The sequence below is a fragment of the Streptomyces hiroshimensis genome (genome assembly GCF_014650335.1).
GTDB lineage: Bacteria > Actinomycetota > Actinomycetes > Streptomycetales > Streptomycetaceae > Streptomyces > Streptomyces hiroshimensis.
Window position 1 is genome coordinate 363,490 of the sequence record NZ_BMUT01000007.1, and the last position, 48,662, is coordinate 412,151.

The 48,662-nt window shown below is 74.5% G+C and carries 24 protein-coding genes and 1 pseudogene (1 of these 25 running past the window's edge); 7 read left to right on the forward strand and 18 right to left on the reverse strand.

What is annotated here, in order from left to right; genetic code table 11:
* From IE241_RS18515 to IE241_RS18530, 4 genes are all read left to right on the forward strand, one after another.
* Positions 1-1,778, forward strand: partial view of a CHAT domain-containing WD40 repeat protein gene (locus IE241_RS18515; RefSeq protein ID WP_190022867.1) — the 3' portion only. 550 nt of this gene lie to the left of the window's left edge; the window shows 1,778 of its 2,328 coding nt (coding positions 551-2,328); the start codon falls outside the window, past its left edge; the stop codon is at positions 1,776-1,778.
* Positions 1,779-1,787: 9 nt separating this feature from the next.
* Positions 1,788-2,249 (forward strand): hypothetical protein, encoded by a 462-nt coding sequence (locus IE241_RS18520; protein ID WP_190022868.1) that lies wholly within the window; start codon positions 1,788-1,790, stop codon positions 2,247-2,249.
* Positions 2,250-2,544: 295 nt separating this feature from the next.
* Complete coding sequence (locus tag IE241_RS18525) at positions 2,545-4,602, forward strand: phosphocholine-specific phospholipase C (protein WP_190022869.1); 2,058 nt, start codon at positions 2,545-2,547, stop codon at positions 4,600-4,602.
* Between the two features lie 236 nt (positions 4,603-4,838).
* On the forward strand, positions 4,839-7,466 hold the full coding sequence (locus IE241_RS18530; RefSeq protein ID WP_190022870.1) for a SpoIIE family protein phosphatase: 2,628 nt from the start codon (positions 4,839-4,841) through the stop codon (positions 7,464-7,466).
* A 126-nt stretch (positions 7,467-7,592) separates the two neighbouring features.
* Here the strand turns inward: IE241_RS18530 and IE241_RS18535 are convergent, their stop codons facing one another.
* Both IE241_RS18535 and IE241_RS18540 read right to left on the reverse strand, forming a co-directional pair.
* Positions 7,593-7,760 carry a CsbD family protein gene (locus tag IE241_RS18535; RefSeq protein WP_190022871.1) on the reverse strand — a complete coding sequence of 56 codons (168 nt, stop codon included), beginning with the start codon at positions 7,758-7,760 and terminating at the stop codon, positions 7,593-7,595.
* A gap of 83 nt (positions 7,761-7,843) precedes the next feature.
* The gene (locus tag IE241_RS18540; RefSeq protein ID WP_229899470.1) at positions 7,844-8,629 is read right to left on the reverse strand and encodes a hypothetical protein; all 786 of its coding nucleotides are present in this window, start codon (positions 8,627-8,629) and stop codon (positions 7,844-7,846) included.
* Between the two features lie 181 nt (positions 8,630-8,810).
* Between IE241_RS18540 and IE241_RS18545 the strand changes: the two genes are divergently transcribed.
* A complete protein-coding gene (locus IE241_RS18545) occupies positions 8,811-10,034 on the forward strand; it encodes an MFS transporter (protein WP_190022872.1) in 1,224 nt (407 codons plus the stop codon).
* Between the two features lie 37 nt (positions 10,035-10,071).
* Here IE241_RS18545 and IE241_RS18550 read toward each other — a convergent pair whose 3' ends face one another.
* The gene (locus tag IE241_RS18550) at positions 10,072-10,896 is read right to left on the reverse strand and encodes a maleylpyruvate isomerase family mycothiol-dependent enzyme (protein WP_190022873.1); all 825 of its coding nucleotides are present in this window, start codon (positions 10,894-10,896) and stop codon (positions 10,072-10,074) included.
* Here IE241_RS18550 and IE241_RS18555 point away from each other — a divergent pair.
* On the forward strand, positions 10,895-11,143 hold the full coding sequence (locus tag IE241_RS18555; RefSeq protein WP_190022874.1) for a hypothetical protein: 249 nt from the start codon (positions 10,895-10,897) through the stop codon (positions 11,141-11,143). The genes IE241_RS18550 and IE241_RS18555 overlap by 2 nt on opposite strands.
* Here the strand turns inward: IE241_RS18555 and IE241_RS18560 are convergent.
* Positions 11,140-11,340, reverse strand: coding sequence for a hypothetical protein (locus IE241_RS18560; RefSeq protein WP_190022875.1), 201 nt, complete (start codon positions 11,338-11,340; stop codon positions 11,140-11,142). The genes IE241_RS18555 and IE241_RS18560 overlap by 4 nt on opposite strands.
* 158 nt (positions 11,341-11,498) lie before the next feature.
* On the opposite strand from IE241_RS18560, the gene IE241_RS18565 reads away from it, so the two are divergent.
* Positions 11,499-12,119, forward strand: coding sequence for a GNAT family N-acetyltransferase (locus tag IE241_RS18565; RefSeq protein ID WP_190022876.1), 621 nt, complete (start codon positions 11,499-11,501; stop codon positions 12,117-12,119).
* Here IE241_RS18565 and IE241_RS18570 read toward each other — a convergent pair.
* From IE241_RS18570 to IE241_RS18635, 14 genes and pseudogenes are all read right to left on the reverse strand, one after another.
* The gene (locus IE241_RS18570; RefSeq protein WP_308433716.1) at positions 12,071-13,189 is read right to left on the reverse strand and encodes a FecCD family ABC transporter permease; all 1,119 of its coding nucleotides are present in this window, start codon (positions 13,187-13,189) and stop codon (positions 12,071-12,073) included. The genes IE241_RS18565 and IE241_RS18570 overlap by 49 nt on opposite strands.
* Complete coding sequence (locus IE241_RS18575) at positions 13,186-14,229, reverse strand: FecCD family ABC transporter permease (protein WP_190022923.1); 1,044 nt, start codon at positions 14,227-14,229, stop codon at positions 13,186-13,188. Before IE241_RS18575 ends, IE241_RS18570 begins: the two co-directional genes overlap by 4 nt.
* Before the next feature lie 41 nt (positions 14,230-14,270).
* Positions 14,271-15,104 (reverse strand): siderophore-interacting protein, encoded by an 834-nt coding sequence (locus tag IE241_RS18580; RefSeq protein WP_229899473.1) that lies wholly within the window; start codon positions 15,102-15,104, stop codon positions 14,271-14,273.
* Between the two features lie 143 nt (positions 15,105-15,247).
* Positions 15,248-16,978 carry an ABC transporter ATP-binding protein gene (locus tag IE241_RS18585; RefSeq protein ID WP_190022877.1) on the reverse strand — a complete coding sequence of 577 codons (1,731 nt, stop codon included), beginning with the start codon at positions 16,976-16,978 and terminating at the stop codon, positions 15,248-15,250.
* Positions 16,971-19,262, reverse strand: a complete 2,292-nt coding sequence (locus IE241_RS18590) for an ABC transporter ATP-binding protein (RefSeq protein ID WP_190022878.1) — start codon at positions 19,260-19,262, stop codon at positions 16,971-16,973. The genes IE241_RS18585 and IE241_RS18590 overlap by 8 nt, the downstream gene beginning before the upstream one ends.
* Before the next feature lie 100 nt (positions 19,263-19,362).
* Positions 19,363-19,575 (reverse strand): MbtH family protein, encoded by a 213-nt coding sequence (locus IE241_RS18595; protein ID WP_168095428.1) that lies wholly within the window; start codon positions 19,573-19,575, stop codon positions 19,363-19,365.
* Positions 19,576-19,685: 110 nt separating this feature from the next.
* A pseudogene (locus IE241_RS18600) lies at positions 19,686-29,264 on the reverse strand (non-ribosomal peptide synthetase); the annotation flags it as partial.
* A 104-nt stretch (positions 29,265-29,368) separates the two neighbouring features.
* A complete protein-coding gene (locus tag IE241_RS34640; RefSeq protein ID WP_190022880.1) occupies positions 29,369-42,631 on the reverse strand; it encodes a non-ribosomal peptide synthetase in 13,263 nt (4,420 codons plus the stop codon).
* A gap of 77 nt (positions 42,632-42,708) precedes the next feature.
* A complete protein-coding gene (locus IE241_RS18610) occupies positions 42,709-43,689 on the reverse strand; it encodes an ABC transporter substrate-binding protein (RefSeq protein WP_190022881.1) in 981 nt (326 codons plus the stop codon).
* 41 nt (positions 43,690-43,730) lie between these two features.
* Entirely contained in the window at positions 43,731-43,985 is a 255-nt protein-coding gene (locus IE241_RS18615; protein WP_190022882.1) for a phosphopantetheine-binding protein, read from the reverse strand.
* 636 nt (positions 43,986-44,621) lie between these two features.
* Positions 44,622-46,049 carry a lysine N(6)-hydroxylase/L-ornithine N(5)-oxygenase family protein gene (locus IE241_RS18620; protein WP_190022883.1) on the reverse strand — a complete coding sequence of 476 codons (1,428 nt, stop codon included), beginning with the start codon at positions 46,047-46,049 and terminating at the stop codon, positions 44,622-44,624.
* A gap of 182 nt (positions 46,050-46,231) precedes the next feature.
* Positions 46,232-47,470: an acetylornithine transaminase gene (locus IE241_RS18625; RefSeq protein ID WP_190022884.1), complete on the reverse strand. Its 1,239-nt coding sequence runs from the start codon at positions 47,468-47,470 to the stop codon at positions 46,232-46,234.
* Positions 47,467-48,417 carry an acetylglutamate kinase gene (argB, locus tag IE241_RS18630; protein ID WP_190022885.1) on the reverse strand — a complete coding sequence of 317 codons (951 nt, stop codon included), beginning with the start codon at positions 48,415-48,417 and terminating at the stop codon, positions 47,467-47,469. Before argB ends, IE241_RS18625 begins: the two co-directional genes overlap by 4 nt.
* A partial coding sequence (locus IE241_RS18635; RefSeq protein ID WP_190022886.1) for a bifunctional ornithine acetyltransferase/N-acetylglutamate synthase occupies positions 48,414-48,662 on the reverse strand: 249 nt, incomplete at its 5' end. The genes IE241_RS18635 and argB, both read right to left, overlap by 4 nt.

Below are 48,662 nucleotides of genomic sequence, written 5' to 3' on the forward strand. Positions count from 1 at the left end.
AGCTGGAGGACGCTCTGCTGGGTCTGCTCGCCGACGGGGTCGTCGAGCTGTCCTGGGTGCCCGGCGAGAGCTGGCGCGACCTCAAGCGCGCCTCGGAGGCCGTGCAGCCGCACGTCCTGCACTTCATCGGGCACGGCGGCGTGGACCCCGCGACCGGCAAGGGGACGCTGTCGTTCGCCCGCGAGGAGACCGGCGAGCACAGCGATGTGGGGGCGTCCGACGTCTCGCTGCTCTTCCAGGACTGCCATGCGCTCCGGCTCGTCGTGCTCAACGCCTGCCGGACCGGGTACGCCGATTCGCTGGACCCGTTCTCCAGCGTCGCGGCCTCCTTGCTGCGCAAGGGGGTGCCGGCGGTGACCGCCATGCAGTTCCCCGTCAGCGACCGGGCCGCCGTCGAGTTCAGCCGCACCTTCTACGCGGAGATCGCCGGGAACCAGCCCGTGCACCACGGCGTGACGGCGGCCAGGCGGGCCATGCGGATCGAGCTGGAGGGGTCGCTGGAGTGGGGGACGCCGGTTCTCTACCTCCGCTCCGAGAGCGGGAGGATCTTCGACATCGCCCGACCGGCGGCGCTGAGCACGACGAGCCGGAGCGCCGAACCGCGGGAGCCCGGGGGCGCTCCTGCTCCCGTGCCCGTCCCTGTTCCCGGCCCCGCTCCCGCTCCCGCTCCCGTGCCCGGCCCTGCTCCGGAGCCAGCGCCCGGACCGCCCCCGGGGCCTGCCCGCGACGCGCGACGCAGGCGCCCTGCGCGACAGGCTTCTCCCGCCGCTGCGGCCGTGCGGCCCCCCGGGGCGGGCGCCGCGCCCGTCCGCCCGGTCCCGGGCCCACCTGCCCGCCTCCGGCCAGGGTTACGGCACGTCCGTACCGTCCCGTCCGCGTACGGCGTGCATTCGGTGAGCCTCGCGCCGCAGGGGCGGCTGCTGGCCATCGGCGGTGACAGCCGCTCCGTACGACTCGTCGACGTCCTCCGCGGACGCGAAGAGCACACACTCACCTGGGACCGGCTCAGCTCCGGCGCCCGGTCCGTGGCCTTCAGCCCGGACGGGTCCGTCATCGCCGCCTCGGGAAGGCGCTCCGTACGGACGTGGGCGATCGCGGACAGGAGGCCGCAGGCCGTCATCGACCCCGGCGGCGACGCCGTCACCGGCCCTCGCCGGATCGCCTTCAGCCCGGACGGCAGCCTCCTCGCCGTCGCGGGGTGGTCGAGCGCTGCCCTGTGGAACGCCGCGGACGGAAGGTTCGCACACCGGTTGCCGGTGCGCGCACCGGTCACCGATCTGGCCTTCAGCCCCGACGGGCGCCAGCTCGCCACCGTCGACAACGGGGGCCGGTGCGTGCTGTGGGACACCCGTGGCCGGTTCACCCCGATCCGCACGTTCTCCTCTCCCGGCCCGCTCGGCGCCGTCTCTTTCAGCCCGGACGGCCGGCGGTTACTGACCGCGGGCGCCGGAGGATGCGCCCTCGTCCGGCGGGTGACGGACGGCGTGGAGGTCCGCAGGGTCATGCACCCGGGAACCCTCCACGCCGCTGCCTTCAGCCCCGACGGACGGCGGCTGGCGACCGGAGGGGAGGACGGCAGGGCATGCCTGTGGTCCGTGGAGCGCACGACGGCGGACGAACGCCCGTGGGTGATCCGCCACGACGGGCCGGTCATGTCCATCGCCTTCAGCCGCGAGGGCCGGTTCGTGGCCACCGGCAGCACCGACCGCAGTGTCCAGGTATGGCAGGTGCAGGAAGAACAGAACGAACAGATCCAACAGAACCAAGGGGAAGAGTGAGGGGACCGGATGGCTGAACCCGTGACCATGACCGCGCGTGTCTACTTCGATGCCGGGACCGGCGAGGAAGAGCGCAAGGCGCTGACCGACGGGCTGGCAGGGCTGGGGCTGAAGACGTACAGCGCGACGCTGGACGTCTTCAGGGGCGAGCCGCTCACCTGGCTCGTGCTCGTCGTGCTGCCGCTCAGCGGCTTCCTGCAGAACGTCGGGCAGCTCCTCGCCCAGGACGCCTGCACCGCTCTCAAGCGCATCCTCGGAGGTGCGCTGCGCCGCACCCCGGGCGAGCCGCCTGCACGGCACCGCCCGCTCCTGCTGGAGGACGTGGACTCCGCCGCCCGGATCCTCGTCGAGGCGGACCTGCCCGTGGCCGCCTACCAGCAGCTCCTCGAACTGGACTTGCAGCCCTGGACGGGCCGGACGCTGTCCTACGACCGGGAGCGCCACTGCTGGAGCGGTTCGGCGGGCGAGTAACCGTAGAGTCCGCAAGTAACCGTAGAGTCCGCGAGCAGCCGTAGGGTCTGCGGACCGTACCCCCGCCGGGTGGCCGTCGCCGCCACCCGGCGCTGCCGCCCGGCGCCACGTCCGGCGCCACACCCCCACCCCCCCGCTCCTCGTGCCGCACAAGGGCTCCCCTTCTCCGGGCCCGTCCGCTACGTTCGCCTCGCGTACCGCGACCCGTCACACCGACGACACGGTCCCTTCCCCGGCGCTCGCTGCTCTTGGAACACCCGGATCCGGCCCCGACTCCCAAGAGGTCCTCAGACTCATGCCTGAACTCAACCGGCGGCGATTCCTCCAGATCGCCGGCGCGACCGCAGGCGTCGCGGCGCTGTCGAACAGCATCGACCGCGCCGCCGCCATCCCCGCCCGCCGTCGCGCCGGCTCGATCCAGGACGTCGAGCACATCGTCGTCCTGATGCAGGAGAATCGTTCCTTCGACCACTACTTCGGCACGCTGAAGGGCGTGCGCGGCTTCGGTGACCCGCGCCCGGTGTCCCTGCCCAGCGGCAAGCCGGTGTGGTACCAGTCGGACGGGTCCAAGGAGGTGCCGCCCTACCACCCGGACGCCGAGAATCTCGGCATGCAGTTCATCGCCGGCCTCAACCACGACTGGGCGGGCGGGCACAGGGCCTGGAACCAGGGCCGCTACGACCAGTGGTTGCCCGCCAAGGGCACGGGCACGATGGCCTACCTGACCCGGAAGGACATCCCCTTCCACTACGCGCTCGCCGACGCGTTCACCGTGTGCGACTCCTACCACTGCTCGTTCATCGGGGCCACCGACCCCAACCGCTACTACCTGTGGACGGGGCACACGGGCAACGACGGCAAGGGCGGCGGCCCGGTCCTCGGCAACGAGGAGGCCGGCTACGACTGGACGACGTACCCCGAGCGGCTGGAGAAGGCCGGCGTCTCGTGGAAGATCTACCAGGACGAGGGCGACGGCCTGGACAAGGCGGGCTCCTGGGGCTGGATCGAAGACGCCTACCGCGGCAACTACGGCGACAACTCCCTCCTCTACTTCAACAACTACCGCAACGCCAAGCCCGGTGAGCCGCTCTACGAGAAGGCGCGCACCGGCACGAACGTCAAGAAGGGCGGCGGCTACTTCGACGTCCTCAAAGCCGACGTCAAGGCGGGCAAGCTGCCGCAGATCTCCTGGATCGCCGCGCCGGAGGCGTTCTCCGAGCACCCGAACTGGCCGGTCAACTACGGTGCCTGGTACATCTCCCAGGTCCTGGACGCCCTGACCTCCGACCCCGAGGTGTGGAGCAGAACAGCCCTGTTCATCACCTACGACGAGAACGACGGCTACTTCGACCACGTCCTGCCGCCGTTCCCGCCCGACTCCGCCGCCCGGGGCGCCTCCACCGTGGACGCCTCCCTCGACGTCTTCGCCGGGAACGCCCGCTACGGCGCCGGCCCCTACGGCCTGGGCCAGCGCGTGCCCATGCTCGTGGTCTCGCCGTGGAGCACCGGCGGCTTCGTGTGCTCGGAGGTCTTCGACCACACCTCGGTCGTCCGCTTCATGGAGCGCCGCTTCGGGGTGCGCGAGCCGAACATCTCGCCGTGGCGGCGTGCCGTCTGCGGCGACCTGACCTCGGCCTTCGACTTCCGGCTCTCGGACACGAAGCCCGCCGCGCTGCCCGGCACCGCGGCCTACGAGCCGCCGGACCGCAAGCGGCACCCGGACTACGTGCCGAAGCCGCCGTCCGGCCCCTCCCTGCCCAAGCAGGAGAAGGGCTCGCGGCCGGCGCGCCCGCTGCCGTACGCCCCGCTGGTGGACGGCGCCGCGACCCCGTCGACCGGGCGCTTCACGCTCACCTTCGGCGGGGGCGAGGCGGCGGGCGTGTGCTTCACGGTCACGTCCGGCAACCGCACGGACGGCCCCTGGACGTACACGGCGGAGGCCGGAAAGAAGCTCTCAGACACCTGGAACACGGCCTACTCGAAGGGCACCTACGACCTGTCGGTCTTCGGCCCGAACGGCTTCCTGCGCACCTTCCGCGGGCCGGGCAAGGCCTCCGGCCCGGAGGTGACCGCCCGCCACGACGCCCGCACCGGGGGTGTCACCCTGACGATGACGAACGCGGGCGGCACCGACTGCCACCTGACGGTCACCGACGCCTACGGCGGCAGCCGCGAGACCTTCACGGTGCGCGCGGGCGGGCGGCTGGTCCATGCGGTGGACCTGCGCCGCAGCAAGCGCTGGTACGACCTGACCGTGGTCTCGGACGCGGACCGCACCTTCCTGCGCCGCTTCGCCGGGCACGTCGAGACCGGCGAGACGGGGGTGAGCGACCCGGCCATCGCCACGGTCTGAGCCCGGCCCCGGCGCCGCCGGGGGTCCTGTGCGGCGGGTGACGGGAGCCGCCACTGCGGCGGCTCCCGTTCGCGCCGCGGAAGAGAGCGGGGTAGACATGGGATATGGCCCGAAACCGGGACCGCTCCTCGGGGCCCTCGGGCCACTGGTTCACCGGTCGGCGCCGAGACAGCAGGCGTGAGCCGGTGCAGTCGCGCAACGGCTCACGGGTGCCGTCGGCCGGACGTCTCCGGTCGATGGTGCGCAGCCGCAGCGTCGCCGGTCAGATGTTCCTGCTGCAGCTGCTGATCGTGCTGCTGCTCGTCGTCGCCGCGGTGGTCACGTTGGTGCTCCAGGCGCGGAGCGACAGATTCCAGGCGGCGCGCGATCGATCGCTCGCCGCCGCACAGACGTTCGCCCACAGCCCCGGCCTGGTGGCGACCCTGCACGGTCCGGACCCCAGCAAGGTGCTCCAGCCGCTGACCGAGGCCGCCCGCAAGGAGGCCGGCGTCGACTTCATCGTGGTGACGGACCGCAACGGCATCCGCTACACCCATCCCCGGCCCGAGCTCATCGGCAAGCAGTTCATCGGCACCATCGGGCCGTCGCAGGCCGGGCACGTCACCATCGAGAGCGTCAACGGCCCCCTCGGCGAGGAGGTGCAGGCCGTGGTCCCGGTCGAGGACGACCACGGCAACGTCGTGGGCCTGGTGTCGTCCGGGCTGAAGGTCAGCTCGGTGAGCAGCGCCGTCGACCGTCAGCTGCCGCTCGTCCTCGCCGCCGGCGGCGCCGCGCTCCTCCTGGCCACCGGCGGCGCGGCCCTGGTCAGCCGGCGGTTGCAGCGCCAGACGCACGGCCTCGGCCCGGCCGAGATGACCCGGATGTACGAACACCACGACGCGGTCCTGCACGCGGTGCGCGAGGGCGTCGTCATCGTCGGCGGCGACGGCCGCGTGATGCTCGCCAACGACGAGGCGCGCCGGCTCCTCGGCCTGCCGCAGGACGTGGAGGGCCGGGCCGTCACCGGGCTCGACCTCGACCCCCGGATGGCCGAGCTGCTGGAGTCCCGGCGCGTCGCCAACGACGAGGTGCTGCCCGTCGGGGACCGGCTGCTGGCCGTGAACAACCGGCCGACGGACCGCCGGGGCGGGCCACCGGGCAGCGTGGCGACCCTGCGGGACTCCACCGAGCTGCGCGCCCTCGCGGGAAAGGCCGAGGCCGCGCGCGAACGGCTGAAGCTGCTGTACGACGCGAGCGTGGCCGTCGGGACGACCCTCGACGTCCAGCGCACCGCCGAGGAGCTCACCCAGGTGGCCTCACCCCGGTTCACCGACTACGCCACCGTCGACCTCGCCGAGCCGGTCCTGCGCGGCGACGAGCCGCGGGCGGGCGTCGGCAGCGACGCGCCCGAGCTGCGGCGGGTGGCGCTCAGCGGCGTCCGCGACGACCACCCCCTGTACCGGGCGGGCGAGCTCCACCGCTTCGCCGCGCCCACCCCGCAGGCGACGGGCTTCGTCAGCGGGCACGCGATCCTCGTACCGGATCTGGCGGCGTCCGCCGGCTGGCGCACCCAGGACGTCGTGCGGACGCAGGCCATACTGGATTACGGCTTCCACTCCCTCATCACCGTGCCGCTCAAGGCGCGCGGCGTGCTGATGGGCATCGCCAACTTCTGGCGGACGGGGGACAGCGCCACCTTCGAGGAGGACGACCTGTCCCTGGCCGAGGAGCTGGCGGCGCGGGCCGCCGTGTGCATCGACAACGCCCGGCGCTTCACCCGCGAGCACGCCATGGCCGTGACGCTGCAGCACAGCCTGCTGCCGCGCGGCCTGCCCGAGCAGAACGCCCTCGACGTCGCCTACCGCTACCTGCCGGCCCAGGCCGGGGTGGGCGGCGACTGGTTCGACGTGATCCCGCTGCCCGGGGCCCGGGTGGCCCTGGTCGTCGGCGACGTCGTCGGCCACGGCCTGCACGCCGCCGCGACGATGGGCCGTCTGCGCACCGCCGTGCTGAACTTCACCGCCCTGGACCTGCCGCCCGACGAGCTCCTCGGGCACCTCGACGAACTGGTCGGGCGCATCGACCTGGAGTCCGCGGGAGTGGACGGGGAGGACGCGATCGCGGGCGCGACCTGCCTGTACGCGATCTACGACCCGGCCACGGGCGTCTGCGCCATGGCCCGGGCCGGCCATCCGCTGCCGGCCGTCGTCCACCCCGAGGGCAGGGTGGAGTTCCCCGAGCTGCCCGCCGGGCCGCCGCTGGGCCTCGGCGGGCTGCCCTTCGAGGCCGGGGAGCTGCAGCTGCGCGAGGGCAGCAACCTCGTCCTCTACACCGACGGCCTCATCGAGGACCGCAAGCGCGACATCGACGCGGGCCTGGCGATCCTCAGCTCCACGATCGCCCACGCCGGACGGACGCCGGACGAGATCTGCGAGGAGGTGCTCAAGGCCCTGCTCCCGGCCCGGCAGCGCGACGACATCGCCCTGCTCGTCGCCCGTACCCGCATCCTGGACCCCGACCGCACCGCCGAGTGGGAGCTGCCCTCCGACCCCGCGGTCGTGGCGCAGGCCCGCGCCGACGTCACCCGGCAGCTGACCGAGTGGGGCCTGGACGAGGCCGCGTTCACCACCGAGCTGATCCTGAGCGAACTGGTCACCAACGCCATCCGGCACGCCTCGGGCCCGGTCCGCGTCCGTCTCGTCCGCGACCGCGCCCTGATCTGCGAGGTCGCCGACGGCAGCAGCACCGCCCCCCACCTGCGCTACGCGGCCGCGGAGGACGAGGGCGGCCGCGGCCTGTTCCTCGTCGCCCAGCTGGCGGAGCGCTGGGGGACGCGGTACACGCCGGAGGGGAAGGTGATCTGGGCGGAGCAGCAGCTGGCGTGAGGGGCACAGCACGGACCCCGCAGGACACAGCAGGACACAGCGCAGGACGGGCTGGTTGCTCCAGCCCGTCCTGCGCGTCCTGGGGTTCTGCGGGGCCTGCGGGGGCCTGCACCTGTCCTTACGCGGTCAGCGACCGCGCAGGTTCTTCTTGACGTTCTCCGCGGTTTCCTGGACCTTGCCCGTCACCTTCTCGGCGCGGCCCTCGGCCTCCAGGCGGCGGTCGCCGGTCACATTGCCCGTGGTCTCCTTGAGCTTGCCCTTGAGCTGCTTGGCCTTCGCTTTCCCTTTGCCCATGACCGGGCCTCCCTGTGTGTGCAGTGAAGGGTTTCTCCCGGAGTCCACCCTGTGGCGGGTCCATCGGGTCCGCAACCGCAGCTTCACGGGGCCGTGACCCCCGCGTCCTGCAGCCGGCGCAGGGTCCAGCCCCGGCCGCGCGGGTCGAGGGGGCGGGTGGCCGCCGTGAAGGCTTCCGCGGCGCGCCGGTAGGAGAGGCGGCCGCGCGCGGTCGTGAACAGGGGGCCTTCGACGCGGCCGAGGGTGAGCAGCGGGAGCAGCCGAGCCGAGCCGTCGCCCCAGTGCAGCTCGGGGGCCGCGCCCGTCCTGGTGCGGCGGCCGGGGAGGTCGAGGTCGTCGACGTCGAGGGCGAGGAGGCGCTCGATGGGGGCGCGGGTCTCGTGCAGCAGGTGCCAGAAGGTCTGCTCGCGCAGCGGGGCGGGGAGTCCGAGGACGGCGCGGACCTCGTGCGGGCCGGGTTTCGCCGTTCCGTCCCGTGTTTGCGGTACGGGCAGAGGCCGCAGTCCGGCGGTGGGGTCGGCGGCGGTCAGCCAGCCCTGGGCGCGCCACCAGGCCACCGCGCTGCCGAGGGCGGACAGTTCGCGGTTGGCGGTGCGGGCGCCGACCGATGCCGAGCGGGCGGCGAAGGCGTCGCGCAGGCGGGCGGCCGTCCGGGGGGCCTCCAGCAGGGTGAGCGGTACGGACGGAGGGACGGCGTTGCGGCGGTCGTCGCCGGTGGGCGGCGTGCGGTCCACCAGGGCCCAGGCCCAGGTGGCGAGGGCGATGCCGTAGACCCGCCGGGAGCCGGTGCCCAGGCCGGAGGCGGCGAGGTACCGCTCGACGGCGACGGCGTACTCCACGGGATGGTTCACATGACTCGCATGACTCACGTGGTTCACCTGCTTCAAGGCGCCCCGCCCTCCCCCACGCTCGATCGGCGATCGACAGCTGTCGACCGCAGTAAACAGGATCCGCAACGGTCCTGCATCCAGCATAAATTGACAAGGCTCGACTCAACTTCATTTCGCCGGGTCCTAGCGTGTCCCTCCGCGGGCCCTGCACCCTGCCTGCATGTCACTTGATCTCCGTCCGGCGGTGCTGCGCGAGCGGCACTTCCGTCTCTTCTTCACCGGTTACGCCACATCGCTGCTCGGGTCGTCGATGGCCTCGATCGCCCTGTCCTTCGCGGTCCTGCAGTCCGGCGGCGGGGGCACCGAGCTGGGGCTGGTCCTCTCGGCGCGGATCCTGCCGCTCGTGCTCGTCCTGCTCGCGGGCGGCGTCGTCACCGACCGGCTGGGCAGCCGCCGGGTGATGCTGGCGGCCGACGTCCTGCGCTGCCTGACCCAGGCCGGGCTGGCCCTGGCCCTGCTCGGCGGGATGCCTGACCTCGGCACCCTGCTCACCCTCGTCGCCCTCTGGGGCGCGGCGGAGGCCCTCTTCACGCCGGCACTGGAGGCGTACGTGCCCCGCATGGCCCGCGACGAGTCGCTGCCGGACGCCAATGCGCTGCTGGGCATGGCCCGTTCGGCGACGTCCGTCGCGGGTCCCGCTCTCGCGGGCGTCCTGACGGCGGCCGCCGGTCCGTCCTGCGTGCTCGCGCTCGACGCCGCCAGTTACGCGGTGAGCGTCGTCGTGCTGCTCCTGCTGCCCCGGCCGGAGGGGAAGGCGGCCGCGCGGGCGTCGTTCCTCGCCGAACTGCGGGAGGGCTGGACGGAGTTCCGCTCGCGCACCTGGCTGTGGGTGACCACGGCACACGTCTGCCTGTTCAACCTGTTCGTCTGGGGGCCGCTGCTGGTGCTCGGCCCGGTCGTCGCCGAGCGGCGGCTCGGCGGCGCGTCGTCGTGGGGGCTGGTCATGGCGCTGTACGGGGCGGGTGCGGTGGCCGGCGGCGTGGCCGTGCTCGGCCGCCGGCCGCGCCGGCCCCTGCTCGTGGCCACGGCCGCCACCGTGGGCTGGGCGCTGCCGTCCGCCGCCCTGGCGACGGGGCAGCCGCTGCCGTGGATATGCGCCGGGGCGCTGGTCGCCGGCGTCGGCTCGGCGGTCTGCGGCACGCTCTACGCCACGGCCACACAGCGGCAGGTGCCGTCCGGCACGCTCGCCAGGGTCAGCGCTTACGGCGCGTTCGGGGCGTTCGCGCTCGGGCCGGTCGGGCTTGCCGCGGCCGGGCCGCTGTCGGTGCTCGTGGGGGCGTCGGGGGTCCTGGGGTTCGGCGCGGTCTGGCAGCTCGCGGCCGTGGCCGTGGTGCTGTCACTGCCTGCGATACGGGCGGCGCTGCCGTCCGCCCCGCGCCCGTAGGCCCCCTCCCCGCGCAGTTGCCCCGGTCGCTGCGTGCTCACTTGCGCAGCCAGGAGCCGGAGCGCTCCAGCCAGAGGTCGAGCAGGGGCTCGTCGCCGAGGATCTCGACTCCGCCGCTGCCGCTGGGGGTGGGGCGCCGGTAGAGGAACAGCAGCAGGTCGGTCAGGGGGCCGCGTACGGACACGGCGGCCTTCGCGTGGGCCGCGCGCCGCCGGGCGGTGCCGCCGGTGAGGTCGACCAGCCACTCCCCCGCCGTCGTGTCCGGCGCCGGGCCGGTGGCGTGGAAGTACAGGGTGCGGCCGGGCCCGAGCAGCGGGGGCGCGCCGGGCGCCGCCTCCGTGACCTCGGGGCGCGAGGCGAAGTCCATCCACTCGTCCAGGGCGTCGAGCGCGAGCTCCTCGTCGAGGTCGAAGTCCGTACCGGCGGCGAGTGCCGCGTCGGCACGGTGGACGGCCGTCTCGTGGGCCATACGGCGGGCCCAGAAGGCCGGGGGCCGCTCCTCGGCGACGGTCCCCGCCCCCGCGTCCGGCCCGGCCTCGCGCAGCGTCCCCACCAGCCGGGCCGCGCCGTCGGCGAGCCAGGAGCCGAGGGCGGCGGCGCTCTCGTCCGCGGAACGGGGACGGGAACGGGCGCCGGCCACGGTGCCGGGCCCGGGTTCCCCGGTTGCCCTGGTTGCCCTGGTGCGCACGATCTCCTCGGTCCGGCGGTGGGTGCCGCCGAGGTGGCGGAGGAGCCGGCCGAGGTCCCAGCCCGGGCACGAGGGGACGGGAGCCCTCGTGTCGGCGCCTTGGATGCGTGACCTCAACAGGTCGGTCTGCGTGAGGATTTCGGCGCAGAAGCGGTCGAAGCTCAGGAGACTCATGGGGCCACGGTACGGTCCGGGGCCGCCCGGCGGGGGCCCGGACGGCGACGCGCCGCGGCCGCGCTTGCGCTGGAGCGCGCGCGAGCTGCTCCCGCAGGCGCGCGCCTTCGACCTGGCGGCGCCGACGTGGCTGCGCGGCCGCCCCGGGAACATCGTCCCGATCGTCGCGGCGACCAAGGAGAGCCGGCCGGCCGACAACCTGGCCCCGGCGAACGGGATCCTCTGGGGACTTCCCGCGGCCCCTTAACGGCGCCGGGGACGGCGCTGCGCCTCCCCCGCGCCGGGCTCCGCCCCCGGCTCGCCGCCCGCCGCCTCTTCGGGCGCCAGTTCGGCGTCGCGCCACTCCTGGGTCCGGGTCGGCCGTCCCGACCGGGTCAGATCCTCCACTTCCCTCTTCAGCTCGTCGTCCCGCTTGGCGCCGTGCTTGCTGCTTCCCCGCTCCATCGTTCGTGCCTCCTGCTGATCAGAGGTGCCGGAACCCGTCGGGTGCCCGGACTTCTCCCGGCTAAACCGGCCACCGGACCCTCCCCCGGAACCAAGATTTAGTTAGGTTAGGCTTACCTCACTTTCTGCAGGTGAAACGTGAGAACCGGGAGCCCTTTATGAGGCTGGGTCCGCTGACGGTCCGTACAGGAGAGGACCGTCCGGTCCTCCCGGCACCGGGCGGCGTACGGGTGGCGAGGGCCGCCGACGCACCCGGGCTGTACGCCCTGTCGGAGCCCTTCATGCGGACCGGCGCGCTGCGCCGCCGCACACCGCACGTCTATGCGGCCGGGTTCGCCGAGTTCTTCGTCGCCGAGGACGCCCACGGGGTACTCGAAGGGTGCGTCGCACTGAGGACGTTCCCCCGGAACGGCCTGCCGGTCACCGGAGCGGCGGTCACCGAGGTGGCGGGCGTGCTGCACAACTTCTGCGTGCGGCCCGGCCGCCAGCGCCGCGGCATCGGCTCGCGGCTGCTGACGGCGCTGCTGCTGCACGCCTCCGACCGGTCGGTGACCGAGGTGTTCGCGGCGACGACGGGCGACGGCGAGGCCTTCCTCCGCAGCGGCTTCCGCGAGAGCGACACTTCCCGGGCGCCGCACACGTGGGTGGCGGCCCTGGACCCGGCCCGCGGCTCCCGCATCTTCGCCCGGCCCCTGCCCGGAGCCGCGCTCCCCGAGGGGAGCGGTTCCCTTCAGCCCTGGCCGGCGCGCCACTGCCGGGCGAGCACGTACACCAGGTAGCAGCCGCCGACGACGCCGGTCAGGACGCCCACGGGAAGCTGCGTGGGGGCCAGCATCCGCTGGGCGGCAAGATCGCTGGCCGCCAGGAGCAGGGCCCCCAGGACAGCCGACGGCGCGAGGTTGGGGCCCGGGGAACGGGTCAGCCTGCGCACCACCTGGGGTGCGACGAGGGCGATGAAGGGAACGGGGCCCGCGACGGCCGTGGCCAGCGCGGTGAGCCCCAAGCCGACGACGAGCGCCGCGGCCTTGACCCGCTCGGTCCGTACGCCCAGCGCCGACGCCGTGTCCTCACCCATCTCCAGCATGCGCAGCGGCCGGGCGAGGAGCAGGGCCGCGGGGGCGAGGACGGCGAGTGCGGCCGTCATGGTGCCCACGTGCTGCCAGCCGCGGCCGTTGAGACTGCCGGTGAGCCAGACCTGGGCGCTCTGCGCGTCGGTGAAGGACGCCTTCGCGATCAGGTAGGCGTTGGCCGAGGAGAGCAGTGCGCTCACCCCGATGCCGACGAGGACGAGCCGGAAGGTGGCCGCGCCGCCGCGCCAGGCGAGCAGGTAGACGGCGGCGCCGGTGACCGCGCAGCCGGTGACCGAACCCGCGGCGACCGAGGCCGTGCCCGCGCTCAGTACGAGGATGGTGACGAGGGCGCCGGTGGCGGAGCCGACGGTGAAGCCTATGACGTCGGGGCTGCCGAGGGGGTTGCGGGCGACGTTCTGGAAGAGCGCGCCGGACAGGCCCAGGGCGGAGCCGGTCAGAAGGGCCGTCAGCAGCCGGGGCAGCCGCAGCTCTTCGACGATGAACGTGTACGCGGGGTTGCCGTCGCCTGCGAGGACGCGCAGGACGTCGGGCACGGGGATGCGGAAGTCGCCCGTGGTGAGCGTCCATACGCCGGTGGCGGCCGCGGCCAGGAGCAGGGCGAGGCAGACGGCCGTGGCGCGCGGGTCCCAGCGCACGGAGAGGGCGGGGCGGCCGCCGGGCGGGGACAGGCGCAGGGCGCGCAGGCGCGTGATCCGCGGGGGCGGGCTCTGCGGCTGCGGCGCCGGACGGGGGCGCGCAAGCGGGGTACGGCTGGTCACAGTTCGCTGATCCTCTTGCGGCGGACGAGTGCGATGAACAGGGGCGCTCCGAGGAACGCGGTGACGACTCCGGCCTCCAGCTCCTGCGGGCGCAGCACGATGCGGCCGAGGACGTCGGCGGCGAGCAGGAGGGCGGCGGCGAGGACGGCGCTGTAGGGCAGGACCCAGCGCTGGTCGGGCCCGGCGATCAGCCGTGCCACGTGCGGGACGGCCAGTCCGACGAAGGCGATCGGGCCGACGGCGGCGGTGGCGGCCCCGCACAGCAGGGTGATGGCGAGCATGGTGGCGAACTGGGTGCGGCCGGGGTGGGCGCCGAGTGCGCGGGCGGTGTCGTCGCCGAGGGCCATGGCGTTGAGCGGCCGGGCCAGCAGCGCGGCCAGGAGGGTGCCCGCGGCCAGGAACGGCAGCACCTGCCGGAGCAGGGCCCCGTCCGCGCCGCCGAGGGTGCCGATCTGCCAGAACCGGAAGCGGTTGAGGGTGAGCGGGTCGAGCAGGATCAGGCCGTTGACGACCGCGGTGAGGACGGCGGTGACCGCCGTGCCTGCGAGGGCGAGGCGTACGGGGGTGGCCCGGGAGCGGCCGCGGGTGCCCAGCAGGTGGACGGCCGCGGCGGCGACGGCCGCGCCCAGCAGCGCGCACCACACGTAGGCGCTGAAGCTGCCGAGGCCGAGCAGGGCGGTCGCGGCGGCGACGGCGGCCGCGGCACCGGCGTTGACGCCCAGCAGGCCCGGGTCGGCGAGCGGGTTGCGGGTGAGTGCCTGCATGAGCGCGCCGGACAGGCCCAGGGCCACGCCGACGCCGATGCCGAGGAGACTTCGGGGCAGCCGGGAGGTGCGCACGACGATCCAGTCGTCGTTGCCGGGGTCCGCGTGCAGGAGGGCGTGCAGGACGTCGCCGGGCGGGATCGTCTTCGCGCCGATGCCGATGCTCAGGACGGCGAGGACGGCGACGAGGGCGGTGCAGGCCAGCAGCCCGGCGGCCCGCCGCGCGTGCTGAGCGCGGCGGGCCGGGGGCCGCCCCTCGCCTCCGGCTTTCTGCACGGGACGGGGGCCGTCGGTGGTGGTGGGTGCGGCAGTGGTGCTCACGCGTGCTCGTGCTCTTCGTCCGAGTGGTGGTCGTGGTTCTCCACGCCGCGCTTCCAGTAGCCGTCGATGTCCACCTGCTCCTTGGCCATGCCGAGGTCGCGGCGCAGGTAGCGGCGGATGGGCTTGAGGGTGCCGGCCTCGCCGGCGATCCAGGCGTAGCCGAGCCCGCCGGCGGGCAGTTCGGCGGCGCGGACGGCCCGCTCCAGCAGGTCGCTCGTGCCGGCCGGGGCGTCCCCGCGGTGCAGCCAGGTCAGGGTGCAGTCGGCGGCGGTGGTGAAGTGCTGTTCGTCCTGCGGGCCGGGCACCTCGGCGAAGGCGAGGACGCGTACGCCGGCGGGCAGCATCTCCAGCCAGCGGCCGAGCGCGGGCAGGGCGGTCTCCTCGGCGGCCAGCAGGTACCAGTCGTGGACCATCGGCAGGATCTCGGAGCCGCGCGGGCCGAGGACGCCCAGCCGCATGCCCGGCTCCGCCTGCGCGGCCCAGGCCGAGCCGACGCCGTCGCCGTGCAGGACCATGTCGACGTCCAGCTCCTGCGCTTCGGGGCGGTAGTAACGGACGGTGTAGTCCCGGGTGATGGGCTCCACGGGGGCGTCCATCCAGGTGTCGTCGCGGATGACCGGCTCGACCGGCAGCTCGGCGCCGGACTCGGCGAAGCAGAGCTTCACGTGGTCGGTCGGCGCCTGCTGGCAGAATCCTTCCAGCGCGGGGCCGCCGAACGTCACCCGCACGGTGGAGGGGGTGAGCCGGTCGACCTTGCGCACCTCCAGCAGGCGGTACTTGAGCGGATGGCGGACGATGCGCATGCGCGGCGGGAGCATCTCAATGGTCATCGATCATCCCAATCTGGCCGGGGTGTGCCGCGGGACCGGCACCGCGTTGCGGTGGCCCCCGCGCGGGCGCGCGAGGGCCACCGGGCGTCACGTGTACGGCCGGAGGACCCCTCCGAACCGAAGTTAGGCAACCCTAACCTAACTCATCGTGTAGATGCCATCGTTCCCGTGGATGCCATCGTTCCCGCCACCCGGCCTCCGTCGAGCGCGATCACCCGCGGCAGCCGGGCGATGGTGGCCGGCCGGTGCGCGACGACGACGATCGTGCGGTCGCCGCGCATCCCGTCCAGGGCGTGCTCCAGCCGGCCCGCCGTCACCGGGTCGATGTCCGCGGTCGCCTCGTCCAGGACGAGCACCGCCGGATCGGCCAGCGCCGCCCGCAGCAGTCCGACGATCTGCCGCTCCCCCGCCGACAGCCGGGAGCCGCGCATGCCCACCTCGGCGTCGAGGCCGCCGAGGTCGCGGATCCACTCCTGAAGTCCCAGCTCGGCCACGGCCCGTTCCATCTCCGCCCGGCCCGGGACGCTGTGCACCAGCTCCAGGTTCTCCGCCACCGTGCCCGTCACCATGCGGACTTCCTGCGGCACCAGCACCACGCGCCGGCGCAGCTCCGCCTCCGGGATCTCCCGCAGGTCGACGCCGGCGAAGCGCACGACGCCCCGGTCGGGCGCGTAGAGGCCGCACAGCAGCTTCGACAGCGTCGTCTTGCCCGAGCCGGTCTCGCCCACCACGCCGCTGCGGTCGCCCACGGGGAAGCTCAGAAAGACGTCGCGCAGCACCTCGGTGCCGTCGCGGTAGGAGTAGCCGAGGTCCTCGCAGGTCAGTTCGCCGCGCAGGGGAAGCTCCGCCGCCGGGCCGTCCTCCCGGGGCTTCTCGTCCACGGCCCGGTCGGTGGCCGCCAGCAGGTCCAGCAGCCGGGCCAGGCCCGTACGCGCCGTCTGCACCTCGCCCACGAGCTGCGAGATGTCCGAGAAGGAGTCGAAGAGGTTGCGGCTCGCCAGGACGAAGACGACGACCGTGCCGACGCCCATCGCGCCGCGCGAGACGGACCAGCCGCCTACGAGAAGCAGCACGACCAGCGCGAACCCCTCGATCAGGCCGACCAGGTCGATACGGTTCTCGACCCGGATCGCGCGCCGGGCCGCGCCGACGGCCGCGGTGTTCTCCCGGTCGAAGCGCCGCAGCCAGCCCGGCAGGCCGCGGGCGCTCTGCAGCGCCTCCCGCACGTTCAGGGTCTCGGTGAACGTCGCCGCGACCGTGGCCTCCGCCGCCGCCTTTCCGCCGAAGGCGCGCGGCGCGGACCGCTGGAACCAGCGCATCACCAGCAGCGTCAGCGGCACGAAGACGGCGAGCTGCACCAGCGCCAGCTGCCACGAGTAGCCGAAGAGCACGACGAGGGTGAAGAGGAGGGTGGCCGTCGCCGACACCAGCCTGCGCAGGTGCATGCGCACGAAGGAGGCCAGGGCGGCGACTTCGCCGGTGGTGCGGCGCAGCAGGTCGCCTGTGCGGTGCGACTCCAGGAACCGCAGCGGCGCCGACGCCAGGTTCGCCACGCACTTCTCGCGCAGACTGCGTACGACGTTCTCGCCGGCCTTCGCCAGCAGCAGCTCCCCGGCGCGGGCGAGGCCCAGCTGGAGGACCGCGAGGAGGACGAGGACCACGGCGGCGGTCAGCAGCCCGCCGCGGTCCCGGTCGAGCAGGGCGTCGGTCGCCCGCCCGATCAGCGGGGCGACGGCCACCAGCGCGGCCGAGTCGGCCAGCCCGACCACGACGGCGACGGCGAGGGCGCGCCGGTGCGGGCGCAGGTAAGGAGCGGCGCGACGCAGCACGCGCCGCTCGTCGGGCTGCTCGTCGAGCAGAACCGGCTCAGCCACGATCGCCCTCCGGGGTGGTGACGGATACGGGTGCGGGTGCCGCCTCGGAGGCGGCGAGGCCGTCGTCGGCCGGGTCGGTGACGTTGTCCCTGCCGGGCCGCGCCTCGGCACCGGCCGTGCGGGCGTCGCTGTCCGCGCCGGCGTCTGCCGGACCGGCACCGGCGCAAGTGCCGGTGTCGGGCCGGGCGTCAGTGCCGGTGTCAGGCCGGCCGTCAGTGCCGGATTCGATGCCGGGACGGGCATCGATGCCGGCTCCGGGGTGAGACCGCGCCACGGCGACGGTGCCGGGCCGGGCGCAGGCGTCAGCCGAGCCGGTGTCGCTGCCGGCATCGGCGTGAGACTGCATGTCCGTGCCGGTGCCGGGCAGCACATCGGCATCGGCCGGGCCGGAGCCGGCCTGAGGCCGGGCGACGGCGCCGGTGCCGGGCCGGGCGTCGGCCTCTGGCGAGTGGGCGTCCTTGCCGGTGGCGTCGGCATCGCCGGCGTCACCTCCACGCCCCGCGGCCGTCAGTGTCACGACGCGGTCCGCCGCCTCCAGGACCGCGGTGCGGTGCGTGGCGAAGACGATCGTGCGGCCCGCGGACCACGCCCGCAGGCGGTCCAGGATCAGCCGCTCGGTGGTGGTGTCCAGGGCGGACGTGGAGTCGTCCAGGATGAGCACCTCCGGCTCGCCGAGCAGCGCGCGGGCGATGGCCAGCCGCTGGACCTGCCCGCCCGACAGGGCGGTGCCGCTCTCGCCGAGTTCGGTGGCGTAGCCGTCGGGCATCGCGGCGATCTGCTCGTGGATGCCGGCAGTTTCGCAGGCGGCGCGCAGTGCGTCGTCCGGCAGGTCGCGGCCGAGCCGCAGGTTCTCGGCGACCGTGCCGGACAGCAGCATCGGCCGCTGGGCGACGTACGCGATCCGGCCGCGGATGTCGTCCAGGGCCGCCTCGCGCAGGTCGGTGCCGCCGTAGCGGACGACCCCCGTGCCGGGGTCGTCGAGCCGGGCGGGCAGCCGCAGCAGGGTGCTCTTGCCGGAGCCCGTGGCGCCGTTCACGGCGACGAACTCCCCGGCGCGGACGGTCAGGTCGAGCGGCGCGAGGACCGTGACGCCGTCGCGGACGGCGCTGACGCCTGCCAGTTCCAGGTTCCCGCCCGGCGCGAGGGCCACCGGCTCGGCCGGGTCGGTGACGGTGGCCTCGATGGACAGCGCCTCGTCGATGCGGGAGGCGGCCACGTCGGCCTGCCCGCGGGCGAGGAGCCGGTCGACGAGGACGCGGGTGGCGAGGGTGATGCTGGCCATCCAGGAGGTGAAGGCGACCAGGCCGCCGATGGTCAGCCGGCCGTCGAGGACGGCGAGCCCGCCGAAGCCCACGCCGATCGCCACGGCCATCCGCGGCACGAAGGGTGCGACGGATGCCCAGGAGGCCTCGATCCGGGCCGCCTTGACGGTGCGGTCGGTGACGGCGGCGCTGGCCGTGTCGTGCCGGGCCACCAGCGGGCGGTGGCCGCCCGTGCCGCGCAGGCCGGTGCCGAGCTGGAGCAGGTCGGCCACGGCCTCGGCGCGCACGCCGTGCGCCTCGGCCAGCGCGCCGCTGGCCGCGCCGAAGCGGCGCGGGAAGTACAGGTTGACCCAGACCAGGAGCGGCAGCATCCCCAGCGTCACCAGCAGCAGCGACAGGTCAAGCACCCCCATGCCGGTCAGGACGCCGACGAACGTGGTGGCCAGCACGACCCAGACGGCCAGGCCGTGCACCCACTCGCGCACCAGGTCGGTGTCCCGGCCCGCGCGCATGGCCAGGTCGCCGTGGCCGCGCGAGGCGAGCGCGGCCCGGTCCAGGCCGGCCAGGTGCCGCAGCAGCCGGGAGCGCAGGTCGGCTCCCACCTTGGCGTCGGCGGAACCGGCCCAGTACTGCCAGCCGTAGAGCCCGGCGAACTGGATGCCCGCGGCGCACAGGGTGGCGGCCGCCCACACCAGCAGCGCGTGGTCGTCCTTGGCCGTGACGCCGTCGTCCAGCGCCTTCTGGATGCACCACGGGACCGCGAGGAACGCGATCTGCCGGACTCCGGCGGCGGCCATGGCCGCGCCGACCGTCGCCCAGTGCGGCCGCAGGGCGCCGCGCAGCAGGGCGCGGGCACGCCGTCGCCGTTCGGGCGAGAGGTCCCGTGGGCTCTCCTCTTCCTCCTCCGGGGAGCCCGTCTCCGGGGCGTCCTCGGCGGGCGGGACCTCCTCGGCAGTCGGCGGGCCCGGGGGCTCGTCGGCGGTGCCGGGGTGGTGCTCCGGCTTGGCGTGTTGGGTGCTCACGACGTCAGGTATCCGCTCTCAGCAGGTCGGCTCGGCCGCGGCGGGCGGACCGGGCGGGTGCCCGGCCCGCCCGCGGCGGCGGGTCTTCGGGAAGGGCCGGTCAGGACCGGGCGACGAGGCTCGCCGGTCGCATGTCGGTCCAGTGGGCGTCGACGTAGTCGGTGCAGGCCTGCAGGGAGTCCTCGCCGTGGACGGCCGTCCAGCCGTCGGGGACCTCGGCGAAGGCCGGCCACAGGGAGTGCTGGTTCTCGGCGTTGACGAGAACGAAGTAGCGGGCGTCGTTGTCCTCGAAGGGGTTGGTGGTGTTGCTCATGGCGCTGTGCTCCTTTTACGGGTTTACGGGTTTACGGGTTGACGGGTTTACGGGATCGGGATCAGGGAGGGTCAAGTAGTCATGGGCGCGGCTTCCCGGAAGCGGGCGGCGAGTTCGGCAACGGTGGGCGCGGCGAACAGGTCGCCGATACCCGGGCCGTCCTCGCCGGTGCCGAAGGCCTCGCGGATGCGGTGCAGCAGGGTCATCGCCAGCAGCGAATGGCCGCCGAGCTCGAAGAAGCTGTCGTCGACCGCGACTTCGGGCAGCCCGAGGACGTCGGCGAAGACGTCGCACAGCGTCTTCTCCGCCACGTCGCGCGGGGCCCGGCCCGTGCCGCCGGCGGCCATGTCGGCGGCGGTGGGCGCGGGAAGCGCCTTGCGGTCGAGCTTGCCGTTGACCGTCAGCGGCAGCGCGTCGAGGAAGACGAAGGCCGACGGGACCATGTACTCGGGCAGGGACTCCGCCAGCGCACGGCGGACGGCGGCGGCGTCGATGCCGTCCGCGGAGGCGGGGACGAGGTACGCGGCGAGGCGCTTGACGCCCGGGGTGTCCTCGCGGACGACCACGGCGGCCTGGGCCACCGAGGGGTGGCCGGTCAGGGCGTCCTCGATCTCGCCGGGCTCGACGCGGTAGCCGCGGATCTTGACCTGGTCGTCGGCGCGGCCGAGGAAGTCCAGCAGGCCGTCCCGGCGCCACCGTACGACGTCGCCCGTACGGTACATCCGGGCGCCGGGCTCACCGAAGGCCGCGCCGAAGGGGTCGGCGACGAACCGGCCGGCGGTCAGGCCCGGGCGGTCGAGATAGCCGCGCGCCAGACCGACGCCGGACACGTACAGCTCACCGGGGACGCCCACCGGCACCGGCCGCAGCGCCGCGTCCAGGACGTAGGCGCGCGTGTTCCAGATGGGGCGGCCGACGGTCGCGGTGTCGCTGTCGAGCGTGCCGCCGCCGAGCGTGTTGATCGTGTACTCGGTCGGGCCGTAGAGGTTGTAGCCCATGAGGCCGGGCGTCTCGCACAGGCGCGTCCACAGCGACTCGGGGACCGCTTCGCCACCGAGGAGGACCAGGACAGGGCGGTGACGGTCCTCGTCCAGCAGACCGCATTCCACCAGTGCCTGGGCGTACGACGGCGTCACGTTGATGACGTCCACCGCCTGCTCGGCACAGTACGCGGCCAGTCCCTCGGCGTCACGGCGCAGCGACTCGTCCAGGACATGCACCTCATGGCCTTCCACCAGCCACAGCAGCTCCTCCCACGACATGTCGAAGGAGAACGAGACCGTGTGCGCGATGCGCAGCCGCCGGCCGTCGGCGGAGGCGACGACGGGGTCGAAGATGGCCTCGCGGTGGTTCAGGAGCATGTTCGTCAGACCGCGGTAGGGCGTGACCACACCCTTCGGGCGACCCGTCGAGCCCGACGTGAAGATGACGTACGCGGCGGCGTCGAGATCCACCCGCGCCTCCACCGGCCCGTCCGGCAGACCCGCCAGCTCGGCCACGACAGCAGCGTCGTCCAACTCCACGCGCGGCACCCCGTCGACCTCCGGCATACGGGCGCGCGCCGTGGAATCGGTGAGCAGGACGACGGGTTCCGTCTCCTCCACCATGTAGGCGAGGCGGTCCACCGGGTAGTCCAACTCCAGCGGCAGATACGCCGCACCGGCCCGCAGCACCGCGAACAACGCCGCCACCATCTCCAGCGACCGCGGCAGCCCCAAAGCCACCACCTTCTCCGGCCCGGCGCCCCGCGCCAGCAGCAGCCGGGCGAAACGGTTCACCCGCGCATCCAGTTCCGCGAACGACCAGACACGGTCGCCCGCGACCAGCGCCACCGCCTCCGGCGTACGAGCGGCCTGCTCCGCCAGCAGGTCCGCCACCGAGGCGTCCGGCAGCTCGCGCCCCGTCTGCGCCCACTCCCCCAGGACCGCGCCCCGCTCCCACTCCGTGAGCACGTCGAGGGCGCCGATGCGGCGGGCCGGGTTCTCGGCCACCTGGGCGAGGAGGGACAGGAGCCGCTCCACGAGGGCCTCGGCGGTGGAGCGGTCGTAGAGGCCGGCCGCGTACTCGAAGGCGATGTCGATCTCCTCCGTGCTCGGCGTCTCCTCGAAGTTGAAGTCGAGCTCGAACTTCACGGCGCCCAGTTCGAACGGAAGGATGCGGCTCTCCAGCCCGAGGAGCCGGCGGGCCTCGCCGTCGCTGTTCCGGTATCCGAGCATCACCTGGAACAGCGGGTGACGGCCGGGGACGCGCGGCGGGTTGACGGCCTCGACGAGGCTGTCGAAGGGCAGGTCCTGGTGGGCGAAGGCCGCCAGGTCGTGCTCCCGGACGCGGCCGAGCAGCTCGGCGAACGTCGGGTCCCCGGACAGGTCGTTGCGCAGCACGAGCGTGTTGACGAAGAAGCCGACGAGCCCGTCGAGCGCGGCGTCCGAGCGGCCCGCGACCGGGGCGCCGAGCGGGATGTCGTCACCCGCGCCGAGCCGGTGGAGCAGGGTGGCGACGGCCGCCTGCAGGACCATGAACGTCGTCGTGCCCGTGGCCGCGGCGGCGTCGCGCAGCCCGCGGTAGACGGCCTGCGGCACCTGGGCCCGTACGGTGTCGCCGCGGAGGCCGGTGGTGCCCGGGGTGCGCGGGTGGTCGGTGGGCAGGGCGAGCTCCTCCGGGAGCCCGGCCAGCGCCTGCTTCCAGTACGCGGCCTCGCGGCTGTGCAGGCTCTGCTCGTCCGCGGGGTCGCCCAGCAGATCGCGCTGCCACAGCGTGTAGTCCGCGTACTGGACGGGCAGCGGCTGCCAGTCGGGGGCGGTGCCGCCGACACGGCCGGTGTACGCCGTGGTGAGGTCGTCCACGAAGGGCAGCATCGACCACTCGTCCCCGGCGATGTGGTGGAAGAGCAGCACCAGGACGTGGTCCGTGGGGCCGATGTCCAGCACGGTGACGCGCAGGGGCAGTTCGCGCGCGAGGTCGAAGCCGTGCCGTACGGCCGCCTTCACGTCGGTCTCCAGCGACGCCTCCGTGGTGGCGACGACGTGCAGCGCGTCGGCGGGGGCGGGCGCGTCGAGGATGCGCTGGACGACGCGGCCCTCGTGCTCGGTCACGACGGTGCGCAGGCTCTCGTGGCGGCCGGTCACGTCGGCCACGGCGAGCCGCAGCGCGTCCGTGTCGAGCGCGCCGCTGACCCGGACGACGAGCGGGACGTTGTAGGTGGCGCCGGAGCCGTCGAGGTTCTGCAGGAACCACATGCGGCGCTGGGCGTGCGAGAGGGGCAGCTCGGCCGGGCGCTCGCGGCGTACGAGGGCGGGCCGGCCGGCCGTCTCCCCGGCGGTGCGCTCGGCGAGCGCGGCCGGGGTCGGCGCCTCGAAGAGGTCGCGGATGGCGAGGTCGGTGCCGAGGGCCGTACGGATCCGGCTGACGAGACGGGTGGCCAGCAGGGAGTGGCCGCCCAGGTCGAGGAAGTGGTCGTCGGGGCCGACGGGGCCCGTTCCGAGCACCTCGCCGAACAGGGCGCACAGCTGCTCTTCCCGGGCGTCGGCGGGAGCGCGGCCGGTGCCGGTCGCGCCGAGGTCCGGGGCGGGGAGGGCCTTGCGGTCGAGCTTGCCGTTGACGGTCAGCGGCAGCGCGTCCAGGACGACGATCGCGGACGGAACCATGTACTCCGGCAGGGACTCCGCCAGCGCACGGCGGACGGCGGCGGCGTCGATGCCGTCCGCGGATGCGGGCACGAGGTAGGCCGCCAGGCGCTTGACGCCGGGGGTGTCCTCGCGGACCACGACCGCGGCCTGCGCCACGGAGGGCAGGTGCGCCAACGCGTCTTCGATCTCGCCGGGCTCGACGCGGTAGCCGCGGATCTTCACCTGGTCGTCCGCGCGGCCGAGGAAGTCCAGCAGACCGTCCCGGCGCCACCGGACGACGTCGCCCGTACGGTACATCCGCCCGCCCGGCTCGCCGAAGGGGTCCGCGACGAAGCGGCCCGCCGACAGGCCCGGACGGTTCAGATAGCCGCGCGCCAGACCGACGCCGGATACGTACAGCTCGCCCGGGACGCCGACCGGGACGGGACGCAGCCACGCGTCCAGCACATGGGCCTGCGTGTTCCAGATGGGGCGGCCGACGGTCGCGGTGTCGCTGTCGAGCGTGCCGCCGCCGAGCGTGTTGATCGTGTACTCGGTGGGACCGTAGAGGTTGTAGCCGATCAGACCGGGCGTGTCCTTCAGCCGCTGCCACAGCGACTCGGGCACTGCTTCGCCGCCGAGGAGGACCAGGACAGGGCGGTGACGGTCCGCCTCCAGCAGCCCGCATTCCACCAGTGCCTGGGCGTACGACGGCGTCACGTTGATGACGTCCACCGCCTGCTCGGCGCAGTAAGCCGCCAGTCCTTCGGCGTCACGGCGCAGCGACTCGTCCAGGACGTGCACCTCGTGCCCCTCGACGAGCCACAGCAGTTCCTCCCACGACATGTCGAAGGAGAACGACACGGTGTGCGCGATGCGCAGGCACCGGCCGCCGGCCGCCTCCACCACGGGGTTGAAGATGGCTTCGCGGTGATTCAGCTGCATGTTGGTCAGGCCGCGGTAGGGCGTGACGACGCCCTTGGGGCGGCCCGTCGAGCCCGACGTGAAGATGACGTACGCGGCGGCGTCGAGATCCACCCGCGCCTCCACCGGCCCGTCCGGCAGACCCGCCAGCTCGGCCACGACGGCAGCGTCGTCCAGCTCCACGCGGGGAACGCCGTCGACGCCCGGCATGCGGTCGCGTACGGACGAGTCCGTGATCAGGACGACCGGTGCAGTCTCCTCGACCATGTACGCGAGCCGGTCCACCGGGTAGTCCAGCTCCAGCGGCAGATACGCCGCACCGGCCCGCAGCACCGCGAACAGCGCCGCCACCATCTCCAGCGACCGCGGCAGGCCGAGGGCCACCACCTTCTCCGGCCCGGCGCCGCGGGCGAGGAACAGGCGGGCCAGGCGGTTCACCCGGGCGTCCAGCTCCGCGAACGTCCACATGCGCTCGCCCGCGACCAGCGCCACCGCGTCCGGCACGGCCGCCGCACGCTCGGCCAGCAGGTCCGCCACCGAGGCCTCCGGCAGCTCACGCCCCGTCTGCGCCCACTCCCCCAGGACCGCGCCCCGCTCCCACTCCGTGAGCACGTCGAGGTGCCGGACGAGCACGCCGGGGTCCGCGGTGATCTGTTCCAGGAGGGAGACGAAGCGCTGCGCGTGCTCCTCGACCGTTGCGCGGTCGAAGACGTCGGGGCGGAACTTCCATTCGAAGGTGAGCCGGTCGCCCGGGTTGGCCGCGAAGATCAGCGGGAAGTGGGTGGCGTCCACGTCGGTGACGTCGTCCACGCCGAGGGCATGTCCGATGCGGTCGCGCTCGCCCTGGTCGACGGGGGTGTTGCGCAGCACCTGGAGGGTGTCGAAGAGGCGGCCCGCTCCGGCGGCGCGCTGGATGGTGCCCAGGCTGAGCTGATGGTGCGGAAGGAGGGCCGCCTGCTCGCCCTGGAGGCGGGCCAGGTAGGCGACGGCCGTCTCGTGCCGGTCGAGGCGGGCGCGGACCGGGACGGTGTTGAGGAACATGCCGATGGTGCGGTCGATGCCCGTCAGTTCCGCCGGGCGTCCGGAGACGGTGGTGCCGAAGACCACGTCCTGGCGCCCCGTCAGTCCCGCCAGTAGCAGGCTCCACAGTCCCGAGAGGACGGTGTTGAGCGTCAGGCCGTGGGTCCTGGCGTAGCCGGTGATACGGGAAGTGAGGCCGGCGGTCAGCTCGGTGACGTGTTCCTCGGGCAGCAGGGCGGCGCGCTCGCGGGCCTGCGGGGCGATGAGCGTGGGTTCGTCGACGCCCGCGAGGGCGGAGCGCCAGGCCTCTTCGCCGGCGGCGGTGTCCTGGGTGTGGAGCCAGGCGAGGAAGTCGCGGTAGGCCAAGGGCCGGTCGTCGCCCGGGCCGGGCTGCGGCAGGGTGCCGCCGGCCACCAGGGCGTGGCAGCAGGCGAGCAGCTCCTGCAGGAACAGGCCGGTGGACCAGCCGTCCCACAGCAGGGTGTGGTGGGTGACGAGGATGTGCTGGCGGCCGTCGGGGGTGAGGACGGAGGACAGCCGCACCAGGGGCGGGGCGGCGAGGTCGAAGCGGGTGCGGGCCTCGGCGTCCTGCAGCCGCCGCAGTTCGGCGTCGGCGGCCTCGGGCGCGAGGGTGCGCAGGTCGGTCTCGGTGACGGGCACGGTGGTGCCGGCCGGGATGAACTGGACGGGCCGGTCGAGTCCGTCGTGGAGGAATCCGGCGCGCAGGTTGGGGTGCCGGTCGAGGACGGCGGTCACCGCGGTGCGCAGCGTCTCCGCGGGGACGGGGCGGCGCAGGGTGACAACGTCGCGGGAGGTGTAGACGTCGAGGGCGTCCTCGTCGTAGAGGGCCTCGAAGAGCAGGCCCTGCTGGAGCGGGGAGAGCGGCCAGATCTCGGTGACGCCGGGGACGGCGGCACGGACGGTCGCGGCGTCCTGCTCGCCGGGCGCGGGCAGTTCGGCGGCGGTGACGACGGCCGGGCCGGTGGTGTCGCCGGTGGGCGTGCCGTGGCCGGCCCGCTCCGCCAGCCCGGCGGGGGTGCGGCCTTCGAAGACGTCGCGCGGGCTGAGGGTGAGCCCTGCGGCGCGTGCGGCTCCGACGAGGCGGATGGAGACGATGCTGTCGCCGCCGAGGCGGAAGAAGTCGTCGTGGACGCCGACGCCGGGGAGTCCGAGGACCTCGGCGAAGAGGGCGCACAGGGCGGCCTCGGTCCCGGTGGCCGGTGCGCGGTCGTCGGCGGTCGCGCCTGCGTCCGGTGCGGCGTCGGGCAGCGCCTTGCGGTCGGTCTTGCCGTTGACGCTCAGCGGCAGCGCGTCGAGGGTCACGAAGGCGGAGGGGACCATGTACTCCGGCAGCCGGTCGGCGCAGGCGGCGCGCAGGGCGTCGGGGTCGGCGCCGGCACCGGCGGCGGGGACGACGTAGGCGACGACGTGCTGGGCGCCGGCCGCGGTGGTGCGGGCCAGGACGGCGGTGTGCCGGACGGACGGGTGGGCGGCGAGGACGGCCTCGATCTCGCCGAGTTCGATGCGAAAGCCGCGGACCTTGACCTGGTCGTCGGTGCGGCCCAGGTACTCGACGGCGCCGTCGGCCCGTCGGCGGACCAGGTCGCCGGTGCGGTACATGCGCGTCCCGGCCGGGCCCTGCGGGTCGGCCACGAAGCGCGAGGCCGTCAGCCCCGGGCGGTTCAGGTAGCCGCGGGCCAGCTGGACGCCGGCGAGGTAGAGCTCGCCCGGCACGCCCGCCGGTACGGGGCGCAGGGCCGCGTCCAGAACGTGCAGGCGGGTGTTCCACACCGGCCGGCCGATCGGGACGACGCCGGCGCCGGGCACCGCCCGGTGGTACGTCACGTCCACGGCCGCCTCGGTCGGCCCGTACAGGTTGTGCAGTTCGATGTCCGGCCACAGGGCCGCGAACCGGTCCACGGCCGCGGCAGGCAGGGCCTCGCCCGAGCAGAAGACGCGGCGGACGCCCCGGAAACCACTGCGGATCGTCTCGTCCTGCTCGGCGGCCGCGGTGAAAGCGGTCAGCATCGACGGGACGAAGTGCGCCGTGGTGACGGCGGCCTGCTCGGCCAGCCCGGCGAGGTAGTCCGGCTCGCGGTGCCCGCCCGGCCGGGCGAGGACGACGGCCGCGCCGCTGACCAGCGGCAGGAAGAACTCCCAGACGGAGACGTCGAAGCTGGCCGGGGTCTTCTGCAGGATCCGGTCCCCGGCGCCGATGCCGTAGGCGTCGCGCATCCAGTCCAGGCGGTTGACGACGGCCTCGTGCGTGACCACCACGCCCTTGGGGCGGCCCGTGGAGCCGGAGGTGTAGATGACGTAGGCGGCGTGCTGCGGGCCCGCCACGGGCTGCACGAGTGGGGCTGCGACGCGGGGTTCGTCGGCGAGCAGGACGGGCACGTCCTGCAGCCAGGAGAGCCGGGGGCGCTCGGCCGCGACGGTAAGGACGCACACGGGCGCGGCGTCGTCCGCCATTCCCGCCAGGCGCTCCGCGGGGTGGTCGAGGTCCAGCGGCAGGTAGGCGGCGCCGGACTTCAGCACGCCCAGCAGGGACACCATCAGTTCGGCGGAGCGCGGCACGGCCACGGCGACGATCCGGTCGGGGCCGGCACCGGCCGCGGTCAGCTCGGCGGCCAGCGCGCCCGCTTGCTCATCGAGCTGACGGTACGTCAGCTTTCGGCCCTCGTACACCACGGCCGTAGCGTCCGGCGTCGCCGCCAGCCGCTCGGCGAATCGCGTGACCAGCGTGCCGCCGGGCACCGGCCGGTCCGTGGCGTTCCACTCCTCGGCCAGGGCCCGGCTCTCGTCGGGGAGCAGCAGGTCGAGCCGGGCCAGCGGCGTCTCGGGGGCTGCGGCGAACAGGGTGAGCAGGTGCAGGAATCGGTCGGTGATGCGCCGGGCGTCCGCGCGGTCGAAGACGTCCGGGCGGTAGCCGAGCTCCAGGCGCAGGGTGTCGCCGGGCAGGACGCGCATGGTCAGCGGGTAGTGGGTGGCGTCGCGGGCGCCGAGGCCGGTGACGCGCAGGCCGCCGGTGGCCGCGGCCGCGCCGAGGACGCCGGAGACGTCGTCGCTGCCCGCGTAGTTCTCCACCACCAGCAGGGTGTCGAAGAGGGGGCCTTCGACGGGGGTCAGGCGCTGGATGCCGCCGAGGCCGAGGTGCTGGTGGTCCATCAGGGCGGCCTGCTCGGCCTGTACGGCGGCGGCGGTGGCGGCGAGCGTGGCGCCGGGCGCCAGGCGGACGCGGACCGGGAGGGTGTTGATGAACAGGCCGACCATGGCGTCGGCGCCGGGCAGGTCCGCGGGGCGGCCGGAGACGGTGGTGCCGCTGACGACGTCGGTGGCGCCGGTGAGGGAGCCCACGAGGACGCCCCACAGCGTGTGCAGGACGTTGCCGAGGGTCAGACCGCGGGTGCGGGCGGCGACGGTGAGGGCGGCGGTGAGGTCCGGGCCGGCCTCGGCCTCGACGTCCGCCGGTTCGGCCGGGGTGCCGAGGCCGGCGCCCGGGGCCACGGGGCGGGCCTCGGTGATGCCGTCGAGGGCGGCGGCCCAGGCGCGCCGGGCGGCGTCGGCGTCGCGGGAGGCGAGCAGTTCGAGGTGGTCGCGGTAGGGGCGTACGGGCGGCAGGGCGGCCAGGTCGCCGCGGGAGCCGACGAGGGTGAGCAGCTCCCGGACGAGGATCGGCATGGACCAGCCGTCGAGGAGCAGGTGGTGGCAGGTGACGACGAGCCGGGCGGCGTCCGGGCCGAGCCGTAGCAGGGTCAGCCGCAGCAGCGGGGGCTCGGCGAGGTCGAAGCGGTGGTTCCAGTCCTGCTCCATGGCGGCGAGGACGGCTTCGTCCTGGACGGGCCGGTCGTCGGCGAGCGCGGTGAGGTCGAGTTCGCGCAGGGGGGTGCCGACGTGGCGCTGGACGAACTGGACGGGGTCCTCGCCGTCGTCGTACCAGAAGCCTGCGCGCAGGTTGGCGTGGCGCTGCAGCAGCGCGTCGGTGGCGGCGGCGAGGTCGGCGGTCGCGAGGGGACCGTCGAGGTCGAGGTGGGACTGGACGACGTAGACGTCGCGGGAGCCGTCGTCGTAGACGGCGTGGAAGAGCAGGCCCTCCTGGAGGGAGGACAGGGGGTAGACGTCCTCGAGCGCGGATCCGGCGCCGGGGTCGTCTGCCGGGGTCAGGTCGGTGGAGTCAGTCATGGCGGCGCTCTCGGTCGGGGAGTCGGCAGGGGTCGGTGTCGGTTCGGGGGTGCGGGGGCCGTTCATCGGCGCCTGCGCAGACGGGATTCCAGGCGGTCGATGCGGGCCTGGTCCAGGGAGACCAGGCGGACGTCGGAGGGCGTGATGCCGCCCGCGCCGGGGTCTTCGGCGTGCCGGGCGAGGGCGTCGAGGGCGTCGAACCAGCGCGTGGCGAGGGCGGCGACCTGCTCCTCGGTGAACAGGGCGCCCGGCCAGCTCCATTCGACGGCCAGCTCGGGACGGCCGTCCGGGCCGGAGACGACGGCGGCGTCGATCTCCAGCGGATAGGGGGCGGGCATGGCGGCGTCGGGGGCGGCTCCCTCGGCGACGGCGGCCCGCTCCGCGTCCGGGGCGAAGGCCCAGTGGCGGGCACTCTTGGCGCCGGCCTGGTGGTCGGTGCGGCCGCGGTAGTTGAAGAGCAGCTGCGAGCCGGGGAGGGCGGCCAGGGCGGGCGCGGTCTGGGCGTTGAGGTGGCGCAGGAGGCCGTGGCCGAGGCCCCGGTCGGGGACCGCCCGCAGCTGTTCCTTGACCTGCTTGAGGGCGGCCCCGGCGTGCCGGCCGCCGGCCAGGGCGTCGGAGAGGTCCACAGCACTCACGTCCAGGCGGACGGGGTGGACGGTGGTGAACCAGCCGACGGTGCGCGACAGGTCCGGGGTGAGGCCCGCGGTGTCGCTGCCGCCACGCCCGTGGCCCTCCAGGTCGATCTGCAGGGCGCCGGTGTACGCGGCGGGCAGGGCGGGGTTGCCGGTGCGGCGCCGGTCGGCGGCGGCCAGGGCGAGGGCGGCGAGGAGCACGTCGTCCACTCCGGCCGAGAAGGCTTGCGGGACGGCGGTCAGCAGCGGCCTGGTGCGGTCGGCGGGCAGGGTCCTGCGCAGGGTGCGCAGGGTGGCGGTGGTGTCGCGGAGGGGGTCGGCGGCGGTGCGGGAGAGCGGGGCCTGCGGACCGGCCAGGGCAGTACGCCAGTAGGCGGCTTCGGCCGTGCGGGTACGGGTGTGGGCGTGCTGCAGGAGCTGCGCGGCCCAGGCGCGCGGCCCGGTCGCCTCGGGTTCGAGGGCGGGTGCGCGGCCCGCGGAGCGTGCGGCGTAGGCGTCGGCGAGCTCGGGGATGAGGATGCGCCAGGAGACGCCGTCGACGGCCAGGTGGTGGACGGTCAGGAGCAGCCGTCCGTCCGCTGCGGAGCCCGCGTCGCACCACAGGGCGCGCAGGACGGTGCCGGTGCCGGGGTCGAGTGCGGCGGCGGAGGCGTCGGCCTCCTTGGTGAGCAGGTCGTGCAGGGCGGTGGTGTCCAGGCCGGTGATGTCGGCGCGGCGCAGGGTCGCCGGGTCGGTGACGGCGGGGGCGTCGGCGGCGGGCAGGATCTCCTGGGTCCACAGGCCGCCGGTGCGGTCCAGGCGCAGGCGCAGGGCGGGGTGGTTGCGGGCGAGGTCGGCGAGCGCCTCGCGGAGCGGTCCGGTCTGCAGCCCGGCGGGGACGGTGAGGAGGACGGACTGGTTGAACCGGTCGACCGGGCCGCCGCGTTCGCGCAGCCAGTGCACGACGGGCAGGGGCGGGAGTTCGCCGTTCTCGTCGGCGGCGGGCGCGGCCGGGGCGCCGGTGGCCGGTTCCTGGTCCTCGCGGCGGCCCGCGGCGGCCAGGGCGGCCGGGGTGGGGTGCTGGAAGACGTCCTTGGCGGCGACGGTGAAGCCGGCCTTGCGGGCGGCGCTGACGAGCTGGATGGAGACGATGCTGTCGCCGCCCAGGGCGAAGAAGTTGTCGTCCTCGCCGACCTCGGGCAGGCCCAGGATGCCGGCGAACACCTCGGCCATGGCGGCGGCCGGGCTGCCGCTGTGCTGCGCGGGGGCGGCCGGGCGTGCGGTGGCGCGGGCGGGCTCGGGCAGGGCCTTGCGGTCGAGCTTGCCGTTGACGCTCAGCGGCAGCGCGTCCAGCAGGGTGACGGAGGTGGGCACCATGTGCTCGGGCAGCCGCTCGGCGAGGGCGTCGCGCAGCTGCTGCGGATCGGGGTCCGCGCCCGGCGCGGGGACGGCGTACGCGACGAGCTGCGGGGCGCCGCCGGGTGCCAGGGGGCGGGCGGTGACAGCGGCCTGGGCGACGGCGGGCAGGGCGCTCAGGGCGGCCTCGATCTCGCCGAGTTCGATGCGGAAGCCGCGGACCTTGACCTGGTCGTCGGTGCGGCCGAGGTACTCGACGGCGCCGTCGGCGCGGCGGCGGACGAGGTCGCCCGTGCGGTACATGCGCTCGCCGCTGCCGTAGGGGTCGGCGACGAAGCGGGAGGAGGTCAGTCCGGGGCGGCCGAGGTAGCCGCGGGCCAGCTGGTCCCCGGCGAGGTAGAGCTCACCGGGAACGCCCACGGGTACGGGGCGCAGGGCCGCGTCCAGGACGTGCAGGCGGGTGTTCCACACGGGACGGCCGATGGGGACGACGCCGGCGCCGGGCTCGGCCCGGTGGTGGGTGACGTCCACGGCCGCCTCGGTGGGCCCGTACAGGTTGTGCAGTTCGATGTGCGGCCACAGGGCGGCGAAGCGGTCGACGGCGGCGGCGGGCAGGGCCTCTCCGGAGCAGAAGACGCGGCGGACGCCGGAGAAGCCCGTCCGGATCGCCTCGTCCTGCTCCGCGGCCGCGGTGAACGCGGTGAGCATGGACGGGACGAAGTGCGCCGTGGTGACGGCGGTGCGTGCCGCGACCTCCGCGAGGTGGTCGGGTTCGCGGTGCCCGCCGGGCCGGGCGAGGACGACGGCCGCGCCGCTGACCAGCGGCAGGAAGAACTCCCAGACGGAGACGTCGAAGCTGGCCGGGGTCTTCTGCAGGATCCGGTCCCCGGGGCGGATGCCGTAGGTCTCCCGCATCCAGTCCAGGCGGTTGACGACGGCGTGGTGGGTGACGACGACGCCCTTGGGGCGGCCGGTGGAGCCGGAGGTGTAGATGACGTAGGCGGCGTGCTGCGGCCCCGCCACGGAGGCAGGAAGGGAGTCCGGAGCCGTACGGAGCCGGTCCGCGAGGACGACGGGCACGCCCTCCAGGTGCGGGAGCCGTCCGCGCTCGCCTTCGACGGTGACCACGCACACCGGCGCGGCGTCCTCGGCCATCATGGTCAGGCGCTCGGCGGGGTAGTCCAGGTCCAGCGGCAGATAGGCGGCACCCGACTTCAGGACGCCGAGGAGGGCGACCATCAGCTCGGCGGAGCGCGGGACGGCCACGGCGACGATGCGGTCGGGCCCGGCGCCGGCCGCGGTCAGCTCGGCGGCCAGCGCGCCCGCCTGCTCATCGAGCTGACGGTAGGTCAGGGTGCGGTCGGCGTAGACGACGGCGGTGGCGTCGGGCGTGGCGGCCAGGTGCTCGGCGAACCGGGTGACGAGGGTGCCGGCCGGCACCCGCCGCCCGGTGGCGTTCCACTCCCCCGCCAGGGCCCGGCTCTCGCCCGGGCTCATCACCTCGACGCGGTCCACGGTCCGGCCGGGCGCGGCGAGAGCCTGGTCCAGTACGTGCAGCAGCCGGTCGGCGAGCAGCTCGGCGGTGGCGCGGTCGTACAGGTCGGCGGCGTGGATGACGGTGAGGTCGGTGTGCGCGCCGTCGGCGGACTCGACGAAGGTGAACGCGAGGTCGAAGCGGGCGGCGTGCAGCGGGTCGGGCAGCAGTTCGGTGCGGGCGCCGAGCAGGGCGTCCAGGCCCGCGGCCTCCTTGCGGTGCTGGACCATCACCTGGAACAGCGGGTGGCGGCCCAGCGAGCGCTCGGGGCTCACGATCTCGACCAGGCGGTCGAACGGCAGGTCCTGGTGGGCGAGCGCGCCGAGCACGGTCTCCCGGGCCCGCTCCACCAGCTGGTCGAACGTGAGCGCCGCGGCTCCCTCGGGAGCGCTCAGGTCGTGGCGCATGACCAGGGTGTTGACGAAGAAGCCGACGACGTTCTCCACGGCCTCGTCGGCGCGTCCGGCGACCGGGGTGCCGAGGGGGACGTCGGTGCTGCCGGCCAGGGCGCCCAGCAGCAGCGCTCCGGCCGCCTGGGTGACCATGAAGGGGGTGACGCCGGTGCGGTGCGCGTAGCCGCGCAGCGCCTCGTGCAGGGCGTCGGGCAGGCGCAGCCGGACGGCGCCGCCGCGGCCGCTCGGCTCGGCGGGGCGGGGGCGGTCGGTGGGCAGGGCCAGCTCCTGCGGGATCCCGGCGAGGCGCTCGGTCCAGTACGCGGTGAGGCGCTCGGCGCCCGCGGGGTCGTCCAGCAGGTCCTGCTGCCAGAGGGTGTGGTCGGCGAACTGCACCGGCAGCGGCGGCCGGACGGGGGCGGTTCCCCGGCGGCGGGCCGCGTAGGCGGTGTCGAGGTCGCGCAGCAGCACTCCTTCGGACCACTCGTCGCCGACGATGTGGTGCAGGGCCACGCACAGGACGTGGGTGGAGGCGCCCGCGGTCAGCAGGGTGGCGTGGACCGGCGGTGCGGCGGCGAGGTCGAAGGCGCGGGCGCCGGCCGCGGCGACGGCCTCCTCCAGCCGCTCCGGGGCCACTTCGCGCACCTCGAAGGGGATGTCGGCCTCCTCGGGCGTCAGCACCTTCTGACGGGGGCGGCCGTCGGTCGCGGGGAAGGCCGTGCGCAGCGCCTCGTGGCGGGCGACGACGTCGGCGAAAGCGGTGCGCAGCGCTTCGGTGTCGAGTGCGCCGTCGATGCGCAGCGCGCAGGGGATGGTGTAGGCGGTGCTCGGGCCCTGGAGCTGGTGGAGGAACCACAGGCGGGCCTGGGCGGGCGACAGCGGCACCTCCTGCGGGCGGGGCCGGGCGGCGGGGCCGGGGCGGTCGGCGCCGGTGGCGTCGAGGCGGCGGGTGAGGGCCGCCGGGGTCCGGGCCTCGAACAGGTCGCGGACGGTGGTGTTTCGCTGCAGGGCGGTACGGAGGCGGCCGACGAGGCGGGTGGCGAGCAGGGAGTGGCCGCCGAGGGCGAAGAAGTCGTCGTCGGCGCCGACGGAGGGCAGGCCGAGGACGCTCGCGAACGCGCCGCACACCAGGGCCTCGCGCTCGTCGCGCGGGGCGCGCCCGCCGGTGCCGGCGGCGGCGAAGTCGGCGGCACCGGGCTCGGGCAGGGCCCGGCGGTCGAGCTTGCCGTTGACGTTGAGGGGCAGCGCGTCGAGGACGACGACGGCCGAGGGGACCATGTACTCGGGCAGGCGCGCGGCGAGCGCGGTCCGCAGGGCGGCGGGGTCGGCGCAGGCTCCGGGCGCGGGGGCGACGTAGGCGACGAGGCGCTTGACGCCGCTGTCGGTCGCCCGGGCGAGGACGGCGGCCTGGGCGACGGTCTCCAGGTCGTTCAGGGCGGCTTCGATCTCGCCGGTCTCGACGCGGAAGCCGCGGATCTTGACCTGGTCGTCGTCGCGGCCGAGGTAGTCCAGGGTGCCGTCCGCGCGCCACCGGACGACGTCGCCGGTGCGGTACATGCGCTCGCCGCCGCCGGTGAACGGGTCGGCGACGAAGCGGGCGGCGGTCAGTACCGGGCGGTTGCCGTAGCCGCGGGCCAGGCCGGGGCCGGCGATGTACAGCTCGCCGGGGACCCCGGCCGGGACGGGCCGCAGGCGGGCGTCGAGGACGTAGACGCGGGTGTTGGCGATGGGGCGGCCCACGAACGGGGTGGGGCTGTCGTCCAGGGCGGCGCCGAGGGTGTCGACGGTGTATTCGGTGGGGCCGTAGAAGTTGTGGCCGATGACGCCCTCCGTCTCGCGGATGCGGGTCCACAGGGCGTCGTCGACGGCTTCGCCGCCGAGGAGGAAGAGGACGGGGCGGTGACCGTCGCCGGCGCTCTCCTCTTCGCCTTCGCCTTCGCCGTCGCCGTCGAGCAGGCCCCACTCGACGAGCTGCCGGCCGAAGGACGGGGTCACGTCGAGGGTGTCGATGCGGTCGGCGCGCAGCCGGGCGGCCAGCGCCTGCGGGTCGCGGCGCAGCTCCTCGTCGTAAACGTGGAGTTCATGGCCGCAGATGAGCCAGAGCAGCTGCTCCCAGGAGGAGTCGAAGGAGAACGAGGCCGTGTGCGCGGCGCGCAGGCGGCGGCCTCCGGCGGCCTCGACGGCGCGGGCGAAGACGGTGGAGCGGTGGTGGTCGAGCATGTTGACCAGGCCGCGGTGCGGCACCTGGACGCCCTTGGGGCGGCCGGTGGAGCCGGAGGTGTGGATGACGTAGGCGAGGTCGCCGGGAGCGGGCCGCTGCGGCGTGACGTCCGCGGTGCCGTCTGCGGCGTCGTCTGCGGCGTCCTCCGCGTACAGCGTCGTGAAACCGTCTCCGGTCAGGACGGGCAGGCGCCCTGCGGTCGGACGGGTCGTCAGGACGGCGAGGGGTGCGGCGTCCTCCAGCATCAGGGCGACGCGCTCGGCCGGGTGGTCGAGGTCGACGGGCAGGTAGGCGGCGCCGGACTTGAGCGTGCCGAGGACGGCGGCGACGAGGTCCGCCGAGCGGGGCAGGGCCAGGGCCACGACCGTGTCCGGGCCGGCGCCGAGGGCGGTGAGGCGGTGAGCGAAGGCGTCGGCGCGGGCGTCGAGTTCGGCGTAGCTCCAGCGCGTGTCACCACAGACGACGGCGGTCGCGCCGGGGGTCGCGGCCGCCTGGGCCTCGAAGGCGTCGACGACGGTTCCGTCGGGGACGTCGCGCCCGGTGGCATTCCAGGTGTGCAGGAGGGTGTGCCGCTCGGCCGGGGCGAGGACGTCGAGGGAGCCGACGGTGGCCGCGGGGCGGTCCGCCATGGCGGCGAGCAGGCGCAGCAGACGCTGTCCGAGGTCGGCGGCCCGGTCGGCGGTGAAGACGTCCGGGCGGTACTCGACGGTGATGCGCGGCGCGTCGCCGGGGAGGGTGAGGACGGTCAGCGGGTAGTGGGTGGCGCCGCGGTTGCCGATGCCGGTGACGCGCAGGCGGCCCGGGCGGCCCGCGGGGTCGGCGGCGGTGAGCTCGTCGGGGTCGACGGGGTAGTTCTCGAAGACGAGCAGGGTGTCGAAGAGCGTGCCGAGCCCGGCCCGGGCCTGGATGCCGGCGAGGCCCGCGTACTGGTGGTCGAGCAGCCGCGACTGCTGTTCCTGGAGGCGGGCGAGCGCGGCGGCGACGGTCTCGTCCTCGTCCAGGGTGAAGCGGACGGGGACGGTGTTGCTGAACAGGCCGACGATCGACTCGACGCCGGGCACGTCGGCGGGGCGGCCGGAGACGGTCGCGCCGAAGACGACGTCCGTGCGGCCGGTGAGGCGGCTGAGCAGGACCGCCCAGGCGCCCTGTACGAGGGTGTTGAGGGTCAGGCCGTGGCTGCGGGCGAGCGCGGTCAGGGCGCCGGCGGTCTCCGCGGGCAGCGGCAGGTCTACTTCCCCGGCGCGCGTGCCGCTGCCCGCGGTGGTCTCGGAGGACTCGGAGGACTCGGAGGACTCGGAGGACTCGGAGGACTCGGCGGTCTCGGCGGTCTCGGCGGTCTCGGCGGTCTCGGCGGTCTCGGCGGTCTCGGCGGCCAGGGTCTCGGCGAGCAGGGTGGGCGCCGTCAGGCCGTCCAGAGCCTCGGCCCAGGCGGCGGCGTGTGCCGTGTCGTCCTGGCGGGCCAGCCAGGCCAGGTGGTCGGCGTACGAGGAGGCGGCGGGCGGCAGGGCGGAGGCGTCGCCGCCGACCGCGTAGGCGCCGATGATCTCGCGCAGCATGACGGGCGTGGACCAGCCGTCCATCACGATGTGGTGGCGGGTCAGGACGAGACGGTGACGCTCGTCGCCGATACGGAGCAGGGCGCAGCGCAGCAGGGGCGGCCGGGTGAGATCGAAGGGCGCGGTGGCCTCGGCGGTCTCGATCGCGTCCACGGCGGCGTCGAGGGCGCCGGCCGGGGCGGCGGTGAGGTCGTGCCCGGTCAGGTCGTGCTCCGTCAAGTCGTGCACGGTCCACGGGACGGTGACCTGCCCGGAGACGGTCTGCAGCGGGCGGTCGGCGCTGGTGTGGTCGAAGCCCGCGCGCAGGGCCGGGTGGCGGTCCACGACGGCGTCGACGGCGCGGCGCAGGGCGGCTTCGTCCAGCGGGCCGGTGAGGTCCAGGCCGGTGACCGAGGTGTACAGGTCGTCGGCGGCGGTCTCGTAGAGGGAGTGGAAGAGGAGCCCGTCCTGGAGCGGGGAGAGCGGCAGGACGTCCTCGGTGCCGGGGCGGGCGGCCAGGACGCGGTCGAGGGCGTCCTGGCCGATGCCGGCGAGCGGCACGTCGGAGGGGGTGAGCCCGCCGGCTCCGGGGCGTGCGGCGTAGGCGGTCAGGGCGTCGAGGGCGCGGAACCAGCGATCGGCGACCTCGCACACGGCGTCCTCCGTCAGGACGCCCTCCGGCCAGGTCAGGACGGCGGTGAGCTCGGGGCCCGCGGGCCGGTCGTGGACGAACGCGCCGATCTCCAGGGCGTGGAGGGCGGGCAGGCCGGGGTCGGCGCTCGCGGCGAAGGCGTCGCCGGAGGTGCCCCACAGGCTGTCGTCGGCGGTGAACCGGCCGAGGTAGTTGAAGAGCAGCTGCGGGGCGGGGGCGGTGGCGAGCGTGGTGCGTGCGGCGGGGTCGAGGTAGCGCAGCAGGCCGTAGCCGGCGCCGTCGTCGGGCAGTGCGCGCAGCTGCTCCTTGACGAGGGCGAGCGCCCGTCCTGCGGCCTCGCCGCCGGCGGCTGCGTCGGCGAGGTCGATGCCGTCGAGGCCGAGGCGTACGGGGAACTCGCTGGTGAGCCAGCCGACGGTACGGGCGGTGTCCGCGCCGGGCACGAGGTGGTCCTGGCGGCCGTGGCCCTCCATGCGGATGAGCAGGTCGCGCTGCCGGTCCGCGAACGCGAGGGCCAGCCCGGTGAGGAGCACGTGGTCGACGCCTGCGCGCCGGGTGGCGGGCACCCGGTCGAGGAGCGGGGCGGTGCGCTCGGCGGGCAGGGTCAGACGGAGGGTGCGGCTGGTGCCGACGGTGTCCCGGGCCGGGTCGACGGCCCGCTTCCCGAGCAGGGGCCCGGCGCCCGGGGCGAGGATCTCCTGCCAGAGCGGCAGCTGGGCGCGGACGGCGTCGCCGGTGGCGGCGGCGTTGAGGCCGTGGGCCCAGCGGCGCAGCGGGGTGCTCGCGGGGGCGAGTTCGCGCCCTTCGCAGGCGTCGCGCAGGTCGGGCAGCAGGATGCGCCAGGAGACGCCGTCGACGGCGAGGTGGTGCACGGCGAGCACGAGCCGCCCGGGGGTGTCCGGGCCCAGGTCGCACCAGGTGGCGGCGAGGACGATGCCGGCGACGGGGTCGAGCCGTTCGGCGGCGGCGTCACGCTCGCGGCGCAGGGCGTCGTCGAGCCCGCCGGCGGGCGTACCGGTGAGGTCGGCGCGGCGGAGGACGACGCCGGGGGCGGCGGCGAGGGGGAGGATCTCGGTGGTCCAGTCCCCGGGGCCGGGGGTGTCGGCTGTGCCGCCGTAGCCACCGGAGTCGAGGCCGTCGAGCACACGGGCGGCGCTCGGCTGCGCCGGGGCGGCGGGCCGCGGCCCGGCGGCGGAGTGGCTGTGGGAGTGACCGCGGGAGTCACCCGGCATCGAGGCCGGGTCGCCGTCTGCGGCAACGTCACCCGCGGCAGCGGACGGCGCGGAGGTCAGGTTGTTGCGTGCGACGCCGTCACCCGCGGAGGCAGGCTCCGAAGAGCCCGCGACGCGGCCGCGGGAGGCGCTGCCGAAGGCGTCGGTGGCGGACCCGGCCCCGCCGTCGGCGACCGGCGAGCCGGAGCCGCGGGCGTCGCCGCCCCCGCCGGTTCCCTCGGCGCCGGCCGAGGGACCGCCGTCGATCCCGCCGTAACCACCGGAGTCCCGGTTCCCCGCAGCCGGCGTTCCCTCTCCGTCGGCGAAGGCCGACGAGGTGGGGCGAAGGCCGTCCCGGGCCTCGCCCGTTCCGTCGGCGCCCCCGGCGCCGCCCGGCACCAGCCGGAGCCGCAGGGCGTCATGTCGCTCTGTCAGAGCCGCGAGCGCTCCCGTGAGGCGCTCGGGGTCGAGGCCGGCCGGGACGGTGACGACCGTCGTCTGGGCGAAGCGGCGGACGGGTCCGCCGCGTTCGCGCAGCCACTCCGTGATGGGGGTCGCCGGCATCGGGCCGGTCGCGTCCTCGCGGAGGTCGGCGGGGGCGGCGGCGCCGTCGAGCCGCTCGGCGACGGCCGCCACCGCGGCGACCGTCTTGCGTTCGAAGACCACGCGGGGCGTGATGCCCCAGCCGGCCTGGCGGGCGCGGCTGCCCAGCTGGATGGCGGAGATGCTGTCGCCGCCGAGGGAGAAGAAGTTGTCGTCGGCGCCGACGGCGTCCAGGCCGAGGATCTCGGCGACGAGTGCGGCGAGCACCCGCTCGGCCTCGGTGCGCGGCGGGCGCGATGCCGTGGCTGCGGCGGGGGCGGGCTCCGGCAGGGCCTTGCGGTCGAGCTTGCCGTTGAGGCTCAGGGGCAGCGCGTCCAGGAGCACCACCACGGGCGGCACCATGTGCTCGGGCAGGGTGGCGGCCAGGCGGGTGCGCAGGGCCTCGGGGTCGAGCGCGGCGCCGGCGGCCGGGACGGCGTGGCCGACGAGGCGGCGCGCGCCGCCGGGCGTGAGCTCGCGGGCGGTGACGGCGGCCTGGGCGACGCCGGGGAGCGCCTCCAGGGCGGCCTCGATCTCGCCGAGTTCGATGCGGAAGCCGCGGACCTTGACCTGGTCGTCGGTGCGGCCGAGGTATTCGACGACACCGCCGGGGGCCCACCGGACGAGGTCGCCGGTGCGGTACATGCGGTCGCCGTCGCCGCCGTGGGGGTCGGCGACGAAGCGGGAGGAGGTCAGTCCGGGGCGGCCGAGGTAGCCGCGGGCGAGCTGGTCGCCCGCCAGGTACAGCTCGCCCGGGACGCCGACCGGCACGGGCCGCAGGGCCGCGTCCAGGACGTACAGGCGCGTGTTCCACACCGGCCGGCCGATGGGCACGACGCCGGAACCGGCCTCGGTGCGGTGGTAGGTGACGTCGACGGCGGCCTCGGTGGGCCCGTAGAGGTTGTGCAGGGGCACGTCGGGCAGCGCGGCGTACCAGCGGTCGACGACGTCGCCGGGCAGGGCCTCGCCGGAGCAGAAGACCCGCCGCAGTCCCCCGCAGGCCGCGGCCGCGGCGGGCTCCTCCAGGAAGGCGCGGAGCATGGACGGGACGAAGTGCAGGGTGGTGATGCGCCGGTCGGCGATGAGACGGGCCAGGTAGGCGGGGTCCTTGTGGCCTTCGGGGCGGGCGAGGACGACGGTGGCGCCCTCGCACAGGGCCCAGAAGAACTCCCAGACCGAGACGTCGAAACTGGCGGGGGTCTTCTGCAGGACGCGGTCGTCCGGGCCCAGCCGGTAGGCGTGCTGCATCCAGGCGAGCCGGTTGACGATGGCGCGGTGGGTGACGACGACGCCCTTGGGGCGGCCGGTGGAGCCGGAGGTGTAGATGACGTAGGCGGCGTCGTCCGGGGTGGGGGCGCTGACGTCCGTGCCGGGGGCACTGACATCCGTGCCGGGGGCGACGTCGGCTGCGTCGGGGGCGATGTCGGCTGCGTCTGAGGCGGCGTCGGCTGCGTCGTCCAGCAGCAGCGCGGCCTCGCGGGCGGCCTGCGGGAGGCGGTCGAGGACGGCGGGGACGGTGACGACGCGGACCGGGGCCGCGTCCTCGACCATGGAGGCGAGCCGCTCGGCGGGGTAGTCGGTGTCCAGCGGCAGATAGGCCGCGCCGGACTTCAGGACGCCGAGGAGGGCGACCATCAGCTCGGCCGAGCGCGGCACGGCGACGGCGACGACCGTGGCGCGGCCCGCGCCGGCGGCGGTGAGCGTACGGGCCAGCGCGCCGGCCCGCGCGTCGAGTTCGCGGTAGGTGAGGTGCGCGTCCTCGAAGACGACGGCTGTCGCATCGGGCGCGGCCGCGGCCCGCTCGGCGATGAGCCCCGGGAGGGTGGCCGGAGGGACGGCGTGGCCGGTGGCGTTCCAGGTGTGCAGGACGTTCTCGTACTCGCCGTCGGCGAGGAGCCGGGCCCCGTCGAGGATGAGAGCGGGGTCCGCGGCGAGGCGTCCCATGAGGTCGGTGCAGCGCTCGGCGTGCGCGGCGAGGGAGGCGGCGTCGTAGAGCGCGGGGTTGGCGTCGAACTCCAGGTGGAGGACGTCGTCGGGGCTCTTGCTGACCGACACCGACAGGTCTTCGACGGGCCCGGAGGCGAGGTTGACGGTGTGTCCGGGGATGCCGGCGAAGTCCAGGTCGAGGTCGAAGGGCTTGAGGTTGAGCATCGGCCCGTGGAGGCGGTCGTCGCTGCCGACGAGGCCGAGGTCGCGCCGGATGTCCTCGCCGCGGTAGTGCTGGTGGCGGCGGGCGTCCTTGAGCTCGCCCGCGGCGCGCCGGATCAGGTCCGGGAGGGTGTCGGTGCCCTCGACGGCGAGGCGGACGGGCAGCACGTTGACGGCCATGCCGGGCACCCGCATGGTGCCGGGCCCGCTGCGGGCCATGAAGTGCATGCCGAGGACGGCGTCGGTGGTGCCGGTCATCCGGTGCAGGTAGGCGGCGACGGCGGCGGTGGCGGCCTCCGCCCAGGTGCCGCGGACGGCGGCCGCGCAGTCCAGGACGGCGGCGGAGCGCTCGGCCCCGAGGCTGGTGCGGTGCCGCAGGGACGTCCGGGAGGCCTGCGCGGTCTGCTCGGTCAGGCCGGTGACGCGGGGCCGGCCGGCGTGCCGGGCGGTCCAGTAGGCGCGGTCGTCGTCCGGCTTGCCGGAGGCGAGGTAGGCGGCGTCGGCCTCGGCCAGCCGGGCCACGGGCTCGAACGGGGAGGCGGGCACCTCCTTGCCGCGGACGAGGGCGGTGTAGACGGCGGCGACGCGCCGGGTGAAGAGGGCGACGCTGTAGCCGTCGACGACGAGGTGGTGGAAGTACTGGAACCACAGGTGGTGGTCGGGGGCGACGGTCACCAGCAGGGAGCCGGTCAGAACCGGTGCCGCACCGGAGCCGTCTGCGGGCTCCAGGCGCGGCGGGCAGGCGAGCTGGTCGCGGACGAGCTCCACGGCGGCGTCGACCGGGGAGGCCGCGCCGGTGGTGTCGAGGCGCGGCAGGTGCCAGCCGGCGGCGTCGAAGGGGACCGGGAGCGCGACGGTGCGGCCGTCGCGCTCGGCGAGCCGGACGTGCAGGCCGTCGGCCTCGGCGAGGGTGCGGCGGAGGGCCTCCTCCAGGGCGGCGGTGTCGACCGCGCCCCGGAGTTCCACGTACTGGCCGACGTTGTAGCTGGGGTTGTCGGGGTCGATCCGCTGCGCCGCCAGCACTCCCTCCTGGGCTCGCGTGAGCTCCAGGATCCGTCCTGCGTCGCTGGTCACCTCTGACATGCCGGCCTTCCGGGTCGTTCGTGGTACGGGGAGGTTGGGGGTGGTGGTACGGGAGTGAGGCGGGGGATCCGAGGCGGTCAGAGGCCCTTAAGGACCTTCTCGATCTGGTCGAGGACGTCGATCGAGGTCCCGTAGCGGTCGGCGGTGGCGTAGGTGACCGGCAGGACGCGGTTGTCCTTCGAGGCCTTCAGCAGCTTCCAGGAGGGCTTGTCCTGGAGCTCCTTGACCTCCTTGGACACCTCGCCGGTGGCGGCCGCGCGCGGTACGAGGATCACGTCGGCGTCCGACAGGACCTCGATCTTCTCCTGGGAGTAGGTGACCTCGTGCTCCTTGCCGTCGTCGGCCGCCTTGGCGAACTTGGCACCCACGTCGGCGAGGACGCGGCCCACCCACGACGTACGGGTGTCGACGATGAACTCACCGTTGCCGTAGGAGGAGGCGATGGCCCAGTTCACGGACTTGAGCTTGTCCCCGTAGGTGTTCTTGATCTTCTCGGCCTTCTGGCGGTAGTCCGTCTTCAGCTTGGTGAAGACGTCCTCCTTGCCGACGGCCTGCGCGATCTTCTCCTGCGCGTTGAGCAGGTCGACGGGCGTCTTGATGCCGAAGTAGAGCGTGGGCGCGATGCCTTCGAGCTTCTTGACGTTCCAGTCGAAGGCGGTGGCGCCCTCGACGACGATCAGGTCGGGCTTGAGCGAGGCGACCTTCTCGATGTTCGTCTCGATGCCCGAGCCGATCGAGGTGATCTTCTTGGCCCGCTCGGTCTGCGAAGGCAGCAGTTCCACGGGGTTGTTCTCGTCGATGGCGCTGGTGCCGACGGGCTCGACGCCGAGGTCCAGCAGGGCGCCGGTGGCGTAGGAGATGCTGACGACCCGCTTGGGCGCGGCGGGCACGGTGACCTTGCCGTTGGTCGCCTCGATCGCCCGGCCCTTGTCTCCCTTGCCGCCGCTCCCGGCCTCGGAGGCGCTTGAGCTGTTGCCGCCGCACGCGGTCAGGGTCAGCAGGGCGGCGGCGCCGGCGAGGGCAACGGCGGTACGGCCGCGGGCGGCACGGGGGTTCATGGTTCTCCTAGGGCGATGCGGGGGTGAGGGGCGGGCGGGGGTCAGGAGGCGGATGCGGATGCGGATGCGGAAAGGTGCCCGTACCAGCCGCGGACGGTGGGGGTGGCCTCGATCAGTTCGGCGAACTCGACGGCGTGGCCGCGGGCGCGCCACCGCTCGACGAGAGTCATGACGCGGATGGAGTCGAGGCCGAGGTCCTGCAGGTTCTCGTCGACGGGAACGTCGGCGGCCTCCTCGCCGAGGACGGCGGCGACGTCGAGACGGACGGAGTCGAGGGAGAGGGACGAGGAGAGCATGGGGATCCCTTCGGGAGAGGCAGGCAAGAGGGACGGCGGCGGAGCGGACGGGTGACTTCCGCGGAGGGGGTGCGGGCGAGAGAGGCGGTCTGGCGGCGCGAGCCGGTTCGGCGAGGCCGGGGCAGCGCGGACGGGCGGAGCGGACGGGATCGGCAGGGCCAGGGCGGTCGGACGGGGCTGGGCGGATGAGTTCGGCGAGGCCGGGGGGCGGCGGACGAGGCGGGGCGAGCTGGTTCGGCAAGGTCTGGTGGGCCCGGACAGGGACCGGACAAGGTTCGGCAGGGGTGGAGCGGAGCGGTCGTGGCCGCGGCTTCGGTCGGCGCCCGGGGTCTCGGTCCGGCCCCGAGCGTCGGCGGGCGGCCGACGGGCGGCCGGTGATTCGAAGCCGCCCCGGCATTCCCCTCCGCTGCAGCGGCGCGCGACCACGACGGCGGATCCCGGCGGTGCCCGACCGACACCGGCCGGTCCGGCGCCGCCGGTCCGCGCCGCGCGGGCTGATCGCCGTCGCGGCAGAGGCGGACGCCTCGGCCGGGTCGCCCGGGGGCGACGGTCGCGGTCCGGACCGGCGGGGCCGGATGGGGGACGGCCCCGACGTGCCGGGCCGCACCGCCCTACGGGCCGCACCGACCCCGAGGCTCAGCCGACTCGGACCGCCAGTTCGTCGGCGGGCGCCCCGGCCACCCGGTCACCCCCGTCCGCCAGGACACCGGCACCGGCGCCCGCGACGGCACCCGCCAGGACACCGCGCAACAGTGACTCGCAGATCTCCCCGGAGCGCACCGCGAGCGTGGACAGCAGGGTCGACGTGATGCCGTGCGTGTGCTCGGTGCCGCCGCCCTGGAGGTAGATGCCGGCGCGGATCCGGCCGGTGGTCATCACGCGGTGGTCTCGGTCGATGCGGAGCCGACCCTGCTCGTCGGTGAGGCATTCCTCGGCGAGCTCGCCGAGGAGCTGACGCGGGTCGGCGGGCCGGTAGCCCGTGGCGAGGACGACGGCGTCGCAGTCGAGGGTGAAGTCCTCGCCGGACGCGAGCGAGCGGATCACGGCGCGCGCTCCGCCGCCGCGGACGTCCTCGACGGCGGTCAGCCGGCTGGTGTTGAGGATGCGCAGCCGCTCCCGCCCCTGGACCTTCTCCTGGTACGCGGTGCGGTAGAGCTGTTCGATGAGCTCGCCGTCGACGACGGAGTAGTTGGTGTTGCCGTGGTAGTCCAGCAGCGCCTGCTTGACGTCCTCGGGGGCGTCGTAGAAGTGGTCGACGGCGGCGGGGTCGAAGATGCGGTTGGCGAAGGGGCTGTCGTCGGCGGGGCTGTAGCCGTAGCGCGAGAAGACGGCGCAGACCTCGGCGTCGGGGAAGGTGCGGTGCAGGTATTCGGCGCTCTCGGCGGCGGACTGGCCGGCGCCGACGACGACGAAGCGGCGGTGCGGCCGCTCGGCGAGCTCCGCGGCGTGGAAGAGCAGGTCGCGGTTGTGCCAGACATGCGGGCCGAGGGAGACGCCTTCGGGGACGCGCGGGGTGAGGCCGGTGCCGAGGACGATGTTGCGGGCGCGGCGGACACTCTCGTCGGCCGGGTCCTGCACGCTGCGGGAGACGACGTCCACGTAGTCCACGTACTCGGTGACGCCGTCGTCGCGTACGGGCCGCAGGGCGACCGCGGCCCGGCCGTAGTCGACGGCGGAGACGAACTCGCCGGCGCACCACGCGAAGTAGTCGTGGAACTCGACGCGGGTGGGGAAGAACGTCTTCTGGTTGATGAAGTCGGCGAGCCGGCCGCGCTCCTGCAGGTAGTGCAGGAAGGAGAAGCGGCTGCCGGGGTCCCGCATGGTCACGAGGTCCTTGAGGAAGGACACCTGCATGGTGGCGCCCTCGATGAGCATGCCCTGGTGCCAGCCGAAGCGCTCCTGGCGCTCCAGGAAGCCTGCGTGGATCGCGCTGCCGGGGTTACGGCGGTTGTGCTCGTCGATCGCGATGGCGAGGGCCAGATTGGCGGGGCCGAAGCCTATGCCGACCAGGTCCTCGATGGGGCCGCACCCCGTGTGTGCGGTCTCCCCGCGCCGTACCGACATGCTCATCCTTTCGTTGTGTTGCTCGTTCCCACAAGGCCGGGCCGTCGCCTGTCTGCTGCGCAGGTCAGGGGCGTGGTGGGGGCAACCCAAGAACTTGATGCTTAGGTTAGCCTAACCTAACTTTCCAGCCAGGTGGGGTGTCAAGTCCGGGGCGTCAAGTCCAGGGCGTCAAGTCCAGGGCGTCAGGCGCCCAGAATCCCCGGCAGCGCGTCCGCGAAGGCGTCCGCCTGCTCCTCGGTGAGGATGAGCGGAGGAGCGAGCCGAAGGACGTCCGGGGTCGGCGCGTTCACCAGGAACCCGGCCTCCTGAGCGGCGAGTTGAGCGTGCGCCGCCACCGGCTCGGCTAGGACCACGCCCAGGAGCAGACCCGCTCCCCGCACCTCGCGCAGCAGCGGATGCCCCGTCGCCTCGATGCCGGCCCGCAGCCGTTCGCCCGTGCGCCGGACGCGGTCCAGCAGACCGTCGGCCTCGATGGTGGCGATCACGGCGAGCGCAGCCGCACACGTCACCGGATTGCCGCCGAACGTGGAACCGTGCTGACCGGGCGTCAGCAGATCGGCGGCCCGCCCGAAGGCGAGGGTGGCCCCGATCGGCAGCCCGCCGCCCAGCCCCTTCGCGAGGGTCACGATGTCCGGTTCCACGTCCGGTTCCACGCTCGGCTCTCCGTCCGGTTCCGCCTCCGCGGCCCGGTGGGCGAACCAGTGCCCGGTGCGTCCCATGCCCGTCTGGATCTCGTCCAGCACCAGCAGCGCCCCGGCGGCCTCGGTGATCTCCCGGGCGGCCCGCAGATACCCGGGTGGCGCCGGCACGACGCCGTTCTCCCCTTGTACGGGTTCCAGGACCACCGCCGCCGTCCGCTCGCTCACCGCGGCCCGCAGCGCCGCCACGTCCCCGTAGGGGACGTGACTCACCTCGCCGGGCAGTGGCAGGAAGGGTTCCTGCTTGGCGGGCTGGCCGGTGAGCGCCAGGGCCCCCATCGTGCGGCCGTGGAAGCCGCCGACGGCGGAGACCATGTGGGTGCGCCCCGTCCGCCGCGCGATCTTGAATGCGGTCTCGACGGCCTCCGCACCCGAGTTGGAGAAGAACACCCGCCCCTCGCGCCCGGCCAGTTCCAGCAGCCGCTCGGCCAGCCGTACGGGCGGCTCGGCCACGTACAGGTTGGAGACGTGGCCGAGGAGGGCGAGCTGCCGGCCGACCGCCTCCACCACCGCCGGATGCCCGTGGCCCAGTGCGTTGACGGCAATGCCGCCGATGAAGTCGAGGTACGTCCGACCGTCTGCGTCCTCGACGGTCACGCCACGGCCGCGTACCAGCGCCAGCGGGGGCGTGCCGTACGTGTCCATCAGCGCGCCCTTCCACCGGTCCGCCAGGGCGGCTCCGCTCCGGCCGGGGGCCGGTCTCTGAGCCCGTCGCGCGTTCATGCCGGCACCCTCTCCCGGACGGCACCGGCAGGCCCGACGGCGACGGATGCCGTGGGCGGCGGTGGATCGGGGACGACGGCCGTACCCGCACCCTCGCCCGTGAAGACCTCCAGCAGCAGCGAGTGCGGGACCCGCCCGTCCAGGACGTGCGCCGTTCCCACCCCGGCGCGCACCGCCCGCAGGCACCCCTCCATCTTCGGCACCATCCCGCCGGCCATTCCGGGCAGCAGGGCCTCCAGCTCGCTCGCCGTGAGCCGGCTGATGACCTCGTCGCTGTGCGGCCAATCCTCGTAGAGGCCCTCGACGTCGGTGAGGACGATCAGCTTCTCGGCGCCCAGGGCCTCCGCGAGAGCGGCCGCGGCCAGGTCGGCGTTGATGTTGTAGACCTCGCCGTCCGCGCCCCGCGCGACGGGCGAGACGACGGGGATGCGGCCACAGGTGAGCAGCGCCTCCAGGGTCTCCGGATCCACCGCCACGATGTCGCCGACGAGCCCGATGTCGACGCGTTCGCCGTCGATGTCGGCGTAGCGCCTGACGGCGGTCATGGTGTGGGCGTCCTCGCCCGTGAGACCGACGGCGAAGGGGCCGTGACGATTGATCAGGCCGACGAGTTCGCGCTGCACCTGCCCGGCGAGCACCATGCGGACGACCTCCATGGCCTCCGGGGTGGTCACACGCAGGCCGGCCTTGAACTCCGACTCCAGGCCCAGCCGATCCAGCTGCGCACTGATCTGCGGGCCGCCGCCGTGCACGACGACCGGGCGCAGCCCGGCGTAGCGCAGCGAGACGACGTCCTGCGCGAAGGCGGCCTTCAGCTCCTCGTCCACCATGGCGTTGCCGCCGAACTTGATGACGACGGTCTTGCCGTGGAAGCGCCGGAGCCAGGGCAGTGCTTCGATGACGGTACGGGCTTTGCTGTTCGTTACGGTACGGGCTTCGTTGCTCATGAGGAGTACGCGCTGTTCTCGTGGACGTAGTCGGCGGTGAGGTCGTTGGCCCAGATGACGGCGGACTCGGCGCCCTCGGCCAGATCGGCGGTGATACGCACCTCGCGGAGGCTCATGTCGACCTTTTCCCGGTCTTCGCCGACGGAGCCGCTCCGACAGACCCAGATGCCGTTGATGGCAACGTTGAGCTTGTCGGGGTCGAAGGCGGCGGAGGTCGTACCGATGGCGGAGAGCACGCGGCCCCA

Bases quoted from the DNA above. Each gene is read 5' to 3' on its own strand.
- IE241_RS18615 (WP_190022882.1), bottom strand. From the start codon at position 43,985: ATGCTCTCCTCGTCCCTCTCCCTCGACTCCGTCCGTCTCGACGTCGCC.
- IE241_RS18530 (WP_190022870.1), top strand. From the start codon at position 4,839: ATGGTGCGCAGCCGCAGCGTCGCCGGTCAGATGTTCCTGCTGCAGCTG.
- IE241_RS18525 (WP_190022869.1), top strand. From the start codon at position 2,545: ATGCCTGAACTCAACCGGCGGCGATTCCTCCAGATCGCCGGCGCGACC.
- IE241_RS18580 (WP_229899473.1), bottom strand. From the start codon at position 15,104: ATGACCATTGAGATGCTCCCGCCGCGCATGCGCATCGTCCGCCATCCG.
- IE241_RS18620 (WP_190022883.1), bottom strand. From the start codon at position 46,049: ATGTCGGTACGGCGCGGGGAGACCGCACACACGGGGTGCGGCCCCATC.
- IE241_RS34640 (WP_190022880.1), bottom strand. From the start codon at position 42,631: ATGTCAGAGGTGACCAGCGACGCAGGACGGATCCTGGAGCTCACGCGA.
- IE241_RS18625 (WP_190022884.1), bottom strand. From the start codon at position 47,470: ATGAACGCGCGACGGGCTCAGAGACCGGCCCCCGGCCGGAGCGGAGCC.
- IE241_RS18595 (WP_168095428.1), bottom strand. From the start codon at position 19,575: ATGAGCAACACCACCAACCCCTTCGAGGACAACGACGCCCGCTACTTC.
- IE241_RS18560 (WP_190022875.1), bottom strand. From the start codon at position 11,340: ATGGAGCGGGGAAGCAGCAAGCACGGCGCCAAGCGGGACGACGAGCTG.
- IE241_RS18535 (WP_190022871.1), bottom strand. From the start codon at position 7,760: ATGGGCAAAGGGAAAGCGAAGGCCAAGCAGCTCAAGGGCAAGCTCAAG.
- argB (WP_190022885.1), bottom strand. From the start codon at position 48,417: ATGAGCAACGAAGCCCGTACCGTAACGAACAGCAAAGCCCGTACCGTC.
- IE241_RS18520 (WP_190022868.1), top strand. From the start codon at position 1,788: ATGGCTGAACCCGTGACCATGACCGCGCGTGTCTACTTCGATGCCGGG.
- IE241_RS18610 (WP_190022881.1), bottom strand. From the start codon at position 43,689: ATGAACCCCCGTGCCGCCCGCGGCCGTACCGCCGTTGCCCTCGCCGGC.
- IE241_RS18565 (WP_190022876.1), top strand. From the start codon at position 11,499: ATGAGGCTGGGTCCGCTGACGGTCCGTACAGGAGAGGACCGTCCGGTC.
- IE241_RS18545 (WP_190022872.1), top strand. From the start codon at position 8,811: ATGTCACTTGATCTCCGTCCGGCGGTGCTGCGCGAGCGGCACTTCCGT.
- IE241_RS18555 (WP_190022874.1), top strand. From the start codon at position 10,895: ATGGGGCCACGGTACGGTCCGGGGCCGCCCGGCGGGGGCCCGGACGGC.
- IE241_RS18550 (WP_190022873.1), bottom strand. From the start codon at position 10,896: ATGAGTCTCCTGAGCTTCGACCGCTTCTGCGCCGAAATCCTCACGCAG.